The sequence below is a fragment of the Acinetobacter sp. 1000160 genome (assembly GCF_000588715.1).
Classification (GTDB): domain Bacteria; phylum Pseudomonadota; class Gammaproteobacteria; order Pseudomonadales; family Moraxellaceae; genus Acinetobacter; species Acinetobacter courvalinii.
Genome location: NZ_JFWP02000005.1, coordinates 172635 through 222181, shown reverse-complemented (window position 1 = coordinate 222181; position 49547 = coordinate 172635). Strand labels below are relative to the sequence as shown.

Genomic DNA, 49547 nt, shown 5'->3' with positions numbered 1-49547 from the left:
ATTTAAACCAATTAATCAATGAAATATTTTCGATCGATCAACCAGTAAAAATCCACACAAGTTGTTCTTCTATTCTCTTAATGATCTTCTCGATGATTCGTCATCATCAAGCTAGGTCGGCTATATTACTCTCAATTTCTTAAAAGTCAACAGGTAATTTAGATATTTAGCAAACTTATCAACCAACTCAAGAATCTAACCATTTTAGCCAAATCCTTGTTTATCAACAAGTTTTTATCCGCATCACCGCCGATGGATGTGCATTCTACAGCATTCCCTACCCAATGCAACACCCTTTTTTAAATTTATTTAAATTATTTAAACAAGCGTCTATTTTTTACACAAATAAGGCTGAAAATGCGGAATTTGGTCGATTATTTGCTCGGTTTTATTTTTTTCCTGCCAATGTAATGGTCTGCAATCAATATATTCACAGTATCCGGTACCTTCATAATTTTTATTTTTCCATAATAGCTGGTAATGAAAGCTGCCTACATATCCTGCAGCAAGACCAAACTTATAGTCTCCCCGACTTTTGGCCTGCAATTGGAAAATCACTTCATCTTTTTCTTGATACTGCCAAATAAACTCTCGTGGCAAATACATTTCCCGCCCATTCGGTGTTTTGACTTTCGGATATACACGGGTGATATCCAGAACGACTTGATGTTCATAGACAACATTGGTCTCTTTTGTTTGTATTTCTATCCGTGAAAAGACAATGTTATTCCATTGGTTTCTGAGTTCAGACATGATGATTTGCAAATCAGGATGAATCTGAATAATTTGATAGGTGAAAAAATGAAAAGCGATAAAAGGAAAATAAATCGCCCGGGCATGCTTTAAGACACCACGCGCTTCAATTTGGTATTTTTGTTTTTTATAAACAATTTCACCCTCACATTGGCAAGAGACATACCAGTAATCTGCCACCCCCCATTGCAAAGCCGAGTGATTTTCAATATCCGTGCAGATCTTCACTTTGAGCTGACAACTGAGTTCTTCATCATTCCGTTTAAAATAATAATGAGGAAAATCGGCCTGGATATGATCGACATCAAGAAACTGATAGCGATCTACTTCTAACTGGCATTGTTCTTTTGCACTATAGCTTTTCAGATGCCCCACCGTGGATGCACTGCTACTGACCAGAACAGTAGCAGTATCAATCGCGGTTGTAGTAATGGCACTGGCGTTATAGCAAATCGGAATACGGGGTTGCCCAATCAGGCTAATAAAATTGAAATAATGAAATGGCTCAGGTAAATTCGGCAGGATCAGGGCCTGATAAACAATTTTAAATAAACCCTTAGGCGGGTGAAAAGTTAAAGCATCTGCCTTATTGAGGTTCAGCTGCTTTAATTGATTATTACTCATCAATATTGGCATACTGAACCTCCTGAATTTTAGGTTGTTATTTTTTCATCATTTTTTTTGGCAAACAAAGTCGTTACAAATCCTGAAAGCACATAGAGAATACATACAATCAAGATCCCTACAGGAATGTTGTACGTGATTGCAGCAAAAATCAAGACCACAGGTAACATCACGACAAAAGGTACACGTTTACGATCCATTTGTTTAAATGAATAGTATTTGATGTTCGAAATCATCAGTAAACCGACTGCGACCATGACCACCGAATTAATCACCTGAATCACAATATCTCTTAAATCAAAGATAAACGGAAAATCACGACCAACCCATACTAATGAAATCACGGTAACGGCGGCAAGCGGACTGGCAATTCCGATAAAATAGCGCTTATCCACTACACCAATTTGTACATTGAAACGCGCTAGACGGAAAGCTGCACAAGCGGTATAGATAAAGCAACAGGCTAAACCAATACGCCCAAGGTCATGCAAGCTCCAGCTATACATCAAGATTGCAGGCGCCACACCAAAAGCCAATAAGTCAGAAAGTGAGTCGTATTGTTCACCAAATGCACTTTGCGCACCAATTGCACGTGCTACGCGACCATCTAGGCCATCAAGTAATGCAGCCAGGAAAATGGCATAGATTGCCTGGTTAAAATTGCCATTCATACTGGCAATAATTGAGTAGAAACCAGAAAGAAGTGCAGCCGTTGTAATTAAATTCGGCCACAAATAAATGCCACGACGTTTCACTTTTTGTCCTTCGTGCGTATGCTCTTCTTCTTCTACTTCAAAAGTGATGCCATCAAAAGAATGGGCATCTTTATTTAAATCAGAATCAGGTTTAAGAGAATTTGTCATTATTTTCAATTCCTCAAGAATATTTGGACGTTGATGGGTTATTCACCCACCAACCAACGCACTGCAGCATGTCCACCATTTTCACTCATACGCAAATGTGGAAATAACCATTGTAATGCCTGATCCGCATCTTCCGAGAATTTCCAAGGTGGATTAATCACCAACAAGCCACAACCATTCAAACCGACTGGAGTGTCATCTGGCCATACACAAATTTCACAAATCAATTGACGGCGAATACCGGTTTTCAACATTTTCTTTTCAAAACGGTCAATCATCGCGCGATCTTTGATTGGATACCAAACAGCGAATACCCCTGTTGGCCATTTTTTATGAGCGGTTTGCAGTAATTCAACCAGCTGCGGGAAATCTTTACGCTCGATTTCGTAAGGTGGGTCAATCATGACCAAGCCACGCTTTTCTTTTGGTGGAATGACCCCCATCAGACCTTCATAAAAATCACGCTCATGCAGGCCAGCACGTTTATCGCGAATATTAAAATATAATTGCTGAAACACGTCACGCTGCATTTCAAACACAGTCGCTTTATCTGTTTCACGCATGCCTTCAAGCGCAAACCAAGGTGATCCTGGATAAGCACCTTTACCCGAAGCTGCACGCATATCTTCAACAATTTTAAGATATTGTTTTACACCTTCCGGTGCATTTCGTTTAATGGAATCGTCAAGTTTGACCAAACGATGGATACCCGTTAAGAATTCACCTGATTTTTGTGCTTCAGAAGTTGATAAATCATATTTACCGGCACCACCATGGGTATCAATATATCGATAAGGTTTATCTTTCGTATTTAAGCGAGCAAGCAGTTGAAGCAAAAGTACATGCTTCATAACATCGGCAAAGTTACCCGCATGGAAATGGTGACGGTAATTCATGTTGACAATTTATTCCTCAATTCAGCAGGTAGTTTAACATGAAAGAAAAAAGTATTCTTTAGCGTTGATGTGATCGTCTAAAATCGCACTTTAATCCAACCCATCCTAAACTGGAGCGCCATGCAACCCACCTCTCTTGCTGAATCATGGAATTTAGAGCAAATTCTGGATGATTTAAATGAATTTGGCTTTGCTTTAATTGATGATGTCTATTCACATGAATATGTACACTCTCTTGTTCATGAATGCACCTCTCATCTTGCGGAATTCAGAGCAGCGGGAGTACAAAACGGTGTGGTCAGTCATATCCGGAGTGACCATATTCTCTGGATTGATGGTCAGTTACCGATTGCCCAACAGCATCTCAAGGCCTTAGAAGTATTATCACAAACGTTAAATCAGGCCTTTTATCTCGGCATCAAAGAAGTAGAAGCACATTTTGCCTGCTATAACGCAGGTGAATTTTATGCTTTGCATCGTGACAATCCGCAACAAAAAAATGACCGGATGATTTCCACCGTATTCTATGTGCATGAAAGCTGGCAAGAGGACTGGGGCGGTCAATTACGTTTACAGGATAAAAATGGTCAATGGCATATTATCCAGCCCTCGCCTAATCGTCTGGCGATTTTCCAGAGCGATTTATTACATGAGGTTCTACGTTCAAAACAACAGCGCCTGTCGATTACTGCATGGTTACGTAGTGGAAGCTCAATCTGGAATCAGGGCTAAGCCCTTTAAATTGCTAAAAACAGCCTTATATACCTAGGCATAACTGACGATTCTGGATCAATACATGTCGAACGAAACTAAACAAGTCATTGCACGCATTGGTGAAACTGACCAACTCTTTTTAGAGAACAATAGTCCTGAACTTGCTTTAGAGCGTGCAGACCTGCGTTTACAGCTGGTTGTAATAAGTCATGTACGTCAGGAACAGTTGCATTTCTTGCAAGAAGCAATCGTATTGCTTGAACAGGCACGAATTGAATATGAGGAAATGCCCTTAAGCCTGTATCTCAACCTGTCGTTGTCTTTAGCCAAAGCTTATATGATTTATTTCGAGTTGACCAAAGAGCAACGTTTTGCTCTTATTACTCAGCAGATCTTAAAGCCTTTGGCATATACAGAACACTTAGATATTTATTTCTTCTTGGCTTATGCATCTGCCGTTAAGCAAGAACAGGCCTTAACACGACACTGGTTGAAAAAGTATGTGTCTTGCCTAGAACATGATCTGGAATTATTACAGCTTCACCCCGCTTTTGTTGAAGTCCGTAAAGAAGACTGGTTTAGCACCCTATTACGCAATAAAGCTCACTGATGTGAGCTTTATTTTTATCGAATCATGACTTGGTACTGTCTACATGCAACTGCTGATTCAGTTCATCAATCACAATGGCCCAGTCATCATCTTTATCCCAGTGACTTTTTAGAAAATCTCGCTGACCCGCACTCCAGAACTCGGCTTCATGCAATTTCTGGTCAGCACCGAGCTGATGCGTTTTCACAAAACTTTCAATTGCAGCATCATCTGCCCCAAGCCCAAGTTGCTCAAATAAAAGTTCCAGTGTGGGTTGTTGTTCAAACATTGTTATTCTCCATAAGTGCTTCCGATCAAAATAATTTATCAGCAAACTCAGCGGATATGCTTAGGTATGTCTATATTTTCTTGTTGTTTTTTGTGATTCATGTATAAAAAAAGCACTCTATAGAGAGTGCTTTTTTCAATTTATCAAACTGATAAATTATTTAACCATGTCAGCAATCGCTGCACGTTCTTCTTCAAGCTCGTTCAGCGTGAAGTTGATACGCTCACGGCTGAATTCGTCAATTTCTAAACCTTGAACGATTTTGTATTCACCGTTTTCAGTGGTTACAGGGAAACCGAACATTACGCCTTCAGGAATACCATAAGAACCATCAGATGGAATACCCATAGTGACCCATTTGCCGTTAGTACCCAACGCCCAGTCACGCATATGGTCAATTGCCGCATTCGCAGCTGAAGCAGCTGAAGACAAACCACGCGCTTCGATAATCGCAGCACCACGTTTACCAACAGTTGGAAGGAACACATCTTTGTTCCAAGCCGCATCGTTGATTTTGTCTTTTAAGCTTACGCCATTTGCTGTTGCGAAACGGTAGTCAGCATACATAGTTGGAGAGTGGTTACCCCAAACAGTCATGTTTTCGATGTCAGAAACTGCAACACCCGCTTTTTGAGCAAGTTGAGTCAACGCACGGTTGTGGTCAAGACGCAACATTGCTGTGAAGTTTTTAGCAGGAAGGTCTGGAGCAGATTTCATTGCGATGTAAGCATTGGTGTTCGCAGGGTTACCCACAACCAATACTTTAACGTCACGGCTTGCAACTTCGTTCAATGCTTGGCCTTGGCCAATGAAGATTTCGCCATTTACTTTTAATAAGTCAGCACGTTCCATACCTGGACCACGTGGACGTGAACCAACTAATAACGCGTAATCAGCATCTTTAAATGCAACTTTAGGATCATCAGTCCCGATCATGCCTGCCAATAACGGGAAAGCACAGTCATCAAGTTCCATCATCACGCCTTTAAGCGCTTGTTGAGCTTTCTCAAAAGGAACTTCAAGCAATTGTAAAATGACTGGTTGATCTTTACCTAACATTTCGCCGCTTGCGATACGGAATAATAAGCTATAACCAATTTGACCAGCAGCGCCTGTAACGGCAACACGAACGGGTTGCTTCATGTGATATTCTCCAATGAGATGCGTTAGCACGATTGAACGTTATTGTTATTCAACCGAATTATCATAAACGGCAAAGATTGTACTCTAAAGCGAATGCATATGCATGTAAAAGAGAATGAATTTCAACGAAAGTCTAATAGAAAATACAAATCAAACTAGGTAAAAGCCTAATAACTGCCTTTAATCGTAAACTCACTTGGGCAGCCCGTCACAATATGGCTAGCACATTGTTTATATTGACCATTTTTCTGATAACAAACCCGAATTTCTGTCAAAACCGAATTAAATTTTGAAGATTGGCAGGTGAAGCGGATACCATTTGGCGGCAACGATGGATTGAGCTTGGTAAATTGCTGTCTCAGGCTTTCTTTTTGTACTTCAATGGTATTTGGACTGGTCAAATCAGCCGGTATTTTCAGGCGTTCAGCGAAATTAATAATGGTTCTAAAATATTGGCTGGCATTCATTGGCATACAGCCGCCCACATCCTGCCATAGTTGTACCCGAGCATTTTCATCCGGCATAACCCGTGCAACCACTTTCGCTTGTAACGGTGACAATCTCGCAGAAGTCTTGGTCGAGCAATCCCGGTTTAATGGCACTTCAGGCAGCAAACTTGCAATGGTCAGCGAATAGCCTTCCAGACATTTACGTTGTTTTTGTCTTGATGAATCAAATGCGCAGGCAGCAGGCGTCATTTGTACATGCATGACATAACCGGCAACATCCTGTTTATCAGCTGCATATAACGGTGCAGCGAATGATAAGGCCAGATAACAGAACAATGCCTGTATCGCTTTCATCCACTGCCCTTTTAATAAGTCGACGGCTTTCATCAAATGCAAAAACTTCATTATCTCAATTAAACATCTTCGTGTGTTTAAGGACTATTGCGCACAGGTATAGTACTCATGCGTTTTTCTAACGACTGTGCGCCCTGTCCCAATACCACACCATAGTGCGTGGCATTAGTCATGACATGTTTCACATAGTCACGTGTTTCCAGTAATGGAATGGTTTCGGTGTACTGATCTGCGGCCATGGTCTGATTATCCGGCTGCCAACGACGGGCACGATTCGGACCAGCGTTATAACCTGCCGTTGCCAGTACCGAACTGCCACTCAATTGACTCTGGATCATAGAAAGGTAATAGGTACCGTAACGAATATTGGTATTCATTTCACTTAATGCCGCAGGGTTATAGGTTTCACCCATTTGGCGTGCAATCAGTTTTGCTGTGTTTGGCATAATCTGCATTAAGCCACCTGCACCGACATTGGAACGTGCAGAGGTCACAAAACGACTTTCCTGGCGCATTAAACCATATGCCCAAGCGGGATCAATACCAGCATTGTAACTATGACTGGTGACATTGCTGCGGTGCGGTGTTGCATAACGATAGGTATCGTTATGACGAGAAGTGGTCCGGTCAGCCGCATAAATGGCACGATCATACCAGCCCATGTCATGCGCACGTTTTGCTGCAGCAAGCAACAAACCATCATCATGTTGCAAATAAGCCTGTCGTACCGCCCAGTTCCATTCACGGTTGGTATAGTTTGCAGGCGCATTGATATTTCTTAAGGCAAAGGCACGGCGAAAATGAATATTCTGGTTCAGACGCTGGGTATCTTGAGCGCTCGGCTGTTCATTATAAGGCTGATGGTTATAGCGTTCACCAATACGGTCTTTGGCTAGCAAATTATGATAATCGTCACCACCTTGTGCCAGTTTACGATAAATCTGCTGAGCCGCCTGCTTGGAACCACCATCGGAACGTTGCTCAGAGGCACGTGCTAACCAGTACTGCCAGCGATCTTCCTGTTTTTGGGTTACCGACATTGCATCAATGGCACGAATCAGACTTTCCCAGGCCCCGAAACGAATCGCTTGACGCGCATAAATTTCAGCTTCTTCTGGGCTAAATGGATAACCATAACTCTGATCGAAAGCATTGAGCACTTCACGGTTAAAACCGTTTTTCATCACAGTGGTACCACCGACATAGCCAATGGTGCGGTAAAGATATTTCTGTACAGGTTGAGGCACATCCTGAACAACACGCTGCACATTACCTAAAGCATTGGTTAAGTCATTATCGGCAACACGACCTAGCGCAAAAATCAGATAGGCATAATCGGCATCATTGGACTTAGGCGCACTCCATAAATAACCCAATGGATTGGCCTGAATCTGGTTAAACTGAGCCAGTGAAAGATTCAAGCCCATAGTTTGAGCTGTCGCAATTGCTGGGCCAGATTGACCAGCGCGCAATTGTCCCCACAAACGTTGCTGACGATCTTGAGTACTCATTAACGGGCTAGACAGCATTAAACGTCCCAAGCCATTACACGATTCAGGTTGAGTACTGGTGGTCAGCCAGATGTCTTTATATTCGGCAAAAACCAGACTATCGCCCGTCTTGGCACGCACTTGTGCCACCGCACAACTTTCTTCCTGATCAGGATTGGTGACATAACTCAGTACGGGCTTGGCATCGGCGAAGCTGGCCTGTTTAACTTTTTCTTCGACATAATCGGCCGCGAGTTTCTCAGCCATTGCGGATTGCGGATAACGCTGAGCAAAACTGATAATCGAGGTGGCAGGCTGGAAGCCGAGATTAGTATTCAGTTTCCAGTATTCTGGATAATAACCCAATGCATCATTCTGCATTGAATACTGGTATTGATCGAGCAAAGCCGTGTTACCTGAGTTGGCAGCACGTAGGGCGTCATTGAATTGTTCATCCAAAGCATAGACCGATGAACAGGCAATCATTCCACTCATGGCAATAAAACGACGGAAACTGTTCTTATTATTCGATTTACGTCTTCCTGTTGTTATTAAATCACACTGCTTTTTCATCTTCATCAATATCTATGCCCAATTTTGCCTGCTTACATAGTGTAATAAGTCTAGCTTCTCACTATTGTTGTGTTATGTAAATTACTGATTCATATTCATTAAAATTCACACAATTTTATTCACAAACTGTCCATTTTTGTCAGTTTTTTATTCTCTGCGCACAAGCAAAAATACTGCTATAATCCGCGGTTTATTTAAATCCACCTTGTTTAGGAGCCTGCATGACGGTTCAAACATTCATTCCCAGTGCTGTAAAAGCTGCCTCAGAAAACACTGTTACCCAGCCCATGCACACCGCTGATGTTTCAATTAAGAAGTTATATATTGAAACTCAAGGGTGTCAGATGAATGAGTATGACAGTCATCGTATGGCAGATTTATTAGGTGATTCGCACGGTTATGTGCTCACTGACAACCCGAATGATGCAGATATTCTACTGATGAATACCTGTTCGATTCGTGAAAAAGCCCAAGAAAAGGTCTTCAGTGGTCTAGGCCGCTGGCGCAAACTTAAAGAAAAAAATCCTGATCTGGTGATTGGTGTCGGTGGTTGTGTTGCTTCTCAAGAAGGCGACAACATTCAAAAACGCGCACCTTATGTCGACATGGTCTTTGGCCCGCAAACCTTACACCGTTTACCGCAAATGCTGGATCAGCATAACGAGCAAGTAGAAAAGCCAAAGAAAGAAAAAATCAAACTGGTGGATATTTCTTTCCCGGATATCGAAAAGTTCGACTTCCTGCCTGAACCACGCGTCGAAGGCTTTAAGGCATTTGTCTCTATCATGGAAGGCTGTTCTAAATACTGTTCTTTCTGTGTGGTTCCCTATACCCGTGGTGAAGAAGTGTCTCGTCCACTGGATGACGTGTTGGCTGAAATTGCCGGTTTAGCTGAAAAAGGGGTTCGTGAAATCAGCTTACTGGGCCAAAACGTGAATGGTTACCGCGGTGAAACCTTCGAAGGTGGCATCTGTACCTTCCCTGAATTATTGCGCTTGGTTGCAGAAATTCCAGGAATCGGTCGTCTACGCTATACCACCTCTCACCCGCTTGAATTTTCAGATGATCTGATTCAGTGCTACCGTGATTTACCGCAAATGGTGTCGCATTTACACTTGCCAGTACAAAGCGGTTCGAACGATGTACTGCAAGCCATGAAACGTAACCACACCATTGATGTGTACATTGATAAAATTGCCAAGCTACGCAAAGTACGTCCAGATATGCATTTATCCAGTGACTTCATTATCGGTTTCCCGGGTGAAACCGATGAACACTTTGCTGAAACCTTGCAATTTATTAAAGATTTAGATTTCGATCACTCTTATAGCTTTGTTTATTCAAAACGTCCGGGCACCCCAGCATCGGACTTACCGGATAGCACACCTGAGCAAGTGAAAAAAGATCGACTTGCGCAAGTTCAGGAAGTGATTAAGAAATCGAGTATCGATAAAACTGATGCCATGCTCGGTAAAATTGAACGCGTGCTGATTGAAAAAGTATCGGATAAAGACCCGAATGTTTTAATCGGTACCGCAGACAATACACGTTTAGTCACCTTTATCGGTGATGCCGCATGGGTTGGTCGTTTCGCAGAGATCGAGATCACTGAAATCAAAACTTTAAATTTAGTTTACGGAGAACTCTTGAATCTTGAACCTGACGTGGCGTAATGTAAGGGTTATTCCTACAAAGCAACAAAAAGGGTTTATCTTGACTGCAGCGATTCGACGTACAGTAACGTTCCCTGAGATTCAATTGGAACGCTTAAAAAGCATGCTCGGTGCGTATAACGGGCATTTAAAACAAATCGAACAACGTTTAGATGTCAAAATTACTCACCGTGGCGATGCCTTTTATCTCGATGGTGATATAGAAGCGGTCGAAAGAGCCGAAGCACTATTGCAACGGCTCTATCAAGAATCAGAAATTTCCTCACAAATCAGTGCCGATGTCATTCATTTGATGATCCAGGGTTCACAGACCGACCGTGAACTCATGGATGATTCAGAACAGGAACATACTGGCCTTGACAGTGTTTGGTTGCAGACCCGCAAAGGGCGAATCAACCCACGTGGTGCCAATCAAAAACGTTACGTACAACGCATTTTACAAAGTGATATTTCATTCGGTATCGGCCCTGCCGGGACAGGTAAGACCTATCTGGCGGTTGCTGCTGCGGTTGATATGCTGGAACGCAATGAGATTCAGCGCATCTTGCTGGTTCGCCCAGCGGTTGAAGCAGGTGAAAAGCTGGGTTTCTTACCCGGCGATCTGACCCAGAAAATCGATCCGTACTTGCGTCCGCTGTACGATGCCCTGTATGAAATGCTGGGTTTTGAAAAAGTAGCCAAACTGATTGAACGCCAGGTGATTGAAGTTGCCCCGCTCGCCTACATGCGCGGACGCACCTTGAATCACTCTTTCGTGATTTTGGATGAAGCGCAAAATACCACCCCTGAACAGATGAAGATGTTCCTGACCCGTTTAGGTTTTGGCTCTCGTGCCGTGATCACCGGTGACGTGACTCAGGTTGACTTGCCACGCGGCCAGCAATCCGGTTTGGCACAAGCCTTACGGGTACTGGAAAATGTGCATGAAATTCATATCACCCGTTTCCACTCACGTGATGTGGTGCGCCATCAACTGGTACAAAAAATTGTTGAAGCTTACGAAGGCTGGGATAATGAGCAGCAACGCTTGTCAGCAGAAGCCCGCGCCGAACGCAAAGCCAAACAAGAAGCACTGATTGCAGAAAATGATGAGAAAGCTGATGCTCAGCATTAAATAATATTAATCTAATTCGATACTCGGAGCTGTCATTCGTAACCTGAGCGAAGATAAACAAAGCGATGCTTTGTCTGAGCGCAAGATGAACAGCTATGCTGTGAATGAAGGATGCGGATCTAACGTTACAATAATGTAAAATCAGGTTTTGCCTACTTTTGCCAAAACAAAAGTAGGTCGCGCCGAAGGCTTATCCAGCAAATGGATGAGAATGTGGCAAGATTCCACCATGATCTTTATCTACATTTCTTAGACTCAATCTAAGTTCGTAGATCTAATTTATATCTAAGGATCTATTTTGAAAATCAATTTAAGTCTTCAACAAGACTTTCAAGCTGCTGAATTGCCACTCAAACGTGGTCAAATCAAAAAAAATATCGAAACTGCACTGCGCCATGTCGGTTTTGATGTCAATTGCGAAATCGGAATTGCCTGTGTCGACATCGCAGAAAGCCATGAACTCAACCTGCAATATCGTGAAAAAGACAAACCGACCAATGTGCTGTCTTTCCCCAGTGACATCCCCGAGGAAATGCTCAGCTTACTCGATGCAGAGCCTTTAGGGGATTTGGTGATTTGTATTCCTGTGGTTTTACAAGAAGCTGCTGAACAGCAAAAAGCACCAAATGATCATTTCAATCATTTACTGGTCCATGGCGTTTTACATTTACTCGGTTATGACCATGAGACCAGCGAAGCTGAAGCTGAAGAAATGGAAGCTTTGGAAATCGAGATTCTGAAAAAACTGGGGATTGCCAATCCTTACAAAGCCGATGAAAGCTAATCCAAGGTCCTATGTATATCGTTATTTTTAAAGCCACGATCAAACAACTTGATGCAACGTATTCAGACATGGCCCAAATGCTCAGACATAAAGCCTTGAGCCAGTTTAACTGTGCCAAGTTTGAAGCATGCAGTGAAAATGGTTTTGAAATTGCCCTGTCTTATTGGCATAGCCTTGAAGATATTCAACGTTGGCAACAAGATGCAGAACATCAAGTAGCCCAGCGTTTAGGTAAAGAAAAATGGTATCAGGACTTTAGCGTTGAAATCTGTAAGATTGAACGAGCCTATTCCAGTCAAAAGGAATTGTGAATAAATACAAACTTATCCACAAAGTTCATAAAAAACGGCTAAATCCAGCCGTTTTTTATGATTTATTCTCTTCGTAAAGATAAGGAATAATATTTTATTCATTATGTTATTCAAAAACTTACAATCAATGCACTTCAAACTCTGCATCAACGGGGTCAAAACGCCAGGTCCGTATAATCCTTAACTCGGAAATATCTTTTTTCATCGCCGCATCAAATGCGCCAAAGGGTGCGCCACGACGTACCGAGGCTTTAGCAGCTTCATCCAGAACGGAATGTCCCGAACTTTCGATTAAACGTATCGCCCGTATCCCGCCCTCCGTATTCAGAATCACCATTAAGCGCACTTCTCCGGCTAAACGCTGCTGCTTTGCCTCATCCGGATAATAACGGTTACCATACAATTCGACTTTTTGACGGAACTTATCCAGATAGGCAGCGGATGCATCTTGTTTGGCTTGAATGCCATCAACGGTTTTAATGCGTTGTTTGCGGCTAAAATTTTGCTGTCGTTGTAAATATTGTGCTTCCAAGCTCGCCACCATCGCGGCCTTGGCCTGAAACTGGCTTTGTAACTCATCTAGCGTCTTTTTACGTTCGCTTTGTTCTGCCTGTTTTTGCCAGCTTAAAACCGTCATTAAGACTTTTTCTTCAAACTTGAGCTCACGTTTCTGCTGAACTTTTTCCAGACTTTCTAGTGTAGACTCACCTGTTGTCGCATCAGCCTGCATGGGCGCTGGCATATCACTGGACATACGATGCACTTGACGGAAATCACCCGAACCCTGTTGATCCGCTTGGGCCAGAAAATCCGCCTCTTTGACTTTATCCGCACTCGGACGCACAGTGACTGCAATTTCTTTGGTTGAGGTATCTGCAGGCGATGGCATGGTAAAATGAATAGCCAGCACAGCACCATGCAGCAGCATTGCCAAAGCAACCGCCCCTACAAAAAGCGGATCTTGCCACCAATAACCAGACAGCGCTGAACGAAAATTTATTTTATTCCACATGCGATTCAAGCGGCAAAAATGCCTCATCCCCAACGGTGATAACCGTATAAAAACCCAAACAATATTCAAAAATTTACAAAAATGTGATCCACTTATAGTTACAGTGTTTCCATAACATCATTTTATGAAAATGTAGCAATTAATTTTGCTACACTGCAAGTTAGAAATTTATTTTTATTTTTTAGTTAATACAAAGATCGTGGTATTGCATGACCTATCAATTCACTTTCTGGAACAACTTTTATGCAAACGCTAATCTCGTCCGTTTTTAAACGTCTACGTAAAGTTTACCAAAAAGCAGAAGAATTCATCGAAGAAGAAAGAGAATTTTCGCTTTCACAAGTTTTTGTGAATGCCACCATGGAGCGTTATGTCACAGAGAATGTCGACATGATGCAAGACCTGCATGCCGACTTATATGATGGCTGGTTACGCTTATATACCACGCTAGATGTAAAAGGCTTACATACCACGCTCTCGGTCGACTTGAAATTGATTCAGATGGAAATGAATCAAAACGTACAACTGATGGTGTTTGAACAGATCAGCAATACTCAGGTCATTGAAGCAAAATTCAAGAATATTTTTCAGAAATGGGGCTTTTATATTGCCATCTGGTATTACCAGAAATTTCGTGAAGAAGATCCACTAGGTAAAATCCTGGAACATTTTGATATCGTCAAGGTCAAGGATGAATTGCTTTATCTGGACCTGAATCGCTGGCTTGGCAAGAAAGCCAGTATTATCGAAACGCTGAGCAAAGTGCATGTAAACCGAGCCCGGGTTCGTCCAGCAGAGTTAATCGTCTGGGGCAATGTTAATCTAGCTGCAATTCTGTCGCCGTCAAACGATGACGACTTTGATGAAGATGGGCTGGGAGATACTGAAGTCACCCCGATTCAGCAAAAAGACCCTAAGCAGTAACAAATTGATTATTCGGTGGTATGTTGCACCATAACCCATACCACGCATATACACAACTTCATGATTTATACGAAAAATTAACAAGCGCTTAGTAAAAAGCCTGATCTTTTCTTCACAATCTAGCAGCATAATAGTATTCAATCGTAGTTTGAAATGAGTGATTGACTTATCCAGATCACTCAGAGGATAGAATGTTATGACAAAGAAATTTTTGAAAGTAGCGGGTATTACCTCTGCGGCCATTTTAAGTGCAAGCTTATCTAGTCATGCATTGGCGATGGCACCTTTCCAAGCCAGCTATCAGTTTAGCTACAACAATAAAAATCTGGGTTCTGCAACACGTACCCTTTCCCAACAAGGCAATAACTGGACCTATAAGTTCAATGCCAAAGCTGGTGCGATTGCGTCTGCCTCTGAAACCAGCCAGTTTAATTTTGCCAATAACAAAATTACCTCACAAAATTTCAGCCGTAGCAGCAAGATCCTGATTCACAACAATACGATGAATATTAATTTCAACCCAAGCAGTAAAGTGGTGAATACCAAAAAGGATGACCAGAGCCGTTCATTTGCATGGCAGGCGGGCGCGCTGGATGAGTTGAATGCCGAATTGCAAATCCGTGAAGATTTGAAAAATAATGCTCTGAAAAGCAAATACTTGATTGCAGATGCCAAAGCGTTGGATGAACGCCGTTTTGTTAAACAGGGTACTGAAAGTATCAAGACCCCTTATGGGACATTTGATGCCATTAAAGTGGTCATGCAGCATGATAAACCTGAACGTAATACCGTGTTCTGGTTAGCGCCAAAACTTGACTATCTGCCAGTAAAAATGGCGCATAATGATGGAAAATCGTCTTACGGACTGTTATTAACCGGCTATTCGGGTAAAACAAACTAAGCAACTGGTCAATTTTGGCTTGCATTTTTTTTGATGCTTTTTAAAATATGCCTTTGCTTGAACAAGCATCCGTTTAGAGGATTCTCCCGTGTACGCTTTAGAACAGAAAATCTTAAATGAAGGTATCGTTCTATCTGATCAGGTGTTGAAAGTTGACGCTTTCTTAAACCACCAAATCGATCCTGTGTTAATGCAGCTGATTGGTAAAGAGTTTGCCGCTCGCTTTAAAGATGCAGGTATTACTAAAATTATTACCATCGAAGCTTCAGGTATTGCACCTGCAATTATGGCAGGGTTAGAACTTGGCGTTCCTGTTATTTTCGCCCGTAAATACCAGTCATTAACACTCAAAGACGACCTTTACCGTTCTAAAGTGTTCTCGTTTACCAAACAAACTGAAAGCACCATTGCAATTTCGAACAAGCACATCAGCTCAAGCGACAAAGCGCTAGTGATTGATGACTTCCTTGCCAATGGTCAGGCAGCTTTAGGTCTCATCGACTTGATCCACCAAGCAAATGCTGAAGTGGTTGGCGTCGGCATCGTGATTGAAAAATCGTTCCAGCCGGGTCGCGACGTATTGCTTGAAAAAGGCTACCGCGTTGAGTCCTTAGCTCGTGTTAAATCTTTAGCCGACGGCAAAGTGACCTTTGTGACTGAATAAGATTCCAAAGCGAGAAAAAGCGGATGACAATTCATCCGCTTTTTTATTTAACAACAATCCCAGTTGTATAGCACTTTAGAAAAATCTCTGTTCTTTAAATCTTCTGGATGGATAAAGAAATTCCCTACACCCGAATCGCCCCACATAATTTCGTTTTCAGCATCGTCGGTATCCAGCTGGAAAAGTAAAATATAATCTTGCACCTTCTCGTTATAATGGCGTGGATCAGTTTGGGTAAAATAAGGATAACCGCCTAAACGGTGTCCACTTGCGGAAGCAACTTCATCATAAGGCTCGATAAAATCATCTTCGAAATCGCCACCTTCGAATCGCTCTTCAAAATCGTAAAGCTCTTCAACCCCTAAAATCTTCGGTGCAAAGGCAAAATCACCGAGGCTAATGGGCTGAGAAGTGAGGTTAAATTCAATCGAGTATTGTCCCGTAAATGGCAAATAAGTGTCTTCATCGAACTCAAGATCGGAAAAATCCTGTTTTAATTGCGCTGCGTCTGCAATCACCTGCTCAAAATATAAGACCTTAAAACCCGATTGCTGTTGTTGGTCGTCGAAATTCATTCCATACAAATCATCGGCTGCAATATAGAACTGCAAAATTCCCCGGTCTGGAAAATTGGGTAAACTTGGAATTTCAGAAAAATTAAACTGTGCCAACAAAGCCAACGGATTGCCATTAGAATCGACTGGATAAGCGGTATCCAAAGGTAAATACGGCTCTCCCCCAATCTTACTTTGCCATAAGCTTAAGTTATCACTTGCTGTGAGTTGCATCGTAACTGTTGGCAGAATAGTGGCTGAAATTTTTTCTAGGTATGGATGTAAAGTATGCGGTAAATGCTCGGCTTGAAGATTCATTTTGTTGATTGTCTCTGTCGTTATTTATAGAACTTAATATAAAACAAGCAGCTAAATTAAAATAGAGAACAAAGTCTGTACCACGACAGTTAATGACGCTCAACTGCCCCCTTATTTATTACCTAAATTCTGCTAAGATGAGCCCGAGCAAAATCTGCGATAGGAATGACGATGCGTACATATTTAGACCTTTTACAACATATCCTCGATAATGGCGGCGACAAAGGTGACCGTACAGGAACAGGAACACGTTCAGTATTCGGTCATCAGATGCGCTTTGATCTTTCACAAGGTTTTCCATTACTGACCACCAAAAAGGTACATTTCCGTTCCATCGTGATCGAGCTGCTCTGGTTCCTCAAAGGCGATACCAACGTTCAATACCTAAAAGACAACAAAGTCACGATCTGGGATGAATGGGCAACAGCTGAGCAAACGGCGCGCTTTGGCCGTCCAGAAGGCGAACTTGGCCCTGTTTATGGTCACCAATGGCGTAACTTTGGCGCAACTCAGAATGCAGACGGCAGCTATCAGCAAGATGGTTTTGACCAGATCAAATGGTTGGTGAATGAGATCAAGACCAATCCAAACTCACGTCGTTTGATCGTGTCTGGCTGGAATCCGAATGAAGCAGGTAAAGTTGCTTTGCCGCCTTGTCATACCCTGTTCCAGTTTTTTGTCCAAGATAACAAATTATCCTGCCAGCTGTACCAACGCAGTGCCGATGTTTTCTTAGGCGTACCCTTCAATATTGCCAGCTATGCCTTACTAACACACATGATTGCGCAAGTGTGCGGTTTAGGGGTGGGTGATTTTGTCTGGACAGGGGGCGACACACATTTATATGCCAACCATTTTGAGCAGGCACAATTACAGCTTTCTCGCGAACCATTGCCACTCTGTGAATTAAAGTTAAATCCGGAAATTACCGATATTTTTGATTTTAAATTTGAAGATATTGAAATTGTTGGCTATGAGTCACATCCAGCAATTAAAGCACCCGTCGCAGTTTAAAAGATTAGAGAGAATATAAAATGGCATGGCAAGGCACTGAAGTTGTTCACGTAGTTGCGATGGATAAAAATCGCTGTATCGGCAAAGGCAATGCCTTGCCGTGGCATATCTCGGCTGATCTCAAGCACTTCAAGGCGATCACGCAAGGTGGTGTGGTGATCATGGGGCGTAAAACCCTTGAATCTATGGGTCGTACCCTTCCCAACCGTGTCAACTGGGTGATTACCCGTGATCCTGAATGGCAGTTTGAAGGGGTTAAAGTTGCACACAGCATCGAAGAGGCATTAAACGGCGCACTTACAGATGCACAACACGCTGAAAAAGCCTCTTTATTTATTATTGGGGGTGGAGAGATTTTTACTCAAACTCTTGGTATTGCTGATCGCCTAGAGTTAACCCATGTGGAACTTGATGTTCAAGGCGATGCACATTATCCAGAACTCTCTGAGGATTTTCACAAAGTAAACTCAGAACAACATCGCGATGAGAAGTCTGGTGTCGCTTTCGAGTTTGCGACCTACCAAAAATAATAATGGATCGCATTTGCCATGCATAACATAGGATCACGTGAGTTTTTTATTGCCTTAGGGATTGGACTTTTACACGGTCTATTCACCTTATGCGTGGTTCTTTCCAGTGTCTGGCTTTGCCTTGCGCTCTGGATTCAACAACCGCTCGGCACCTTCTTTAGCCGGGTGACAATTGTACTCTGGAGCCTGTTTGCACTGAGCCTGCTCGGTGTTTATTTCAGTGGTCATCTCATCAGCCGCCGTACCGATATCATTATTTATTGCGTTGCCTTTGCCTGCTCACTGTTTTGGTATTTCTCTATCGAAGCCAGACAAGACCGTGACTGGAATCCAGAAGTTGCCGAACAGCTCAGCTATAGCAAACAAGGCGATCTGGTTAGCTTGCACAAGGTCCGTAACTTTGACTGGCATGCGGACGGGACGTATGACATTCGCTGGGAAGACCGAAACATTGATCTGAACAAAATTACCGGGATCAATGTCATCACTTCTTACTGGATGGGGCCACAGATAGCACATACGCTGGTCAGCTTTGATTTTTCCGATCAAAAGCCTTTGGTATTTTCGATTGAGATCCGCAAAGAGAAAGGCGAAGATTTTTCTGCCATTGGCGGTTTTTTTCGTAAATATGAACTCAGCCTAGTCGCTTCAGACGAAAAAGATATTGTGTATACACGCAGTAATATTCGTCATGAACAGGTGTATTTATTTCCTGTCAAAATGCCCGCAGCTGAGCGTAAAGCGCTGTTTATTGAATATCTGAAGCAGGCTGATGAGCTCCGCGGTGAAGCAAAATGGTACAACACCTTAACCAGTAACTGCACTACGCTGGTATTTGATATGGTTCAGGCCATTAACCCACAAAAATTACCGAAAGATTATCGCTTACTGGCTTCAGGATATTTGCCCAACTATCTTTACGACCTCAAAGCACTTAACCAGAATTACAGTATCAATGAATGGTATCGTCTGGCACATATCAACCCACGTGCTGAACAGTACGATCAGCAGTCCAATAAAAGTAGCGAGTATTTTTCGGATGTAATTCGCGCAGGTTTGCCGAAAGTTGAGTGATTTTTCCACTAATTTCATTAAAAGTATCTGAACATTTACAAAAGGATACTGAATATCCTGTGCTACTCCATGTTGTTTTCTTTTAATAAGCACTTATAGAAACACAATGATTCGGATTTAAAATCTTATGTTAAAGCCTTTTTTAACAACATGTACTTTGGCAATTGCCGTAGCAATGACGGGTTGTGCAGCCACAGAATCTCTCCAGACTTCACCAAACGCTTCTCAGAAAGAAAGTATCGGTCTTTATAACCGTAACTGGATCGCCACTCATATCAATGGTGTGGAGATTAAAAGCAATGATCTTTCTGGCAAACGTCCAGCCATTCAGTTCGATGCTCAAGGCAAGCGTTTCTTTGGTGCAGATGGCTGTAACCAAATTCAGGGGACATTTGAAAGCCAAGGTTCGATCTTACGCCTAGGCCCAATTGCTTCAACCATGATGGCATGTATCGGCAAGGACAACAGTGCCCTTTCTCGCCAATATGCAAATGCTTTGGCAAGTACCACCAACTATGAACTGAAAGGCCATGAGCTTAAATTCAGGGATGCATCAGGCAAAGTACTGGTCAGCTTCGTAACAGTCATCCAGCCGCTTCCTTAACGCGATTACTATAAAAAGTAAAAGCTCGTTTCAAACACGGGCTTTTACTTTTTGGGTAGTTCGTTTAAGTTAGTGGCATGCTTAAAATTAAAAATCGGGGAGTTATATGCAACAGGCAATGTTAGGTGGTGGATGCTTTTGGTGTGTAGAAGCCGTATTTCTACAACTGAAAGGTGTGGAAAAAGTGGTAAGTGGCTATGCCGGCGGGATTACCCAAAACCCAAGCTATGAGCAAGTCTGTCAAGGTAATACTCAGCATGCGGAAGTCATCCTGATTGATTTTGATGAACAGCAGATTAGCTATACCCAATTGTTGAATGTATTCTTTACCACCCATGATCCAACCACATTAAACCGTCAGGGTAATGATATTGGCACCCAATATCGCTCTGTGATTTATTACTTCGATAATGAGCAAAAGCAGCAAGCTGAACAGGTCATTCAAAGTCTGGAAGATGAAGGGCTGAATATTGTGACTGAACTCAGTCCGGTACCGACGTTTTACCCAGCTGAGGAATATCACCAGAACTTCTTTGCCCGTAACCCGTCACAAGGTTACTGCAACTTTAGTATTCCTCCTAAGCTGTCTAAACTCCGCGCCAAGTATCTTGACCTGCTTAAAGATGAATAGACATAAAAAAAGCAACTCACCGAGTTGCTTTTTTATTAGGATCACGCTTTAGTTTTCACTTACAAACGCAATATCACTTAAGCCGGCTTCACTGGCACGCGACATGACCTGTGCAACCGTATCATATTTTGATTCTTTATCTGCACGTAATTGCACCGTCGGTTTGGTCTGTGCCTGACCCGCTTCCTGGAAACGCTTCTCTAGCTCATCCAGGCTAATGATTTGTGCATCCCAAGCCACTTCACCTTTGTCATTAATACTGATGGTGATTGCTTTTGGTGGCGGATCAACAATTTCAGCCGTTGTTTTTGGTAAACTTAATGGAATTGATGGGTTAGCAACCGTTGCTGTGACTAAAAAGATAATCATCAATACCAACATAATGTCGATCAGAGGAATGAGATTCATCTCATTCATGCCACTGTCGTGGTCTTCACCCAATTGAAAGCCCATTTTAAGCTTGACCTCCAACTAAACTTTGTTGAGTCGCTTTAGTTTCTGTTTTTGCCGCTGTTTCTTGCTGCAACATGGTATCGATTAACAGACTATGCGCCTGATCTTGTAAATCATGTGCCAGGCCACGGTTAAAACGTACACAGATGTTATAAGCCATTACTGCAGGAATCGCGACGGCTAGGCCTAGACCGGTCATAATCAAGGCTTCACCTACCGGTGTTGCTACCTGAGCCAAACCAGCCTGTCCGCTTTTACCTACCGCAACAAGCGCATGGAAAATTCCCCATACTGTACCGAACAAACCCACAAACGGTGCCAATGAAGCGATTGTTCCAAGCACGGATACCCCTTTTTCTGCTTGAGATTTCTCAGCAGAGATCTGGCGAAGTAATGCTTGTTCAGCGACAGCTTTACGTTGTTCAAACGATAAAGGCTGTAACTTTGATTTTAGCGCAGCCAAAGCTTGCACCAGTTGGTTATAAGCCTGTTGTTTTAACTGGCGTGTTCCTAAAATGCGCAGAATGAAAATAGTCCACGTTGCAATCGACATTGCTAATAGGATGAAATACAGTGTCTTACTTACTGCATCTGCATGTTGCCAATAAACTGAAAAGTTCATATACGAACTCCTGATTTAATCTGTCGCAAGGACTCAAATTTCATTAAGGACTAAGATCAAACGGCTGCTCTGCTCGAATTGGATAAGCAACACCATTTTCCATATACGGTTTAAATTTCGCATTTTTTACAGCACGTAAAACTTTTTCATCGAGATTCGGTAGACCACTGCTACGGGTAATCCGTGCATTGGTAATTTTACCTTTCTCATCAGCTTCGATCATAACCATCACTGAACGTGTCTGGTTATCCAGATCTTTCGCTGTTACAGATAATTTAGGTGACCGGCTCCACTGCACACCAGAACCGCCAATTGAAACACGTTTAGGCGATGGATCAGCAGCAGGTTGAGGTTTTACCACTTCTTGTACGGGTTGCGGCTTTTCTACAACTTTTTCTGTCACTTTAGTGGTAACCACTGTCGTTTCAACTTTTGGCTCAACTTTAGGTTCAGTTTTTTGCAGCACCGGTTTTGGCGCTTCTTTTACCTGTTGAACCTTTTCAATCTTTTTCGGTGGTGGTGCCATTGGTTTTTCAACCACCTTGACCTCTTTCACTTCTTTTTTAGGTTCAGGTTTTGGCTTTTCTTTTGGTTTAGGCGGCTCAGGCTTTGGCGGTTCCTTGATTTTAACGAACTTCACCTTAAGCGGCTCTTTCTCGACGGGCTTAAGCTCCATCGTTTTCATGTGGCTCACCGCCCACAGAACTCCTACATGTCCAATCACAACCGCAACTAAGGCAGTGATGATTTTCTTTTTCATCGGGTGTGGCGTGTTGAATGTAGCAGGAGATTGACTCATAAGAATCTAAGTACCTATATAGATGGTGAGGCTTTCAAAAAAGCGATTTCACTCATCGGATAGAACAATGAAAGTGCCGCAATAATAAATGAGAAGTGTTTTCATTTGCAACCATTTTTTCTTGTATATTTGCTAAGCTTTGAAAAATAGACATAAAAAAACATGCCTGACGGCATGTTCTTTTTATACAACGGCAGGATAGCGTTTCTTAGAACACTACGGTTTTATTGCCATCTACAATAATACGGTCTTCTAAATGCCATTTCACCGCACGTGCCAAGACATTACGTTCAACGTCTTCACCTAACTCACGCAGCTGTTCAACGTTATAGTCATGGCTCACACGTTCAACGTCCTGCTCAATGATCGGGCCTTGATCGAGATCAGCCGTCACATAGTGTGCTGTTGCACCAATCAGTTTCACGCCTTTCTCATAGGCTTGCTTATATGGATTTGCACCCACGAAAGCTGGCAGGAAGGAATGGTGAATGTTGATAATCTTCATTTCCCATTTCGCAACAAAGTCTTCGCTGAGAATCTGCATGTAACGCGCCAACACCAATAAATCATTGCCTTGCATCATTTCATCAATCTGAGCATAAGCTTCAGCTTTATTGTCTTTATTCACTGGGACAACGTGGAAAGGAATACCGAAGTTTTCAACCGCTTCACGCAAATCTGGATGGTTTGAAATCACTTGGGTAATTTCACATGGTAATGAACCACGCGCATGACGCCATAACAGTTCTAGTAAAGCATGGTCAACTTTCGACACCAGAATACCGACTTTTTTCAACTCGCCAACGAAATTCATTTTCCATTGCATTTCATAACGTTCAGCCACATTTACAGCAAAAGTCTGCATAAGCGCTTCTTTACGAGATGGCAAATTATCAAGTTCAAATTCAACACGCATGAAGTAACGCCCGCCCTGAGCTTCTGTTGCGTACTGATCAAGTGCGGTAATGTTTGCTCCCTGATGATACAAAAAGCTCGATACGGCTTGCACGATCCCCGGCTTGTCTTCACAAGTAATCAGTAATCGCGCTGTGTGGGCTGTAGTCGTGTTCATTTGGTTAATATCACTTATTCGAATCAAATTAAAATCAAGCCGGGCATTCTAACCCTTTTTTGCCCCTGACTAAATAGCTAAGGCTCACTCGTCGTCATTTTTAAGATTAGATAAGCTGGCAAACAGGTCGGATGGACCCAATGATTTCAATAATTGTTCATAAGTCTGGCGGCTTTCCCCCATCAAATACGGACCTTCCAGAAACACCATCTGACGCAAAGCCTGCCATACCCATTTTTCTTCAAGGCGATTGTTATCACTGATATGACCAGACATATATAAGAAGTTAGTCCAGTTGGTCAGCACAATCCACAGGTTAATAATCAAGGCTTCGATTTCCGAATCCGTCATCTTCATCAGGCCGGCATCCACGAAAGCACGATAGATTTTTTGGCCCTGCTGCATCACCTGTCCTGCAAAACGCGGATAGATTTTTCTAAAGTCTTCATTATTTTCCACCAGATGATATACATCGCGGTGAATAAAACGATAGGCCCACAACTGATTACTGAGCACCTGAAAGTAGCTGATCTTGTCATTGGCATTCAACGGACGATCGGTCGGCAATGCCAGCATTTCCAAGGTTTCAGCCTGATACTGCTGCGCCAGTTCCTTGATAATTTCCTGTTTATTGCGGAAATGATAATACAGGTTACCGGGACTAATCCCCAGTTCAGCCGCAATGTGATTGGTGGTGACCGAACGCTCTCCACGCTCATTAAACAACTGCAAACTGATTTGCAAAATTCGATCTTTTGTTTTGTTCGGTTTAGCGTGCGACATTGAGTTTAACCATCTATAACATTATCAATAGGTTATAAAACAAACCTATAAAGCGACTTGACACTTTAGAGTATTTACTCTAAAAATTAAAAAATAATAAGCTTTCTTTTGGTCCACTCCTATGAACAGTCAAACAAAAACAACCGCTATGACACCTCATGTTGATGTACAACGGCTACATGATTTGCTTGAGCAGCAAAAAGCAGCTTACCAACGCCATCCTGTGCCAAGCGCCAAAGAACGTCTTGATCGCTTAGCCCGACTTAAAAATATCCTGGTAAAATATCAAGATCAATTTGCTAACGCAATTAATCAGGATTACGGCAACCGTGCCGTGATGGAAACCAAGATTGGCGAAGTTCTGACTTGTCTGGAACATATCAAATATTACAGCAAGAACCTAACCGAATGGATGAAACCATCCAAACGCCATATCAGCATGTTACACCAACCAGCGAAAGGCTGGGTAGAATATCAACCTTTAGGTGTCGTCGGCATTATTGCACCATGGAACTATCCTCTGCTCCTTTCATTGGGTCCACTGATCTGTGCCTTGGCAGCGGGTAACCATGCCATGATCAAAATCTCGAGTGCATCCTCACACTTTGGTTATGTACTGGAAAATGCCCTTTCAGAAGCATTTCCGCAGGAACTGGTGGCTGTGGTAAATGGTGGCGGGGGTATTTCAGATGCATTCAGCCACCTAGCTTTTGACAAAATGATTTTCACCGGCTCAACCTCGGTAGGGAAAACTGTCATGGCGGCAGCGGCGGAAAATCTGGTACCTGTGATTTTAGAATTAGGTGGCAAGTCGCCTGCGCTGGTGCATTCCGCCATGAATATTCGTGATGTGGCACAGCGGATTGCGGTCGGTAAACTCTGGAATGCGGGCCAAACCTGTGTTGCCCCTGATTATATGTTCCTGCCTAAGGGCAAAACGGCTGAGTTCACCAAGCATTACAATGACTTTGTCACCACCATGTATCCAAGCTTGCGTGATAATAACGACTATACTTCTATTATCAATGACAAGCAGTACAACCGCCTGCAAGGTTATCTGGAAGATGCCCGTGAACAAGGCGCCAATATTGTTGAGCTCAATGCCAAGAATGAGTCTTTGACCGAGGTTCGTAAAATTGCACCGACCCTATTAACTGGTGTGACCACAGAAATGGAGATTATGAAGAACGAGATCTTTGGTCCAATTCTTCCTATTCTGGAATACGAGCATATCGACGAAGCCCTACAGTTTATTAATAGTCGCCCTCGCCCACTGGCTTTCTATTACTTCGATACAGATAGTGCCCGTGCCGATTATGTCGCAGGCCGCACGCATTCAGGACACTTCGGGATCAACCAGACCCTGACCCACGTGGCTCAAGATGACTTGCCATTTGGCGGCATTGGCGCATCAGGCATGGGCAAATACCATGGCAAGGAAGGTTTCTTTAGCTTCTCACACGAACGCTCAATGATGTCGAATCCGGTCAGCCCTAAACTTTACAGTTTAAAATTCATTCTGCCACCGTATAATAAAGCGACACACAAACTGCTTTTAAAAACACTATTTCGTTAAGCTGGTTAAGGCATGATCTATCACACCAGATCATGTCTTGTTTTTACCAAATTCGCTTGTCTTTTAATCGTATTTTTGGTATAAAACGCCCCTTGAATGATTTCATCCGTTTACTTGAATGGCTAGTTGCACGAAATTGTGCTGTATAAACTAGCAATGGAGTTCACCATGTCTAAGGTTTGCCAAGTTACCGGCAAGCGTCCTATCGTTGGTAACAACGTGTCGCACGCAAACAACAAAACCAAACGCCGGTTCGAGCCGAACCTGCACCACCACCGTTTTTGGTTAGAAAGCGAAAAGCGTTTTGTACGTCTTCGTTTAACCACTAAAGGTATGCGTATTATTGATAAATTGGGTATCGAGAAAGTTGTTGCTGATCTCCGTGCTCAAGGTCAAAAGATCTAAGGAGTCTGAACAATGCGTGATAAGATTCGCCTCGTTTCTACAGCTGGTACAGGTTATTTCTATACCACTACTAAGAACAAACGTACTATGCCGGAAAAAATGGAAATCAAAAAATTTGATCCAAAAATCCGTCAACACGTCATCTTCAAAGAAGCTAAAATTAAATAATTTTAGTTCTTTAAAAAAACGGCTTCTTTTGAAGTCGTTTTTTTTTGCCGGAAAAACGGGGTATAACTAAAAAAACAAATGAATAAATCTCTTACATAATTTTTTTTGATAATTAAAAAAATTATCATCAACAAATTCAATTTTAGTTGTTACAATTTATTCGCTGTTTTCTTGGCATGTTTTATGCTCATTTATTTCTACCTTAACCGCAACGATTAAGGAGCTCCGATGCCACATGATGTTGATTTAATTATATTACTTGCTGTCGGTTTTGGTATGGCCCTCATTTTTGGCTATATCGCAGCACGTCTACGCCTCCCCCCTTTAATCGGCTATCTTGTTGCCGGTATTATTATTAGTCCAAATACGCCCGGTGTTGTGGGTGATATCCAGCTCGCCAATCAGCTGGCCGAACTCGGGGTCATGTTCCTGATGTTCGGTGTGGGGATGCATTTCTCCCTCAAAGATTTATTACAGGTTCGCCGTATTGCCTTACCTGGTGCGATTTTACAAATCGCCGTGGCAACCTTACTCGGCGTTGCGGTGTCCATGTATTGGGGCTGGAGCTTCGGTTCAGCATTGATCTTTGGTTTAAGCTTATCCTGTGCCAGTACCGTGGTCTTACTCAAGGCGCTAGGAGATCGTGGCCTGCTCGATTCGGTGAATGGAAAAATTGCCGTCGGCTGGCTTCTGGTTGAAGACCTTGTAATGGTACTCGCGCTGGTACTTCTGCCTGCAACGGCGGTATTGCTGGGTGGACAAGCCCTTCCTGGTACCGATACTTCACAAAGCATCTGGGTCACGATCGGGATCACCCTGCTTAAAGTGACGGGCTTTATTGCCTTCATGCTGATTATTGGTAAACGTCTTGTGCCGATGATCATGCAATTTGTGGCACGTCTAGGCTCCCGTGAACTATTTACCCTGACTGTGGTGGCGGCTGCGGTCTCCATTGCTTATGGTTCATATGCGGTATTTGGCGTATCCATGGCACTGGGCGCATTCTTTGCCGGGATGGTGGTTAAAGAATCGGACTTTAGTCATCGTGCCGAAGAAGAACCCCTGCCCCTCCGTGAAATCTTCTCGATTTTATTCTTCGTTTCCGTGGGTATGTTATTCGATCCAAGTATCTTGGTCGAAGCCCCATTAAAGATTTTAGCAGTGGTTGCCATCATTATGGTGGGTAAGACCTTGGCTGCAATGGCTTTGGTGCTGTTCTTCCGCTACCCGATTAATACTGCTTTAACGGTAGGTGCAAGTCTGGCCCAGATTGGGGAGTTCTCTTTCATTCTGGCAACACTGGGTTTATCACTCGGTTTACTGACACCGGATGCACAAAACCTGATTCTTGCAGGCGCATTATTCTCAATTACGCTGAACTCATTTGTGTTCTCTGCCATCGAACCCGTACAGCGCTGGATTCGTGAGCGCTCGCATTTGGCACGCTTACTGGAACGTAGTGGTGACCCACTGGCGATGCTTCCGGATGAGGTTGATCAGGCTTACCTGCGCGATCAGGTGGTGATTATCGGCTATGGGGGGGTGGGTCGTCGTATCAGTGAAAACCTGATGCAGCAAAACATCAAAGTGGTGATTGCTGAAGAAAACCGGGAAATTGTTGAAAAACTACGTGCCCAAGGCAGAGCAGCGGTCAGCGGTGAAGCCACCGAACCGAATGTTTTGATTCAGGCACATATTCAGCATGCACGCCTATTAGTGATCTCACCGATGGATATTCTGGATATTCATCGTATCGTGGATATTTCCAAACAGCTTAATCCTGAAATTCAGGTCCTGATCTGTGCAGAAAGCAAAGAAGAAGCGGTGATTATCCGTGAGGAAAATATTGGGGAAGTATTCTATGCCAAAGAGGAAATGGCCAAGAATATGAGCCATCATATCCTCAATCAGATTGAACTCGCTCATCAGACCGAAACCTATTAACAAACTGCTTTAAACGAAAAAGCGTACCTTGAGTACGCTTTTTTATTTTTCAGGATTAGCTGAAATGGCTAGGTTGCTCGTCCAGCACTTCGGCCTGCCACTGATTCATCTGCTTTTCCAGTAATCCGAACAAGGCTGCCTGAATCATGTGTTGCGCGACGGCTGGCGTCTGGTCTCCGAGGATGGCCTTCACCTCATCGCTAAACTGGATTTTGACCAAAGGCTCATTTTCAGAACCCGCATTGCGCAAAGCAAGCTCACCACCTTCGAGTTGAACCAATTCAAGAATTGCTTCCTGACTACCAAATAATTCTTTTAACTGTTGCATTGACATAAATTTTCTCCATGTTTCAACATGGTGGCAAAGTATTTGGCACTTTGCGCTCTCACGTCTTATTTATATAAGTGCTGAGGGAATAGATTTCAAGTCGTCTTAAAGTTTCGACTTAGAACTCCACCATTTCATTACGAAAACCATCAATTAAGTGACTTAATTCACGATGCCATTCACGTAAGATTTTGGCATCGGGCAACCATGCCTGTGGGCTTTGCGTCACCTTGATAATCAAATTAGAAGAGGTTTCATTTTCAGGTTCTGGTGCAGAGGGCTCGGGTGCATACTGACACATCCGATAAGCACGTTTCAATTCAGCCACAAAACCATCTTTAGCCAGTTGTTGTAATACCTGAATCTCTGGAGAAACCTGCCCTTTATCCGCCATATGTTCTTCAATCGACTTAAAGGTCGGCTGCAAGTCATTCAGGCGATAATAACGCACCAATTCTTGCAAAAATGCCAATATTGCCCCATGCAAATGGAAAACAGCAGCTTCACGATAAGCCTGTGCTTGTTGAATATGTTCTGTTTGCTCAGCTTGTTGACATGCGAGACGGGCGAAATACAGTTTCTGATTGGTACGATCTGCATGATAACGAGCAACACGGGACATAATATTTTTCCTTCAAAATCCTTCCACTTGGATAGCTTAAGATTAAATGCTTTAATGATAAAATCAATATCTTTTGAGCCCGCTCATGCGTCATATTCAACAAGCCATCCTGAGCTTAATATGCTGTATGGCGATTTCAATGAGTTATAGCTGTGAACCTGCCGGTTTGGACTGGGAAAAGCTCTATGCCGATTACGATCTCAACCGAGATCAAATGATTGATCAAAATGAATGGACAAAACTCATTGAACTAAAAGATCAACCTGTTTCCTGGCAAAAACAATTTTTCCCGCTCGACCGTAAACGCATAAAGATTTTTAAAGCACTCGATCAGGATCATAATGGCTTAATCGACCAACAAGAAATCACCAATATCTATGGCTATTTTATCAACCCTTGTCAGGGTTGGGGACAAACATGGGGTAAATAAGGCGAAGACAAGTTACTCGATGCCCAACTCGAGCAGATAAAGTTTTCGCTTAGCCATGACTTGAATAGGTTGGTCGAATGGACGGACATTCGCAATCATCCAAGCGAAATAGCCTTCAGCCCAATATGATGCGCAAGCAGCTTCAACTTCATCCACTCGCCAAGCATGGACGGCTTCTATATCGACCAAGGCAACGGCCAAACCAGTTTCTTCATCGCCATCCTGCAACAGAAAATTTTGATTCTCGACAATCACTACATCTTTTAAAGGCAACGCCTCAGGATGCCATGAGCGAACCTGCAAGGTTTTCTGACCTTGCACAATTCGTCCGGCATTTGGAGCAACAACCGATAAAGCGGTATATTGCTTTAACATACAGAATTAAGCTTGATCTTCCGCAATTTTCACTCGGATACCATAGTTTTTTACTTTCAGGGTATTTAAACCTTTCACTGCTTTGACCGCTTCACGTGGATTCGGCATTTCAACAAAACCAAAACCTTTGGATTTTCCTGTTTCAGCATCTTTGACCACCACACAAGACTCGACTTTGCCATAGGCTTTAAACAAGTCGAGCACTTCTGCATCGGTCACGCTACGATCTAAATTACGAACTAAAATTTTCATGCTAAAACCTAAAACATGATTCACCCTCAAATCGGTGAATCAAAATAAATTGAATCTGGGTAGTTTAATCCAAATCGATCCCAAAACCTAAATTGATTGCAGTCGAACGCGAGCGACTGGCTTGCCCATAAGCACGCGGAATATCACGGTGAATCTGGGTATCGACTAAATATTGAGGTAAATCATTGAGAAAATAACTTTCTATTTTGCGACCGAGCTCATCATATTGATCATGTGCCCACAAATTTAAATTCTGTTTCGTCAAAATGAGCTCATTTTCGGCACGGGTCAAGGCAACATACAATACACGGCGCTCCTCCTCCACATCATCAAAATCACCCTGTGCGCGTGCATGTGGATATTGTGTTGGAGAGACATGCGGTACATAACAGACTTTTTGCTCAGCACCTTTAGCCGAATGGATGGTAATCAACGTCACCAGGTCCTGATCTGGGGTTTTATCAATTTCCGAGACCGAGATTGGATCGAGTACATATTCCTCCAGAAACTCTCCAAGCGAACTGTGTTTACGTGCCAGTTGCTTGACCAGATCAAAATCTTTGACACGGCGGGGCCAGTCTTTGGTTTTTTAGTTATTTTCCAGTTGTTCATTCAAGGCATCCAGCGCCAGCCCAATGCAGGCTTCGACATGTTGCTGCAACACATCCAGCTGCATCAAGATCAGGATGGCTTGCTGAGGCACTTTGCCATGACGCTCTAAACGCTGGCAACGCGCCTCAACATCAGGTAGCTGGATCAACTCCTGAGCCAGCTTGCTAGCACCGACATCACCGACACCATCCCAGAGCGTCAGGAAACGCATCCATGCCAGATCGTCCTGCGGATTGACACTAACACGAAGCAGACTCAGCACATCTTTAACATGCGCCGATTCCAGCAGTTTCACCCCACCAATAAAACGGTAGGGAATATTGGCGGTAATCAAGGCCCCTTCCAGATAACGCCCACTAAAACCCGAACGCAACAGCACCATATGCTCTGCCCATGCAGCGCCCTGCATATGCCGACGATTTAAATCCTGAATAATCCAGTTGGCTTCTTCAAACTCATTACTGAGGATATGCAACTGAGGCTTTAAACCTTTACCGCGATAGGCTTGCAGATGCTTGCCATACTCAATCGGACTTTGCGTTAGCAACCAGTTGGATAAATCCAGAATCCCCTGGGTGGAACGATAATTCATTTCCAGCGTCAGCACCTGAGCATCAGGCACACGTTCCTTAAAATGGTGGATATTTTCAAAATCCGCCCCACGAAAGCCATAAATCGATTGTGCATCATCACCGACACAAAACAGTTTGACCTTGCCAACCAAGGGCTGCAGCAACGCCCATTGCAACGGATTGGTGTCCTGCATTTCATCGACCAATAGTGCTGAACAGAAGCCGGTAACCCATTGCACCAATTCAGCTGAGTTTTGCAAATGTACGGCCACAATCGACAAGATGTCATCATAATCGAGAAAATTGCGTTCTTGCTTACGTTGTTCATAGGCTTGCATCAGTTCCGCAATTTGCGCCTTGTACTCCACTGCTTGCGGTAACTGTTCTAATAAGGCATCTGAAAGTTTGGTCCTGGTATTACGGGCATATGAATACAGATCACATAATTCAGCCGCTTTTGGCAATACATTGCCCTTATCCTTGCCGCGCAGTAAACGGAACATCAGCAACTGATCGTCACGGTCAATAATGCTGAACTGGGTCAGACCAAAAGCGCGCGGATTACGACGCAGCAAGTACATGCAAAAGGTGTGGAAGGTGGATGCACGCAAACCTTTGGCCTGTGCCCCCATATGCTGCTCGACACGGGTGACAATTTCACTTGCAGCCCGACGGGTAAAGGTCAGAATCTGGATCTGCTGTGCAGGCAAACCCTGATCAATTAAATATGCCGATCTCGCCACAATGGTCTTGGTTTTACCACATCCCGCTCCTGCCAGAACCAGACAATTTTGTGCGGTCGTGGTGGCAGCCTGTTTCTGTTGTGGATTCAGTTCATCAATTAGCTTGGCAAGCGTCATACAATCGGTCAGTTACAAACGAATCGATATTTTAACAGACTAAAGCCATGCAAATGTTTCTCGCTACAAAACAAAAAGGGCGTGCAAAAGGCACGCCCTACAATTTTAGCGAATGAGTTAGGCGGTGGTTGAGCTATGCGGCAACTGTTTGATCGCTCCCGCGAAGGTCAGGTAATTAATTCCCTGGAATAAAATATCAATTGCCAAGAACATTCCCAACACCCAGAACGGTGAATCCGGTGATGAAAGGATCAGAATCCCGGTAAGTAAGGTTAATATTCCTGAAAACAGCACCCAGCCCCAACCAGCAACGGGTCTCAGGATAAATGCATTCACAGTGCGGATAATCCCCGCAATGATCAGGGCAATCGCCAGAAAGCTGGTGAGCACCACCGCAGTGATCACCGGTGTGGTAAAGGCAAAATAACCTGCCACCAAGTACAGCACACCAAATAAAGCCCACAACCAGCGCGTACCGCCTTTAAAGACGGTAAAAGCGGCAATAAAATGCAAAACGCCGCCCAGCATCATCAAGACACCAAATAAAAGTACCGCAGACAAGGTGGCGAATGGTAGCGCAGCTAAAAGAACCAAGCCAAAAATAACCAGTAACACGCCCAATAACAGATACCATTTACGATCAGCGTGTAGCTGATTGCGAATCAGATCGTTACCCACTGTTTTCATCATTATTTACTCTTTTATCTTCAATGTTATATGCCTATATTGGGCCTGTTCGTCACAAAATTCTGTATAAGGCATGTTGAAAATTAATGATCGAATGTCAGAAAACTTGTGTTTTATTTCATATTTTTGAGCGTTCTATTGAATGCTATGGATAAATCCGAACTTATCCACAATTTACTTGATCCACCCCACTTCCCTGGCAGTTAAAATACTGATGACTGTTTCATTCAGGTCATTGGGCATCTTACTTTTATGTTCGGACAAGGGAATTCTTCCTCCCATAATTTCAGCTTCAGTTTGTGGATATAAAGGCTGCTGATCGGCTTGGGCATAGCCAATCGGGAAAATCGGTTCGCCATTATTCAAATTATATTTATCTGTCGCGCCAAACCCGTGTAGTAATTCATGTACCAAGACCACATTGTTCTGTGCAGCCTGTTTGGGTGAAGCAAATAAATTGACCGAGCCGATTCGTCCACGCTCCAGCGCAGTCGAATGCTTCAATTCCCTGCTCTGCTTCGGATCATAGTAATTCAGATATAAGGTCAAACTCGGAGAGCCATCTCCCGATTGATGCTGTTTCCATGCATAGAACCTGAATTTCAGGCTCCATAGAATATTATTCAAGATACTCGGCTGTTCAGACATCTTTGGGGGTATTTGCTGTAACTCACGTCCAATCTGAATCATGAAATAGCTGCTTTGCCCGCGATACTGCTGGCTATTTTTCTCTAAATACTGTTTCACCTCAGCAAAGTCATCTTGCTGTAATTGTTGAATATACTGTTGTGTGGTGGTTCGACCATCGGCATTAATCGGATGCAATAAAATATGAATCGGTTGATTCCAGTCCTGATTCTGATCACGATAGGCATTTACAGCGACCACCAGCAACACGACCAGCAAGATCGCGACCCGAATATTTTTCCACATAGACTTTCCCCAATAAAAATATCGTTGTTGTTTTTCTTGATGCGATAAAAAATGCTAGCAAGTGCTAGCATTTTTTTTAAATCTGAATGTTTAAGCTTCAACCCATTTTCCGTCTTGGAACACCAGACTCCACTTGGTTTGTTTGCCTTCTGCCGTTTCAGAACCTACGTATTGTGACTGGTTCTTACGACTAAATTTCACCACGGTTGGATTGCCTTCAGGATCAACATCTGGCGCTTGCAGCAGGAATTGATACTTCGGATCAAGCTGTTCCGCAACAATTCGCAATTCCGCCACTTTCGGGGCACGTGTTTCACGAATTTTCGGGAATTTACTTGCAGCCAGGAATAAACCAGCCGCGCCATCACGCAATACAAAGAAATCATCATGCTTAGTTGAGCGCAAGTGTTCCATTTTGATCGGATCAACACGTGGAGGTGCTGGCTGACCACTCTTCAAGACCTTACGGGTATTGTCACAGCTTGAGCAGGCAAAATACGGACCAAAACGGCCAGTTTTCAGCTGCATTTCACCATCACATTTATCACATGGAATGGTTGGGCCATCATAGCCCTTGATCTTGAATTCACCTTCTTCGACTTCGTAGCCATCACAATCCGGGTTATTACCACAGACATGTAATTTACGCCCCCCGTCAACCACATAGCTGTCCATCGCCGTACCACATTTAGGACAACGATGTTTCGACATCAAGTCAGCGGTTTCAGCACCATCATCATCTGACAATGCAGCTAAAGACTCGACTGGTGTTAGATTCAGTGTACCCTTACAACGCTCTTTTGGTGGCAGGTTATAACCTGAACATCCCAGGAATACGCCTGTTGTTCCGGTGCGTACCTGCATTGGGCGCGCACATTCAGGACATGGTACATCGGGCACTTCAACCGGCTGGTTACGGCGCATGCCGCTTTCGCCCTGTGCATTGGTCAAACGCTTTTTAAAGTCACCGTAGAAGGTGTCTAATAGCTCTTTCCAGTTACGCTCACCTGTCGCTACACGGTCAAGCTGACCTTCTAAATCTGCGGTGAAAGCATAGTTCATCAGGTTATTAAAACTTTCATCCAGACGATCCGTCACGATCTCACCCATTTTCTCGGCAAAGAGACGACGGTTTTCCAGTTTCACATAACCACGTTCTTGAATGGTTGAGATAATGGCAGCATAGGTCGATGGACGGCCAATGCCTTTTTTCTCAAGTTCTTTAACTAAAGATGCTTCGGTAAAACGTGCAGGTGGTTTGGTAAAGTGCTGGCTTGGATCAAGTTTTTCTAACTTGAGCACCTCACCCACTTTCACTGCTGGCAGCAGAACATCATCATCTGATTTGTTGGCCCCTCGCACACGGGTAAAACCATCAAAGACTAAAGTACGGCCTTTGGCCTTTAACTCGACATTTGCCGCTTCAACGGTCAGAGTCGAAGATAAATATTCTGCTGGTGTCATTTGACAAGCGACAAATTGACGCCAGATCAAATCATATAAACGCTGTGCATCACGCTCAACGCCTGCAAGTTTGTCACCTGTCAATCCGACATCGGATGGACGAATCGCTTCATGGGCTTCTTGCGCGCCTGCTTTATTGCCATAACGGTTTGGCTTGGCAGGAACATATTTTTCACCAAAATTTTGTTGAATATGATTACGTACCATATTCACTGCGTCATCACTCAAGAAGGTTGAGTCAGTACGCATATAGGTAATAAAACCACCTTCATACAAACGCTGCGCCAACATCATGGTTTTCTTCACCGAGAAACCTAGACGGGTACTTGCTGCCTGTTGCAGGGTCGAGGTGATATACGGTGCACTTGGATTAACCTTGGTCGGTTTATCTTCGCGTAATGCCACCTTATATTCAGCATCTTTTAATACGTTCAATAACGCATCGGTTTCGGCTTTATTCTTGAGTTTAAGCGTCTTACCGGCCTGTTTCACCGCTTCCAGACGAATGTCATCTTTCTTCGACAAGGTATCTGCAAACACCTGCCAGTATTCTTCCGGGATAAAGGCACGGATTTCACGTTCACGCTCGACCACCAGTTTGACGGCAACGGATTGTACACGGCCTGCCGATAAGCCACGGGCAATCTTTTCCCACAGCAATGGCGACACCATAAAGCCCACCACACGGTCAAGGAAACGACGTGCCTGTTGTGCGTTGACACGGTTCAAATCGAGACGTGTTGGCTGTTTAAACGCTTCCTGAATGGCATTTTTGGTAATCTCGTTAAAGACCACACGATGGTAACGACTGTCATCGCCGCCAATCACTTCTCTTAAATGCCAGGCAATCGCTTCCCCTTCTCTATCCAAATCCGTTGCGAGATAGATTGCATCGGCATCTTTGGCAAGTTTTTTCAGTTCGGCAACCACATGTTCTTTGCCCGGCAGCACTTCATAATGGGCGATCCAGTCATGTTCCGGATCAACACCCATACGGTTAATCAGTGCAGATTGGGCTTTTTCCGCTTTTTGCTGTTCAGTCAGCTTGACACGCGTTGCTGGCTTCTTTTCGCTAGACTTCGCTCCGCCGCCTGTCGGTAAATCACGGACATGACCGACCGATGATTTCACCACAAACTGTGAGCCTAAATATTTATTAATTGTTTTCGCTTTTGCAGGCGACTCCACAATCACTAAGGCACGTTTCTTTGCAGCAGACGCGGAAGCTGCTGTGCTTTCTGAAGCAGAGCGTGGAGTTTTCGCCATAATAAATCGTTTTTCCTGTGTTCAATCAATAAATTAGCGTTGAGCCAATTCATGTAAATAAGTTTTTATCTGTTCAAGCTGTGTGGCTTTTAAGTCAGTTTCTTCATCCCAATATAGCCCAACACAGTTTGCCTGCATATCAATAGCATAAACTCCTGTTAATGCAATGGTTAAATCATTAAATTTCTGATCACCTTGCACGACCTGAAGCTTGCCATCCACCACTCTTGCACGCATAAGCGGCAGGCGGGCATCTGGAATCAGGACACTATAATAAGCCACCATGCTGGCACGCTTTTCTGATGCCATTGGAATTTTCGTCCATTCTGGTGCGGCGATTAAACGTGGATGCAAGCCCATTTTTCGTGCCTGATCGCGCATCATGCCCAATGCTTTTTCTCGGGGACTGACTCGTAAGCCAAAAATCGAGCCAAGTACAAACAGTACAATCGCAACTGTGATCCAAATTCCAATATTACTCATAAAGTTGCCCAAAATGTCCTTTTATTAGCGTTACATAACTTGAAACCAAAAGGCAAGCTTTCCTTACAGTCGACTTTCAAGGCTTTGATTTATCATTCAAACTTGAAGAGATCGCAGTTATCTAACCTTATTATTCTCAAGTTTAAAATATGATGAATGCCAGAAATACACAATAAATACATCTCTGATTTTTGAATCTCTATTCAACAGGTATTTTATGATGGCAAATCGCTTAATAATGCGGCGGTTTATCACTCATCGGATCAAAAGGCGCAATCCCGTCCGATAAATCCGACGATTCCACCCGACGATATAACAGTTGCATCTGTTTTTTTAGATCGGCTATTTCTTGGGTCTGAAGTGCCAGTTGTTGATTCAATTGTTCAACTAAATCATCTAAAAATGCAATTCGGACTTGCAAATCTTCAATGGGTGCGGAAAATGACGCGTGATCATCAAAATTTTGTGGTTTAGTCATTTCAGACCTCATCTGAACTTTTAGGAAACATTATGGCCTATATTACTTTAAGGGATGTCCATCTCGCATTTGGCGGACCTGCCTTACTCGACGGCGCGAACTTTAACCTGGAACGTGGCGAACGAGTCTGTTTAATTGGTCGTAATGGCGAAGGTAAGTCTACTTTATTAAAACTGATTGAGGGAAGCCTGTTACCGGATAACGGCGAAGTTTCCATTCAAAACGGTTTAACTGTTTCAATGTTAGCCCAAGACGTCCCGATGGACTCAGGTAAAGTTGCAGATATCGTTGCCGAGGGTGCTGGCGAAGCTGCCAATGTCTTAAAAGAATATCATGAAGCCAGCGATGCCTGCGTGCTGGGCGATATGGAAGCCTGTGACCGTATGGGCATGCTGCAGCACAAACTCGATCAGCTCGATGGCTGGGCCTTAGAAAACAAGGTCAACTCGATTCTCAGTAAAATGGGACTTGATCCGAATGCTGACTTGGCAGATTTATCAGGCGGACGTAAACGTCGCGTACTGTTGGCGCGTGCTTTACTGACTCAACCCGATGTCCTGTTACTGGACGAACCCACTAACCATCTCGATGTTGAAAGTATCGAATGGCTCGAAAAATTCTTACTGGATCAGAATAATCTGACCTTGCTGTTTATCTCGCATGACCGTTCATTTGTTGACAGTATCGCAACCCGTATTGTCGAGCTGGATCGTGGTATTTTGCGGAGCTACGAAGGGAACTATTCACGTTATCTCGACCTTAAAGCACAGCAAATGGAAGCAGAAGAAAAGCAGAATGCTTTATTTGATAAAAAGTTAGCTGAAGAAGAAGCCTGGATTCGTCAAGGTATTAAAGCACGTCGTACCCGTAACGAAGGGCGTGTCCGTGCCTTAAAAGACTTACGTGAACAGTCTAAGGCACGTCGTTCACAACAAGGCAAGGTTAGCATGGCAACCCAGGAAGCCAATCGCTCTGGTAAGCTGGTGTTTGAAATTGAAAACCTGAGTGTGAGTTACGACAGCAAAGCCCTGATTAAAGATTTCTCTGCCATCGTGTTGCGTGGCGACCGCATCGGTCTGGTCGGTGACAACGGTGTCGGTAAAACCACCTTGATCAAAGCCATTCTGGGTGAAATCGAGCATGGCGGTTCAGTCAAGACCGGTACCCAACTTGAAATTGCCTATTTCGACCAGTTACGTAATGCGCTCGATCTGGAAAAGACCGTGATGGCCAACGTTTCAGAAGGCTCAGACTTTGTCGATGTCAATGGTAACCGCCGTCATATCTATAGCTATTTACAAGACTTCCTGTTCTCTCCAGAACGTGCCCGCACCCCTGTTAAAGCTCTTTCTGGTGGTGAACGCAACCGTATTCTTCTCGCAAAATTGTTACTCAAGCCATCCAACCTGATCGTGATGGATGAGCCAACCAATGACCTGGATATGGTGACGCTTGAATTACTTGAAGAAATGTTATCGGAATACAAAGGCACCTTGCTGCTGATCTCGCATGACCGTGCCTTTATGGATAACGTTGTGACCTCAACCTGGGTATTTGATGGCAAAGGTAATATTGATGAATATATCGGTGGCTATCAGGACTATCTAGAACAACGTCCAGACCAGAAAGTCGTTGATCAGAAAAGTGATGTAAAAAAGGCACAAGCCAAAGCTGAAGCGGCTGCCGCAGCTGCAAACGCTACTGCACCGAAGAAAGTAAAACTCAGCTATAAAGATCAGCGTGCGCTTGAACAGTTGCCTGCTGAAATTGAAGCATTAGAGACTGAACAAGCCACCTTATCAGAGAAACTAGCTGATGGTTCATGGTTTGTCAGTGATGCCAATGCAGCGACTCAAGCCAGCCAGCGTCTCGCAGAAATTGACGAGTTATTGCTAGAAAAGCTGGAACGTTGGGATGAGCTGGAAAATCTCAGCAAAGGCAATTAAATAACCAGTGAGCATCTATCTGTTCGGGATAGATGCTCTATAAATCAAATCGAAGATTAAATCTTAAGATTCTCTTTTAATGACTGATAAATATTAAAATTCTCATCATCAAAGCAGACAAAAATGACATCTGTTATAAACTGACTCTGTTTTAATTGCTCAGCAATTGTTTTTAACGCAATTTGAGCAGCCTGCTGTTTAGGAAAACGATAAATTCCTGTAGAAATATTCGGAAATGCCACACTTTGTAGTTGCAAATTTTCAGCCAGTTTAAAACTATTCCGATACGCATTTTCCAACAATAACGCTTCATCGTGCTGGCCATCGACCCAAGTGGGTCCAACGGTATGAATGACATATTTTGCAGGCAACTTTCCGGCAGTGGTTATAACCGCTTCACCAACCGCACAGCCACCCTGTTTTGCTCTTATTTTTTGACATTGCGCTAAAATTTCGGCGCCGCCTTGTCGATGAATTGCGCCATCCACGCCACCACCGCCAAGCAATGAGGTATTCGCTGCATTTACAATCGCATCTACGGCAATCTGAGTAATATCGCCCTGGATGATGTTTATCGTTTTCACCATGATCTCCTGATCGACATAATGATTGGCCTATCGCCAAAAGCATGCGCTTTATCTTTTAGATTTAAAAGTGTAGGAACAATTTGATCTAAGCTTCAATTCGCAACAAGTAAATTCTGGTAGAGCATGAACTCACTCAAAACCAAGCGAGCTGTTATCATCGCGTTGCAGAATAAAGAAATAAGGCTGGGGCTGCTGTTTCAGATCCATCCAGCCCAATACGGTATTTTCATCTATTTTTCGGAACACATCGTGTATCGGCTTTTCATCATAAATCATCGTGGCCGATATTTTCCCTCGAAACTCAGTCATTCTTAAACGCGCCTTACTGTCTTTGGTTTTTAGAAGTTTCAAGCCACCGGCCAGAGACTTGGCATTTTTTTTCAAAAATTTAAAATCCAGATTTAAAGGCAGCCACTTGGGATCAATGAAAAATAACGCTGTTTTTTTGGTATTCAGCAACACTAGAGGATAGACCATTTCCTGATCTATCAATAATTTTCCATACCAGTTTGCCTGCGCTAACAGACCATTCATTGGATGCCCAGTGATGACCTCATATCCTTTCCAGCGACCATACATAAATGCACAGTCTATTTCCTCTAGCTGATCATAAAACTCGATCATTTGCTGAGCATCGACTTTCTTTCCTTGTGATATTTCCTGAATATTCATCATCCTTCACCTTTTTTTGTTGTATGGGGCTTAATCTTAATTAAGTCAGGTATGAGCTCATTGTATGACAGCAGTACAACAAGCAAAAAACTCTCATTCATTTTCCGTCGAGTAGCAGCCGAACCAAAGCGTGTGGGCATATTCTCAGGCGCACTTCATGTTACACTGCTCCAAAATTCAACATTATTTACTCTACTAAGTTTATGAGTCAAAAGCAGTCTTATATTCCTGGCGAATTTCAATGGGAATTTCTATTACCCAAATATTGGAAAATCTGGATCGCCATTTTTTTCCTTATGTTATTGGCCATTCTCCCGTGGGCAATCCAGTGGCGCTTGGCCCATGGCTTAGCAGGCTTATTCTGGCATCTACTCAAGTCACGCCGTAAAACCACCCTTCGAAATCTGGAACTGTGTTTTCCAGAATGGTCGCCTGCGGAAGTCGAAGCTCAGGCCAAGCAGGTTTTTGTTGATATGATGCTGGGAGTGTTTGAAACCCTGAATGCCTGGTACTGCCCGCAATGGTTTAAGGGCCGTCATAGCATTGAAGGCTTAGAACATATCACTGAAGCAAAGGCGCAAGGCAAAGGCATCCTGTTACTGGGGACGCACAGTACTTTGCTTGATGCCGGCGGTTATATCTGTGCCCAGTATTTTGAGCCGGATGTGGTGTATCGACCGCAAAACAATCCTATGCTGGATATGCTGATTTATCGTTGCCGTGCCACCATTTATCAGCACCAGATCGATCATGATGATATGCGCGGCTTGATCCGTCGCCTTAAAGACGGTGGCGCCATCTGGTATAGCCCGGATCAGGATTTCGGTTTAAAACAAGGTATCATGGCCCCTTTCTTTGGTGTCCCCGCAGCAACGGTCACGGCACATCGCCGTTTACTCAAAATTTCAAAAGCGGTTGCAATTCCACTGTATTTTTATCGCTACGGTGATGTCCGTAATCCACGATACAAAGTACTGATTGAACCGATGGTGGACAATATGCCAAGCGAAGATGAAGTGGGTGATGCGATTCGGGTCAATCAGATTATTGAAGCGCAATTACGTATCGCACCGACGCAATGGATGTGGTTCCACCGCCGTTTTAAAACCAGAGCCGAAGGCTACGAAAAAATCTACTAAGCGACAAAGCCGATCCATATCCATGAATCGGCTCTTTCTTTCATAAAACAACAAGACTTAATTCGGGAAGATCACACCTGAGCTTAAATCGTAATAGATTGGGTTGTTACTATAAACCGAGCCTAATTTCACATTGATAAACCAGCCTAGATTACCCTGATCTTGTAATCGGTTTTGCACCTCGCTCGCGAGATCGAGTTTATAAATCGCATCTTGGTTAAAGACCTTGGATTCAATACTGCTTGTGCTGGAGCTATCACGTTCAAATAAATAACCTTTGGTATTAAAGAACATAATTGCATTGTCCTTATCAATCAGGTGATAACCTTCTGCGGCCTGTTGTTTGAGTAACAGGTCTAACTTGGTTGGATTGTCCTCATAGAAACCCGCGCCGGTTTTTGGCATTTCAAAATAGCGATAACTATAAGTACCGTTATGAGTACTGCTGTTTACACAGGTGGGTACATAAAACGTGCCATTGGTTGTACCGTTATGGGTAAAGGTACTGCCCGCATAAATTAATTTACAGCCCTGGGCCCCGAGCTGGTTAAATACGGCCAGAATATTAGCGCGACTGGTATCGGTCAAGAAGCGGTTGTCATAACTATAAGTTGCTGGTTTTTTATCATTTTTAACAAATAAATATTTATAAGTATAGCTTGGTGACTCACCCAGAGATGACTTATACGCGAAGCCTGCAACACCTTGTTTTTTAATTTCAGCTAACCAGAACAGATAAACATTAGCTACTACATTGGTGGTGACATCAGCGATTTTATAGCTATAGCTATCGGTCGAAGCATTATTTTTAATATATAAATTTTTAGGTTCAGGGAAATCACTATTGGGCTTTTTTACATCCAGAGAGTGACTGACCAAGGCAAAGCCCTGATGTCCCTGCTCATTGGCTTGCGCCAGGAAATTCTCGAGAGAGCTCTGGTTGTCTAACAGGCGATAGCTTGCGGTGGCTTTTTTTACAGTCGGTTTAAATAAGCTATAGCCCTCAACATTGGTACGGGTATAACAGGTTACGGTCCTCGATGGATCAATGCCATTCATATAAGCTTGAATATCCTTGATGGTTGCCGTTGCAGGTACATCACACATCCCCTCACCTTTAAAGCCATAGGCGGCAGCAATACCATTCGGACGATATCGATCAATATATTTCACCCGGTTTGCTGTAGTTGTACCACTGCTTTCTGTCGCGGCAATCTCGGTAAGCAAAGCATCATCCGAAGCTACACTATAGGTTTTGATCACAGCCCCAGTACAATCTTCTTTTTCAAACTGACGTTTTTCAGTGGTAAAGCGAACACTATTATCTGAAGTTTTATAAACAGTTAAGTTTGTTCGTGCACCTTCATGGCAAAAGCCGCTTAACCAAGAACCAACAAAGCGGTCAGCCACGACTGGGGTCGGTGTAGGAGTTGGAGTCGGTGTAGGTGTTGGAGTCGGTGTAGGTGTTGGAGTCGGTGTAGGCGTTGGTGTAGGTGTTGGAGTCGGTGTAGGCGTTGGTGTCGGTGTTGGGGTCGGTGTCGGCGTTGGTGTTGAATCGGAATCATGATCCGAGCCACAGCCGACTAGTACTGCACAAGTCATGCTCAGTGCGAATTGTGTCCATATATTTTTCATTATTTTACCCTCTGTGTGATTTTTTCACATATTTATAGATGTGAAAATTTAACACTTTTTTGCTTGAGTGCAAATATATTTGTGCGTAAATTAATAACGAAAGGTCAAAAATAATTTATTGATGGGCTGAATGTATGGACACACAAGAAAACTTAGCCAGACAACTCAATGCCTTACCTCAAGAATGGCAGCAGTGGCTAGAAGAAAATTTAGAACGCGGCTGTCATCCCAATGATCTCGTCAGGATTTTGCGACGTGAAGGCTTAATTGATCTGGACAAAAATGTTGCACCCCAGACGTCGCTGGAACCACAGCACTATCATCAACTCGAACAGATCGCATTAGAAAAACAGGAACAACTAAGCAGCGCTTTTAATCCCCAGCAAAAAAAATGGCTGGCACAGACGGTGTTGAATGGAGCAGATCAAACCTATATTTATCAAAGCTTGCAACAACAGGGCTTAAGTGAAATTGATATCGCCCTTGAGCTGGTGCAGTTAAAACAGCATCCTTATTTTCAAATCGCTCAAGAACAGCATTTTTTAGTGCAGAAAAGAAACTGGTTGCTCCACACGCTCGACCATTTTGCACGTTTAAATCCTGACTATCAGTCCTTGAGCCGTATCGCGCTCCCCTCATTCGAGCAATTCATTCAAGCGTATTACAGCCGGAACTTAGCTGTGGTGCTCACAGGTTCAATCGATCATTGGCCTGCATTACACAAGTGGTCACCGCAGTATTTCAAAAAAACGGTCGGGAATCAGGAAGTTGAAGTACAGTTTAACCGTGAACAGGATCCCTTATTTGAACGCAACTCGGTGCAACATAAAACCAAGATGTTTATGCGGGAATTTGTCGATTTAATTGAACACACCCCTCACTCGAATAATTTTTATATGACAGCCAATAATGCCAAAGCCAGCCAGTCCAGTTTAGCCGCATTATTTCAGGACATTGATCATTTTCATGGCTATACAGATCATCGTCAGGTCTATGACCGTAGCTTTATCTGGTTTGGGCCGAAAGGTGCATTTACCCCTCTACACCATGATTTGACCAATAATATTCTGGTTCAAATTTACGGCCGTAAAAAAGTCACCTTAATTCCGGCACTACAAGTTGCCAATTTATATAATGATGTCGCAGTATTCAGCAAAGTTGCCAATCCTTATCAACCCGATATCACAGAATCGTTTCCAGACTTTGCCTTGAGCAGCAAAATCGAATGCATTCTGGAACCGGGTGAAGCTTTATTTATTCCTCTCGGCTGGTGGCATTGTGTCGAGAGTCTGGATATCTCTATCAGTGTGTCATTTACTCATTTTAATATCGACAATACTGGCGCTGAATCATTTCCCACGTCCAGCTATAGCTAATACCGGATCAGACAATGACTGATCCTGCTTCAACTCTTCAGGTGCTTTAATGGTAAAACCAACCCATCCGCTCATGACCGAAAACGAATTATCTGCCGACAATACCCAGGGCATCATTGCCCAGCAGGCAGAAACCACTTTGGAAAGCATTTTTCCAATGATGCAGCATATTGCGCGCTGGTTAATTCATTCAGGGGTAGGCTATACCGACTTTGTTGCTGCCTTGAAACCCATCTTTTATCAACAGGCACTCGCAGAACTCGACCGGATTCAACAGAATAAAACCGATTCAGCGGTCAGTTTACTATCCGGTCTACACCGTAAGGATGTCAGTGCGTTTCGGCAACAGGCCACTCAAACTTCCAGCGAAGCACCCAATTTTGCCATTAGCGTTCCGGCCCGCGTCATTGCACGCTGGATTGCACTGGATCTTCCCCATCAGATTCCGGTTTCTGGTGAAACCGATAGCTTTGAAGCCCTGGTTAAGCATATCTCGACCGAAAAGCATCCACGTTCAATTCTTTTTGAACTGCAACGTTTAGGTGTAGTTGAACAACAAGACCAGCAGGTAGTTTTGCAGCAAAATAGCTTTACACCGGATAACCAAATGCAAGAAAGTAAGGCGCTCTTCTCTGCTAACCTGACCGACCATTTAGCAGCCGGAATTGATAACTTTATCAGTGAAAAACCGTTTACTCATCTGGAACAGGCCGTTCATGCCGAGAAACTGACTGCCCAGTCGGTGGAAGCACTTCGACAACTCAGTCTCGACCTGTGGCAAGACATGGCAAAACAATTATTAAATGCTGCCATCCATCATTGCGAACACGACCAGAATCAAGCAGATGCGACCTATCAGTTCCGTTTTGGTGTGTATCAATATGATCACCAGATAAAACTGCAAGTGCCTTATCTCTTTAAGGATCAATAAAAATGAAAACAATACTTTTCCCAAGCATTTTTTTAGTTTCAGCCATAGCATTGACCGCATGTGGCGAAAATTTTTCTGCGGCTAATGTCAGCTTGGGAGGAAGTGGTTCGGGAACGCTAAAACCCTTGCCCGGGGGAAATAATGGCGGGATTTCCAATCCGTCAACCGGAGATAAGGATGAGCGTTATGAGTACCTCATCGCGATCCCGAAAGAGAGTCAAAGTAGCTGTAAAGGCATACAACGCACGATGGGTTTTATTGATGCTAAAACCAAACAGCCGTTCCCCGTCAATTCGCTTCAGCCCTTGGCGATGGCTCCTTTACAGATTGAAATTAGTAACACGACCTCCGATTATGTCTATCAGCGTGTCCCGCTTTGCCGTCCAATTGAATTTCAGGTCGGTGAAACCATCATGTTTCACGGACAATCATTGAGATGCGCGACAGATCAGGATGAAATCCAGGTCTTGCGCCCTTATGAAACCCGCCGCTATGAGCTGGATCTAAGTTTTGCTGAAACTGAACTGCCCTTGATCGTCAACTATAATGCTTTTTATGCTACAGACTTACCAAGCATTGACCTGGCATGGGAAAAATGTGAAGCCGCGCAGATCACAGTGCCTATTTATAAAAAACTGGTACCTAAAAAACCTGAACGTATTGAACCACCGCACCCTGATACTGAAATATCGGCAGGAGAGAAAAATAAAGCATCTGAATAAATAGAAAATTAAAACCCGAGCCTTGCATCCTGCAAAACTCGGGCAAATGAGGTTGTGCTTTCACGTTATTTTTATTGGATTGCGTCCATCGCATGCATCATATCCATGATGACTATTCCATCTCAGCGCTGCTTATCCTTAATCGGAAATCCATTCCTGCGTCCTTGTGCTGATGTATTTAGAATAAATCTTTTGTACCTGTAGGGCTATTCGTTACAAACTTAAATCCATGTACGAAATAACGTACATTGATTAGCTAAAGTTTAAAATCATAGGTTTTAGCAACGCGCTGAAATTAAAAGTAATTGTATCGTTTCAACACAATCGCATTGCTATTTATGCGGTTGAGCCAATGGATCAATCACGACTTTTTCCTCTTCTTCGGCCTTCTCTATGCCTTCCTGTATGGCCTCTTGGGCTTCCTGTTCATCTTCGGCGGTCTGTTGCAGTGATTGTTGTTGCTGTTCAAAGCGAAGACCTGTTTGCAACACCACATAAATTGGAAAATGATCTGAACCGATATGGGATAAACGTTTCATTTTAACTAAACCAAAATCGGTACTATGAAAGATATGATCCAGTGACCAACGTAGTAAAGGATAGTTGGCATGGAAAGTATTCATAAAATAGCGCCCAACCCGCGGATCGAGCAAGCCGCTAATACGCTGGAACAAACGCGTTGTTCGCGACCAGGCCACATCATTCAGATCACCCATCACAATACAGCTCTGGTCCAGATCTTTGATCTGATCACCCACAAGCAATAACTCGGCATCCCTTAAAGTCGAATCTTTGGCCTCAGTAGGACTCGGCGGCTTCGGATGTAAACAATATAATTTGACCTGTATCCCCGACTTCAAGGTCAGGCAGGTATGAATCGAAGGAATTTCATCACTTAAGATAAACTTCACTTCGGTATCTTTTAACGGCAAGCGACTGTACAGATGCATGCCATACAGATTTTCCAACGGTACAGGGACCCGAAACGGATAGTCTGGCTCAATCTGGCTAAGTGCCTGTTGCCAGGCAGCATTGGATTCAAGCGTCAACACCACATCAGGCTTTAATGTCTCAATATGCTCCAGCAAAAGATGATATTGATGATTGGGAGTCAGTACGTTGGCGACCAGTAATGAAATTTGCTGTTCTGGCTTTAAGTCCGCCTGTTTGAGTTGTTGTACCTGCTTTTTCCATAACGGCGTATAAGGCAGCACCATTTTGAGCTGATAGGCAATCGCAGCCATTAAGCCAAGAAAAAACAGCTCAGTGCTCAAGGTCCAGTCCGACAGACCAAATAACATTGCCCCGGCAGTCACGATCCCCAATGCCAAGATCTGTAATCTGGGAAAATCCGCGCCCCGAATCCACCATTCATCTCTCGGGATTAATGACCAAAAGGAAAGCCATATCACCACTGCTGCGCAAATCTGAATCCACATCATGTTCATTTTTCTCTTAGGGATAGCATAGATTTACAATAAAGCTGTCGCTTTATCAATTTTCTCTCTAATATAAACAAGATATTCCACTCAATAAACTGACTGTTTTAGTTCGCTAAAGCTTGCAGTTGTGGACGCTTTTGATACACTCAAACCCCTTTAAAATTTTTTACATACCGAGGCACAATGACATGAAAGTAGGTCTGGTCGGTTGGCGTGGGATGGTTGGTTCTGTCCTGATGCAACGTATGGTTGAAGAGAATGATTTTGCTCATATTGAGCCATTCTATTTCTCTACCAGTAATGCAGGTGGTGAAGCACCTGCATTTGGTGGTAAGACTGCCCCAGCACTTATGGATGCAACGGACATTAACAGTCTGAAGCAAATGGATGTCATTTTGACCTGTCAAGGTGGTGATTACACATCTGAAGTTTTCCCGAAACTCAAAGCTGAAGGTTGGGATGGCTACTGGATTGATGCAGCCTCTACTTTACGTATGGCGGATGATGCGATCATCGTTCTTGATCCAGTGAACTTGAACGTGATCAAAGATGGTTTAGTGAATGGCACTAAAACTTTCGTTGGCGGTAACTGTACGGTTTCACTGATGTTGATGGGCTTGGGTTCACTGTTCCAGAACAATCTGGTGGAGTGGGCAACCTCAATGACCTATCAGGCAGCATCGGGCGCGGGCGCGCAAAACATGCGTGAACTGATCACCGGTATGGGCTATCTGTATAACAATACCAAAGACTTACTGGATGATCCTAAATCTGCGATTCTGGATATTGATCGTCAAATTGCTGACTTGCAACGTGGCGAAGGTTTTCCGAAAGCAAACTTCGGCGTGCCATTGGCAGGTTCATTGATTCCATATATCGACAAACAGCTCGAAAGTGGTCAATCAAAAGAAGAATGGAAAGGTCAGGTTGAAACCAATAAGATCCTCGGTAACCAGCAAATTGTTCCAATCGATGGACACTGTGTCCGTATCGGTGCGATGCGTTGTCACTCTCAAGCGATTACCTTGAAACTGAAAAAAGATGTGGCACTGGACGAGATCGAAGATA

General features: G+C 43.5%; 52 protein-coding genes and 1 pseudogene (1 of these 53 only partly in view). 25 read left to right on the top strand and 28 right to left on the bottom strand.

Annotated elements, in window-relative coordinates:
• Window positions 1-330: 330 nt before the first annotated feature.
• From J699_RS06190 to J699_RS06200, 3 genes are read right to left on the bottom strand one after another with little or no spacing between them, the layout of a single operon-like run.
• Window positions 331-1389: a DUF6670 family protein gene (locus J699_RS06190; RefSeq protein ID WP_032870783.1), complete on the bottom strand. Its 1059-nt coding sequence runs from the start codon at window positions 1387-1389 to the stop codon at window positions 331-333.
• 17 nt (window positions 1390-1406) lie between these two features.
• Window positions 1407-2240 (bottom strand): CDP-diacylglycerol--serine O-phosphatidyltransferase, encoded by an 834-nt coding sequence (gene pssA / locus J699_RS06195; RefSeq protein ID WP_005226718.1) that lies wholly within the window; start codon window positions 2238-2240, stop codon window positions 1407-1409.
• 38 nt (window positions 2241-2278) lie between these two features.
• Complete coding sequence (locus tag J699_RS06200; protein WP_005280560.1) at window positions 2279-3136, bottom strand: 23S rRNA (adenine(2030)-N(6))-methyltransferase RlmJ; 858 nt, start codon at window positions 3134-3136, stop codon at window positions 2279-2281.
• Between the two features lie 120 nt (window positions 3137-3256).
• Here J699_RS06200 and J699_RS06205 point away from each other — a divergent pair, with 120 nt between their 5' ends.
• Together J699_RS06205 and J699_RS06210 are read left to right on the top strand one after the other, a co-directional pair.
• Window positions 3257-3868, top strand: a complete 612-nt coding sequence (locus tag J699_RS06205) for a 2OG-Fe(II) oxygenase (protein WP_032870782.1) — start codon at window positions 3257-3259, stop codon at window positions 3866-3868.
• Window positions 3869-3932: 64 nt separating this feature from the next.
• A complete protein-coding gene (locus J699_RS06210) occupies window positions 3933-4460 on the top strand; it encodes a hypothetical protein (protein WP_032870780.1) in 528 nt (175 codons plus the stop codon).
• A 22-nt stretch (window positions 4461-4482) separates the two neighbouring features.
• On the opposite strand, the gene J699_RS06215 is transcribed toward J699_RS06210, so the two are convergent.
• From J699_RS06215 to J699_RS06230, 4 genes are all read right to left on the bottom strand, one after another.
• Window positions 4483-4728 carry a DUF2789 family protein gene (locus tag J699_RS06215; RefSeq protein WP_005280568.1) on the bottom strand — a complete coding sequence of 82 codons (246 nt, stop codon included), beginning with the start codon at window positions 4726-4728 and terminating at the stop codon, window positions 4483-4485.
• Between the two features lie 156 nt (window positions 4729-4884).
• On the bottom strand, window positions 4885-5871 hold the full coding sequence (locus J699_RS06220) for a malate dehydrogenase (protein WP_005226708.1): 987 nt from the start codon (window positions 5869-5871) through the stop codon (window positions 4885-4887).
• Between the two features lie 167 nt (window positions 5872-6038).
• The gene (locus J699_RS06225; protein ID WP_032870793.1) at window positions 6039-6707 is read right to left on the bottom strand and encodes a ribonuclease I; all 669 of its coding nucleotides are present in this window, start codon (window positions 6705-6707) and stop codon (window positions 6039-6041) included.
• 44 nt (window positions 6708-6751) lie between these two features.
• Window positions 6752-8659 carry a lytic transglycosylase domain-containing protein gene (locus J699_RS06230; RefSeq protein WP_171070886.1) on the bottom strand — a complete coding sequence of 636 codons (1908 nt, stop codon included), beginning with the start codon at window positions 8657-8659 and terminating at the stop codon, window positions 6752-6754.
• 299 nt (window positions 8660-8958) lie between these two features.
• On the opposite strand from J699_RS06230, the gene miaB reads away from it, so the two are divergent.
• From miaB to J699_RS06250, 4 genes are all read left to right on the top strand, one after another.
• A complete protein-coding gene (miaB, locus tag J699_RS06235) occupies window positions 8959-10410 on the top strand; it encodes a tRNA (N6-isopentenyl adenosine(37)-C2)-methylthiotransferase MiaB (protein WP_005226701.1) in 1452 nt (483 codons plus the stop codon).
• Between the two features lie 40 nt (window positions 10411-10450).
• Window positions 10451-11524 (top strand): PhoH family protein, encoded by a 1074-nt coding sequence (locus J699_RS06240; protein ID WP_032870775.1) that lies wholly within the window; start codon window positions 10451-10453, stop codon window positions 11522-11524.
• Window positions 11525-11822: 298 nt separating this feature from the next.
• Window positions 11823-12308: an rRNA maturation RNase YbeY gene (gene ybeY, locus J699_RS06245; protein WP_032882865.1), complete on the top strand. Its 486-nt coding sequence runs from the start codon at window positions 11823-11825 to the stop codon at window positions 12306-12308.
• 11 nt (window positions 12309-12319) lie between these two features.
• Window positions 12320-12619 carry an antibiotic biosynthesis monooxygenase family protein gene (locus tag J699_RS06250; protein WP_032870770.1) on the top strand — a complete coding sequence of 100 codons (300 nt, stop codon included), beginning with the start codon at window positions 12320-12322 and terminating at the stop codon, window positions 12617-12619.
• A gap of 124 nt (window positions 12620-12743) precedes the next feature.
• Here J699_RS06250 and J699_RS06255 read toward each other — a convergent pair whose 3' ends face one another.
• Window positions 12744-13631 carry an energy transducer TonB gene (locus tag J699_RS06255; protein WP_032870768.1) on the bottom strand — a complete coding sequence of 296 codons (888 nt, stop codon included), beginning with the start codon at window positions 13629-13631 and terminating at the stop codon, window positions 12744-12746.
• 243 nt (window positions 13632-13874) lie between these two features.
• On the opposite strand from J699_RS06255, the gene J699_RS06260 reads away from it, so the two are divergent.
• The 3 genes from J699_RS06260 (at window position 13875) to J699_RS06270 (ending at window position 16120) form a co-directional block, all read left to right on the top strand.
• Window positions 13875-14555: a hypothetical protein gene (locus tag J699_RS06260; protein WP_032870766.1), complete on the top strand. Its 681-nt coding sequence runs from the start codon at window positions 13875-13877 to the stop codon at window positions 14553-14555.
• 196 nt (window positions 14556-14751) lie between these two features.
• Window positions 14752-15456 carry a DUF3108 domain-containing protein gene (locus J699_RS06265; RefSeq protein ID WP_032870764.1) on the top strand — a complete coding sequence of 235 codons (705 nt, stop codon included), beginning with the start codon at window positions 14752-14754 and terminating at the stop codon, window positions 15454-15456.
• 88 nt (window positions 15457-15544) lie between these two features.
• Window positions 15545-16120: a xanthine phosphoribosyltransferase gene (locus tag J699_RS06270; protein ID WP_005226682.1), complete on the top strand. Its 576-nt coding sequence runs from the start codon at window positions 15545-15547 to the stop codon at window positions 16118-16120.
• 47 nt (window positions 16121-16167) lie between these two features.
• Here the strand turns inward: J699_RS06270 and J699_RS06275 are convergent, their stop codons facing one another.
• Window positions 16168-16992 (bottom strand): YwqG family protein, encoded by an 825-nt coding sequence (locus J699_RS06275; RefSeq protein WP_032870761.1) that lies wholly within the window; start codon window positions 16990-16992, stop codon window positions 16168-16170.
• A 171-nt stretch (window positions 16993-17163) separates the two neighbouring features.
• Here J699_RS06275 and thyA point away from each other — a divergent pair, with 171 nt between their 5' ends.
• From thyA to msrA, 5 genes are all read left to right on the top strand, one after another.
• Window positions 17164-18006, top strand: coding sequence for a thymidylate synthase (thyA, locus tag J699_RS06280; protein WP_005280599.1), 843 nt, complete (start codon window positions 17164-17166; stop codon window positions 18004-18006).
• A 20-nt stretch (window positions 18007-18026) separates the two neighbouring features.
• Window positions 18027-18536 (top strand): dihydrofolate reductase, encoded by a 510-nt coding sequence (locus J699_RS06285; protein WP_032870759.1) that lies wholly within the window; start codon window positions 18027-18029, stop codon window positions 18534-18536.
• Between the two features lie 18 nt (window positions 18537-18554).
• Entirely contained in the window at window positions 18555-19610 is a 1056-nt protein-coding gene (locus J699_RS06290; protein WP_032870757.1) for a DUF4105 domain-containing protein, read from the top strand.
• A 127-nt stretch (window positions 19611-19737) separates the two neighbouring features.
• A complete protein-coding gene (locus J699_RS06295) occupies window positions 19738-20214 on the top strand; it encodes an META domain-containing protein (protein ID WP_032870755.1) in 477 nt (158 codons plus the stop codon).
• A gap of 106 nt (window positions 20215-20320) precedes the next feature.
• Entirely contained in the window at window positions 20321-20845 is a 525-nt protein-coding gene (msrA, locus tag J699_RS06300; protein ID WP_005226675.1) for a peptide-methionine (S)-S-oxide reductase MsrA, read from the top strand.
• A gap of 48 nt (window positions 20846-20893) precedes the next feature.
• Here msrA and J699_RS06305 read toward each other — a convergent pair whose 3' ends face one another.
• The 5 genes from J699_RS06305 to J699_RS06325 form a co-directional block, all read right to left on the bottom strand.
• A complete protein-coding gene (locus J699_RS06305; protein WP_005226674.1) occupies window positions 20894-21298 on the bottom strand; it encodes an ExbD/TolR family protein in 405 nt (134 codons plus the stop codon).
• 1 nt (window position 21299) lies between these two features.
• Entirely contained in the window at window positions 21300-21920 is a 621-nt protein-coding gene (locus tag J699_RS06310; protein ID WP_004774288.1) for a MotA/TolQ/ExbB proton channel family protein, read from the bottom strand.
• A gap of 43 nt (window positions 21921-21963) precedes the next feature.
• On the bottom strand, window positions 21964-22719 hold the full coding sequence (locus J699_RS06315) for an energy transducer TonB (protein ID WP_032870753.1): 756 nt from the start codon (window positions 22717-22719) through the stop codon (window positions 21964-21966).
• Between the two features lie 208 nt (window positions 22720-22927).
• Entirely contained in the window at window positions 22928-23791 is an 864-nt protein-coding gene (gene purU / locus J699_RS06320; RefSeq protein WP_005226672.1) for a formyltetrahydrofolate deformylase, read from the bottom strand.
• An 84-nt stretch (window positions 23792-23875) separates the two neighbouring features.
• The gene (locus J699_RS06325) at window positions 23876-24574 is read right to left on the bottom strand and encodes a TetR/AcrR family transcriptional regulator (protein WP_004655980.1); all 699 of its coding nucleotides are present in this window, start codon (window positions 24572-24574) and stop codon (window positions 23876-23878) included.
• A 121-nt stretch (window positions 24575-24695) separates the two neighbouring features.
• Here J699_RS06325 and J699_RS06330 point away from each other — a divergent pair, with 121 nt between their 5' ends.
• The 4 genes from J699_RS06330 (at window position 24696) to J699_RS06340 (ending at window position 28667) form a co-directional block, all read left to right on the top strand.
• On the top strand, window positions 24696-26150 hold the full coding sequence (locus tag J699_RS06330) for a coniferyl aldehyde dehydrogenase (protein WP_032882864.1): 1455 nt from the start codon (window positions 24696-24698) through the stop codon (window positions 26148-26150).
• A gap of 168 nt (window positions 26151-26318) precedes the next feature.
• Window positions 26319-26555, top strand: a complete 237-nt coding sequence (gene rpmB, locus J699_RS0218775; RefSeq protein ID WP_004649871.1) for a 50S ribosomal protein L28 — start codon at window positions 26319-26321, stop codon at window positions 26553-26555.
• Between the two features lie 12 nt (window positions 26556-26567).
• The gene (gene rpmG / locus J699_RS06335; RefSeq protein ID WP_003654787.1) at window positions 26568-26723 is read left to right on the top strand and encodes a 50S ribosomal protein L33; all 156 of its coding nucleotides are present in this window, start codon (window positions 26568-26570) and stop codon (window positions 26721-26723) included.
• Between the two features lie 228 nt (window positions 26724-26951).
• Window positions 26952-28667, top strand: a complete 1716-nt coding sequence (locus J699_RS06340; protein WP_032882863.1) for a cation:proton antiporter — start codon at window positions 26952-26954, stop codon at window positions 28665-28667.
• A gap of 55 nt (window positions 28668-28722) precedes the next feature.
• Here the strand turns inward: J699_RS06340 and J699_RS06345 are convergent, their stop codons facing one another.
• The gene (locus J699_RS06345; RefSeq protein WP_032870748.1) at window positions 28723-29001 is read right to left on the bottom strand and encodes a hypothetical protein; all 279 of its coding nucleotides are present in this window, start codon (window positions 28999-29001) and stop codon (window positions 28723-28725) included.
• A 112-nt stretch (window positions 29002-29113) separates the two neighbouring features.
• Window positions 29114-29617 (bottom strand): DUF6586 family protein, encoded by a 504-nt coding sequence (locus J699_RS06350; protein WP_005280620.1) that lies wholly within the window; start codon window positions 29615-29617, stop codon window positions 29114-29116.
• Between the two features lie 85 nt (window positions 29618-29702).
• On the opposite strand from J699_RS06350, the gene J699_RS06355 reads away from it, so the two are divergent.
• Window positions 29703-30047, top strand: coding sequence for an EF-hand domain-containing protein (locus tag J699_RS06355; RefSeq protein ID WP_005226658.1), 345 nt, complete (start codon window positions 29703-29705; stop codon window positions 30045-30047).
• A gap of 12 nt (window positions 30048-30059) precedes the next feature.
• Here the strand turns inward: J699_RS06355 and J699_RS06360 are convergent, their stop codons facing one another.
• The 8 genes and pseudogenes from J699_RS06360 to J699_RS06390 all read right to left on the bottom strand — a co-directional run bounded on the left by J699_RS06360 (window position 30060) and on the right by J699_RS06390 (window position 38029).
• The gene (locus J699_RS06360; protein WP_032870746.1) at window positions 30060-30422 is read right to left on the bottom strand and encodes an ASCH domain-containing protein; all 363 of its coding nucleotides are present in this window, start codon (window positions 30420-30422) and stop codon (window positions 30060-30062) included.
• A 6-nt stretch (window positions 30423-30428) separates the two neighbouring features.
• Entirely contained in the window at window positions 30429-30674 is a 246-nt protein-coding gene (locus tag J699_RS06365) for an RNA recognition motif domain-containing protein (protein WP_005226657.1), read from the bottom strand.
• A 64-nt stretch (window positions 30675-30738) separates the two neighbouring features.
• Window positions 30739-32718, bottom strand: a pseudogene (locus tag J699_RS0218770) (ATP-dependent helicase).
• A 117-nt stretch (window positions 32719-32835) separates the two neighbouring features.
• Window positions 32836-33408, bottom strand: coding sequence for an HdeD family acid-resistance protein (locus tag J699_RS06370; RefSeq protein ID WP_032870744.1), 573 nt, complete (start codon window positions 33406-33408; stop codon window positions 32836-32838).
• A gap of 171 nt (window positions 33409-33579) precedes the next feature.
• On the bottom strand, window positions 33580-34338 hold the full coding sequence (locus J699_RS06375) for a hypothetical protein (RefSeq protein WP_032870743.1): 759 nt from the start codon (window positions 34336-34338) through the stop codon (window positions 33580-33582).
• A gap of 90 nt (window positions 34339-34428) precedes the next feature.
• Window positions 34429-37068: a type I DNA topoisomerase gene (gene topA / locus J699_RS06380; protein ID WP_032870742.1), complete on the bottom strand. Its 2640-nt coding sequence runs from the start codon at window positions 37066-37068 to the stop codon at window positions 34429-34431.
• A 33-nt stretch (window positions 37069-37101) separates the two neighbouring features.
• Entirely contained in the window at window positions 37102-37551 is a 450-nt protein-coding gene (locus J699_RS06385) for a hypothetical protein (protein WP_005280642.1), read from the bottom strand.
• A gap of 232 nt (window positions 37552-37783) precedes the next feature.
• On the bottom strand, window positions 37784-38029 hold the full coding sequence (locus J699_RS06390) for a SlyX family protein (RefSeq protein ID WP_005280646.1): 246 nt from the start codon (window positions 38027-38029) through the stop codon (window positions 37784-37786).
• A gap of 32 nt (window positions 38030-38061) precedes the next feature.
• Between J699_RS06390 and J699_RS06395 the strand changes: the two genes are divergently transcribed.
• Window positions 38062-39975 carry an ATP-binding cassette domain-containing protein gene (locus J699_RS06395; RefSeq protein WP_005226652.1) on the top strand — a complete coding sequence of 638 codons (1914 nt, stop codon included), beginning with the start codon at window positions 38062-38064 and terminating at the stop codon, window positions 39973-39975.
• 56 nt (window positions 39976-40031) lie between these two features.
• Here the strand turns inward: J699_RS06395 and J699_RS06400 are convergent, their stop codons facing one another.
• Both J699_RS06400 and J699_RS06405 read right to left on the bottom strand, forming a co-directional pair.
• Window positions 40032-40559, bottom strand: coding sequence for an O-acetyl-ADP-ribose deacetylase (locus J699_RS06400; RefSeq protein ID WP_032870790.1), 528 nt, complete (start codon window positions 40557-40559; stop codon window positions 40032-40034).
• 132 nt (window positions 40560-40691) lie between these two features.
• Entirely contained in the window at window positions 40692-41234 is a 543-nt protein-coding gene (locus J699_RS06405; RefSeq protein WP_032870740.1) for a DUF4334 domain-containing protein, read from the bottom strand.
• A 203-nt stretch (window positions 41235-41437) separates the two neighbouring features.
• On the opposite strand from J699_RS06405, the gene J699_RS06410 reads away from it, so the two are divergent.
• Window positions 41438-42373, top strand: coding sequence for a lauroyl acyltransferase (locus tag J699_RS06410; RefSeq protein ID WP_032870738.1), 936 nt, complete (start codon window positions 41438-41440; stop codon window positions 42371-42373).
• Between the two features lie 57 nt (window positions 42374-42430).
• On the opposite strand, the gene J699_RS06415 is transcribed toward J699_RS06410, so the two are convergent.
• On the bottom strand, window positions 42431-44008 hold the full coding sequence (locus J699_RS06415; RefSeq protein WP_032870735.1) for a PT dipeptide repeat lipoprotein: 1578 nt from the start codon (window positions 44006-44008) through the stop codon (window positions 42431-42433).
• Between the two features lie 134 nt (window positions 44009-44142).
• Between J699_RS06415 and J699_RS06420 the strand changes: the two genes are divergently transcribed.
• Genes J699_RS06420 through J699_RS06430 form a run of 3 tightly spaced genes read left to right on the top strand, consistent with a single transcriptional unit; the run spans window position 44143 to window position 47037 of the window.
• Window positions 44143-45384, top strand: a complete 1242-nt coding sequence (locus J699_RS06420) for a cupin-like domain-containing protein (protein ID WP_032870731.1) — start codon at window positions 44143-44145, stop codon at window positions 45382-45384.
• A gap of 49 nt (window positions 45385-45433) precedes the next feature.
• Complete coding sequence (locus J699_RS06425) at window positions 45434-46315, top strand: DUF6502 family protein (RefSeq protein ID WP_032870727.1); 882 nt, start codon at window positions 45434-45436, stop codon at window positions 46313-46315.
• 2 nt (window positions 46316-46317) lie between these two features.
• Window positions 46318-47037, top strand: coding sequence for a hypothetical protein (locus J699_RS06430; RefSeq protein WP_032882862.1), 720 nt, complete (start codon window positions 46318-46320; stop codon window positions 47035-47037).
• A 332-nt stretch (window positions 47038-47369) separates the two neighbouring features.
• Here J699_RS06430 and J699_RS06435 read toward each other — a convergent pair whose 3' ends face one another.
• Complete coding sequence (locus J699_RS06435; RefSeq protein ID WP_032870721.1) at window positions 47370-48479, bottom strand: endonuclease/exonuclease/phosphatase family protein; 1110 nt, start codon at window positions 48477-48479, stop codon at window positions 47370-47372.
• Window positions 48480-48667: 188 nt separating this feature from the next.
• On the opposite strand from J699_RS06435, the gene asd reads away from it, so the two are divergent.
• On the top strand, window positions 48668-49547 hold the 5' portion of the coding sequence (gene asd / locus J699_RS06440) for an aspartate-semialdehyde dehydrogenase (protein ID WP_005226618.1). It continues 239 nt past the right edge of the window; 880 of the gene's 1119 nt are visible here — the first part of the coding sequence; it begins with the start codon at window positions 48668-48670; the stop codon falls past the right edge of the window.

Coding starts and splice junctions, on each gene's coding strand:
- J699_RS06425 (WP_032870727.1), top strand. CDS start 45,434: ATGGTAAAACCAACCCATCCGCTCATGACCGAAAACGAATTATCTGCC.
- J699_RS06295 (WP_032870755.1), top strand. CDS start 19,738: ATGTTAAAGCCTTTTTTAACAACATGTACTTTGGCAATTGCCGTAGCA.
- purU (WP_005226672.1), bottom strand. CDS start 23,791: ATGAACACGACTACAGCCCACACAGCGCGATTACTGATTACTTGTGAA.
- J699_RS06260 (WP_032870766.1), top strand. CDS start 13,875: ATGCAAACGCTAATCTCGTCCGTTTTTAAACGTCTACGTAAAGTTTAC.
- rpmG (WP_003654787.1), top strand. CDS start 26,568: ATGCGTGATAAGATTCGCCTCGTTTCTACAGCTGGTACAGGTTATTTC.
- J699_RS06290 (WP_032870757.1), top strand. CDS start 18,555: ATGCATAACATAGGATCACGTGAGTTTTTTATTGCCTTAGGGATTGGA.
- J699_RS06340 (WP_032882863.1), top strand. CDS start 26,952: ATGCCACATGATGTTGATTTAATTATATTACTTGCTGTCGGTTTTGGT.
- J699_RS06190 (WP_032870783.1), bottom strand. CDS start 1,389: ATGCCAATATTGATGAGTAATAATCAATTAAAGCAGCTGAACCTCAAT.
- J699_RS06230 (WP_171070886.1), bottom strand. CDS start 8,659: ATGAGTGGAATGATTGCCTGTTCATCGGTCTATGCTTTGGATGAACAA.
- J699_RS06370 (WP_032870744.1), bottom strand. CDS start 33,408: ATGATGAAAACAGTGGGTAACGATCTGATTCGCAATCAGCTACACGCT.
- J699_RS06210 (WP_032870780.1), top strand. CDS start 3,933: ATGTCGAACGAAACTAAACAAGTCATTGCACGCATTGGTGAAACTGAC.
- msrA (WP_005226675.1), top strand. CDS start 20,321: ATGCAACAGGCAATGTTAGGTGGTGGATGCTTTTGGTGTGTAGAAGCC.
- J699_RS06250 (WP_032870770.1), top strand. CDS start 12,320: ATGTATATCGTTATTTTTAAAGCCACGATCAAACAACTTGATGCAACG.
- J699_RS06345 (WP_032870748.1), bottom strand. CDS start 29,001: ATGTCAATGCAACAGTTAAAAGAATTATTTGGTAGTCAGGAAGCAATT.
- thyA (WP_005280599.1), top strand. CDS start 17,164: ATGCGTACATATTTAGACCTTTTACAACATATCCTCGATAATGGCGGC.
- J699_RS06410 (WP_032870738.1), top strand. CDS start 41,438: ATGAGTCAAAAGCAGTCTTATATTCCTGGCGAATTTCAATGGGAATTT.
- miaB (WP_005226701.1), top strand. CDS start 8,959: ATGACGGTTCAAACATTCATTCCCAGTGCTGTAAAAGCTGCCTCAGAA.
- rpmB (WP_004649871.1), top strand. CDS start 26,319: ATGTCTAAGGTTTGCCAAGTTACCGGCAAGCGTCCTATCGTTGGTAAC.
- J699_RS06385 (WP_005280642.1), bottom strand. CDS start 37,551: ATGAGTAATATTGGAATTTGGATCACAGTTGCGATTGTACTGTTTGTA.
- J699_RS06330 (WP_032882864.1), top strand. CDS start 24,696: ATGAACAGTCAAACAAAAACAACCGCTATGACACCTCATGTTGATGTA.
- J699_RS06375 (WP_032870743.1), bottom strand. CDS start 34,338: ATGTGGAAAAATATTCGGGTCGCGATCTTGCTGGTCGTGTTGCTGGTG.
- J699_RS06395 (WP_005226652.1), top strand. CDS start 38,062: ATGGCCTATATTACTTTAAGGGATGTCCATCTCGCATTTGGCGGACCT.
- J699_RS06405 (WP_032870740.1), bottom strand. CDS start 41,234: ATGAATATTCAGGAAATATCACAAGGAAAGAAAGTCGATGCTCAGCAA.
- J699_RS06325 (WP_004655980.1), bottom strand. CDS start 24,574: ATGTCGCACGCTAAACCGAACAAAACAAAAGATCGAATTTTGCAAATC.
- J699_RS06205 (WP_032870782.1), top strand. CDS start 3,257: ATGCAACCCACCTCTCTTGCTGAATCATGGAATTTAGAGCAAATTCTG.
- J699_RS06420 (WP_032870731.1), top strand. CDS start 44,143: ATGGACACACAAGAAAACTTAGCCAGACAACTCAATGCCTTACCTCAA.
- J699_RS06365 (WP_005226657.1), bottom strand. CDS start 30,674: ATGAAAATTTTAGTTCGTAATTTAGATCGTAGCGTGACCGATGCAGAA.
- J699_RS06275 (WP_032870761.1), bottom strand. CDS start 16,992: ATGAATCTTCAAGCCGAGCATTTACCGCATACTTTACATCCATACCTA.
- pssA (WP_005226718.1), bottom strand. CDS start 2,240: ATGACAAATTCTCTTAAACCTGATTCTGATTTAAATAAAGATGCCCAT.
- J699_RS06360 (WP_032870746.1), bottom strand. CDS start 30,422: ATGTTAAAGCAATATACCGCTTTATCGGTTGTTGCTCCAAATGCCGGA.
- J699_RS06430 (WP_032882862.1), top strand. CDS start 46,318: ATGAAAACAATACTTTTCCCAAGCATTTTTTTAGTTTCAGCCATAGCA.
- J699_RS06305 (WP_005226674.1), bottom strand. CDS start 21,298: ATGGGCTTTCAATTGGGTGAAGACCACGACAGTGGCATGAATGAGATG.
- J699_RS06220 (WP_005226708.1), bottom strand. CDS start 5,871: ATGAAGCAACCCGTTCGTGTTGCCGTTACAGGCGCTGCTGGTCAAATT.
- J699_RS06215 (WP_005280568.1), bottom strand. CDS start 4,728: ATGTTTGAACAACAACCCACACTGGAACTTTTATTTGAGCAACTTGGG.
- J699_RS06315 (WP_032870753.1), bottom strand. CDS start 22,719: ATGAGTCAATCTCCTGCTACATTCAACACGCCACACCCGATGAAAAAG.
- J699_RS06265 (WP_032870764.1), top strand. CDS start 14,752: ATGACAAAGAAATTTTTGAAAGTAGCGGGTATTACCTCTGCGGCCATT.
- J699_RS06415 (WP_032870735.1), bottom strand. CDS start 44,008: ATGAAAAATATATGGACACAATTCGCACTGAGCATGACTTGTGCAGTA.
- topA (WP_032870742.1), bottom strand. CDS start 37,068: ATGGCGAAAACTCCACGCTCTGCTTCAGAAAGCACAGCAGCTTCCGCG.
- J699_RS06225 (WP_032870793.1), bottom strand. CDS start 6,707: ATGAAAGCCGTCGACTTATTAAAAGGGCAGTGGATGAAAGCGATACAG.
- J699_RS06390 (WP_005280646.1), bottom strand. CDS start 38,029: ATGACTAAACCACAAAATTTTGATGATCACGCGTCATTTTCCGCACCC.
- J699_RS06355 (WP_005226658.1), top strand. CDS start 29,703: ATGCGTCATATTCAACAAGCCATCCTGAGCTTAATATGCTGTATGGCG.
- J699_RS06285 (WP_032870759.1), top strand. CDS start 18,027: ATGGCATGGCAAGGCACTGAAGTTGTTCACGTAGTTGCGATGGATAAA.
- J699_RS06310 (WP_004774288.1), bottom strand. CDS start 21,920: ATGAACTTTTCAGTTTATTGGCAACATGCAGATGCAGTAAGTAAGACA.
- J699_RS06200 (WP_005280560.1), bottom strand. CDS start 3,136: ATGAATTACCGTCACCATTTCCATGCGGGTAACTTTGCCGATGTTATG.
- J699_RS06435 (WP_032870721.1), bottom strand. CDS start 48,479: ATGATGTGGATTCAGATTTGCGCAGCAGTGGTGATATGGCTTTCCTTT.
- J699_RS06350 (WP_005280620.1), bottom strand. CDS start 29,617: ATGTCCCGTGTTGCTCGTTATCATGCAGATCGTACCAATCAGAAACTG.
- J699_RS06255 (WP_032870768.1), bottom strand. CDS start 13,631: ATGTGGAATAAAATAAATTTTCGTTCAGCGCTGTCTGGTTATTGGTGG.